This is a genomic window from Borreliella japonica, from assembly GCF_030438115.2.
Lineage (GTDB): Bacteria > Spirochaetota > Spirochaetia > Borreliales > Borreliaceae > Borreliella > Borreliella japonica.
On sequence record NZ_CP124062.1, the window covers coordinates 288,358 to 346,028 of the forward strand.

The following is a 57,671-nucleotide window of genomic DNA, read 5'->3' on the forward strand; positions in this document are numbered from 1 at the left end:
GAATGTCTTTTAATAAGCTCTGTCATATGAGTAGCAATAATCGAAGGGGGATCTACAACAGTATAACCCAATTTTTCAGCGGTTTCTCGCCCATCATCATTTACCCAAAGAGAAGGAAGTCCAAATGAAGGATCTTTAACAAGATCTCCATCTATTCCAGAGTCAATTCCAATATTTATCACTAAAAATTTACCAAGTTTAATCTCACCTCGTCCAACTTCAACTCCTCTTAATTTAAAAGAATAAACATTGGATTGAAGTCGCATATTGTCAACTATTCTAATTTTAGGCACAACTATTCCAAATTCAAATGCAATCTCACGCCTTATCTTAATAATACGATCAAGTAGTTCAGAAGTTTTTGTATCATCAACTATTGGAACAAGATTATATCCAATCTCAAGAGCTAGTGGATCAAGAGGAACAACAGGCGCAACATCTTTATCTGAATACACTGACGCTTGCTCTTCTTCCAGCTTCATTTTTTCAGCAATTTCTTCTTTGCGCTTTATTCCTGAAAGAGAATAAGCTAAAAATGCAATCAGCAAGCTTAAAGAAATAAGAATTAAGGTTGGAAATCCAGGAAGAAAAGCTAAGAAAAACAAAAATCCAGAAACAATCCAATAAATTCCTAAATAATTTGTGAATTGCTCAAAAATCTCGCCACCAAAGCTATTTTTTGAAATCGATCTAGTTACAATCAAGCCTGTAGCCGTTGAAATTAAAAGAGACGGCAATTGAGACACAAGCCCATCACCAACTGTCAATGAAACATAATTATTAAGAGCTTCGTTAAAGCTAAGACCTTGCAAAGTTATTCCTACCAACAAACCACCAAGAATATTTATAAGAGTTATCAAAAATCCAACCTTAACATTTCCCGATACAAATTTAGAAGCTCCATCCATTGCTCCATAAAAATTGACTTCGGATTGTAAATCGTTTTTTTGCCTTGTAGCTTCTTCTTCTGTCAAATTTCCAGAACTGTAGGCAGAATCAATGGCCATTTGCTTGCCAGGAAGCGCATCAAGAGCAAATCGAGCTGCAACTTCGGCTACCCTTGTTGCTCCTTTGGTAATTACAATAAACTGAACAGCAATTATTATTATAAATATTATAAATCCAACAACAAGTCCTTGAATTCCAGAACTACCTACAACAAATGTACCAAAAGTTCTTATCATTTGCCCATCAAAATTTACACCTTTAGTTAAAATCAACCTAGTAGAAGAAATATTAAGAACAAGTCCAAAAATAGTCATCACAAGTAATAAGGTAGGAAAAACAGAAAAATCTAGAGATCTCTTAGAATAAAGAACAATTAAAATAATTAAAAGACTTATTACTAAATTAACAGTAATCAAAACATCCAAAATAACCGCGGGAAGAGGTAAGATAAACCCAGCAACAATAAATATCAAACCGACTGAAATTATTAAATCAGACTTATTATTAAGCCCTAAATATCCTAATATAAAATTTTTTCTAGCATCCAACAATAGAACCTCTAATTAAACTTTTTAGTAATAGAATATACTCTCACAAGAATTTTTGAAACAACCTCCCAATATTCTCTTGGAATCTCTTCGTTAACCTTAACATTAGCATAAAGCGCTCTTGCAAGCAGCTTATTTTCCATTAAAGGAATATTATTTTCTCTTGCAATTTTTTTAATTGTGAGAGCTATTTCATCCTGACCTTTTGCAAGCACCCTTGGAGCTAACATTGTTTCACTATCCCACTTAATAGCAACTGCAAAATGTTCTGGATTTGTAACCACCACATCTGCTTGAGGAACAGCTACTCTTAAATTAGTACTTAAAACAATCCTCATTCTCTCTTTTATTCTAGATCGAAGTAAAGGATCACCTTCCATTTCCTTTCTCTCCTGCTTTACCTCTTCTTTTGTCATTTTCAAACTCTCAATGTACTGAGATCTTTGAAACAAATAATCAAACACTCCGACAATTGCCAAAAAGATTGCTGAGAAAAAACATATCTTATAGGCAAGCACCAATACAATAGAAATTCCAGACTGAAGTGTATACTCCGAAAGCTTAGAAATTTTGCCTATATTGTTTTCTATAATAAAATAATATATCAAGCATATTATAACAACTTTTAACAAACTTTTAAACAAATTGAAAAAAGCTCCTGCTGAAAAAAAAGAATTCTTAGCCCACCTGAAAAAATTAAAACTAATTTTATCCCACCTTGGCTCCAAAGATTTAAAAGTAATAAAAAAGCCTACTTGAATAATATTGGCAAAAAAATTAACAGCCAAGGATGCAAAAAAAAACAAAACGACATACCCAATAATGGATCTAATATATGCAAAACCCATAGAATAAACACTAATCCTCATAACTTCAGGAAGCTTGCTGGTTTGCTCTTTAAAAACAGCTACTAAATCTAAAGTAAAATAAGAAAGCATGAAAAAAAACAATGCAAACAGCAACAAAAGACTAATAGCAGTATTGATTTCAGTGGACTTTAATACCCGCCCCTCTTCTCTTGCTTTTTGCTTTTTCTGATCAGTGGGTAATTCGGTTCTTCCTTCATCATCTGCAGAAAAAAAATTAAGAGGAATATACCAACTTTTAATCAAAAATTCATCTTTTATCATTATTTTAAAACTCTGGAAAACAATTTTAAAAAACTAGCAAGAGAATCTAAGGAAAGTTCAATTACTCTTTTTGAAGATATTGCTAAGCTTGGAAATCCAATATACAAAATTAACAACCCTAAAAATAGCGAAGTTGAAAAACTAATTACTAATAAATTAATCTGAGGAGATGATTTTGAAAGTATTCCTAATACCAGATAAAAAAGTAAAAGCAAAGCCAATATTGGAAACGAAATTAATAAAGCTTTTTCAAAAAGAAATCCAAAAGATATAAGTAAAAGCTTGACAAATTCTGAATTTCTCATATTGACCAAATGTTCAACCCTAATATTCAAAACAGAATCGTGTATGCCAATCACAAAAAATCGAAGTAAAAAATTGTTTGATAAGAACAAAAGTAAAAACAAATAAGCAAAAATTTGCGAAATAATCATGCTATCTTCTTCTGAAAAGATATCAAAAATATTTGCATAAGCAAGCCCAATTTGATTAGAGAAGAAAAATCCAACTAAATGAAAAACATTGAAAATTATACTAACAAAAAATGCTTGAATAAGGCCTAAAATAGCTTCTCCTGATAAAATTAACATAAAAGAAAACATATTGTCCAAAGGATAAGTAACTTTAATCTTTTCAACAACGATTACAGATAGAATCAAAGAAAAGAAAAAATTAAAATATCCCATTTTTATTGTTGAAAAAAATGGAGAGAATTTTAAAAACATAAAAATTCTAACCAAAACAGGCAAAATTGTAAAAGATTTTAAAACTAAAAAATTCAAATTCAAAATTTCATCCAAATAATACAATTTAAAATCATAAATTAAACATTTTGCAATTGATTGAAAATCACATAGGTAAACTGCATAAGCTTATTCAAAATCCAAGGCCCGAAAATCACAATAGTTAAAAGTATAACAATAATCTTTGGAATAAAACTTAAAGTTTGATCTTGAATTGAAGTAATAGCTTGAAAAATCGAAATCAAAAGACCAACTATAAGAGCTATAATCAGCATTGGAGCTGATAAAATAATAATATTTTCAATAGAAATTCTAATTAAATAAAGAATGTGCCCTGCAGTCATATACAACCTTACATAAAACTTTTAATAAGACCATTGGTAATTAAAGTCCAGCCATCTACCATTACAAAAAGAATCAACTTAAAAGGCAAGGATATCATTACAGGAGGTAACATTATCATACCCATAGCCATTAAAACAGAAGCAACAATAATATCTAAAACTATAAAAGGCAAAAATATTAAAATTCCCATCTTGAAAGCCACTTTAAGCTCATGCAAAATAAAAGCTGCTATTAAAACATGTGTTGGCACTTCGCTAAAATTTTTTGGTCGATCATAATTACTAATACTCATAAATAACCTAATCTCTTCATGACGCCCATCAGACATCTGCTTATACATAAAAATTCTAAGAGGAGCAATTCCTTTATTATAAAATTCATCAAAATTTATTTTTGATTCTTTAAGAGGCAAATAAGCTTGTTTATATATAATATTAAAGGTTGGCCACATAGTAAAAATAGTTAAAAACAAGGCCAATCCCATTACTATTTGAGTAGGAGGAGATTGTTGAAGAGATAACGCACGCCTAATAAAATCCAAAACTATAGATATTCGCAAAAACGAAGTCATTAAAACTAAAAATGCTGGAGAAAGAGTAATAATGGTTAATAGAATCAAAAGTTGTAAAGAAAAAGCTATCTCTGAACCACTAATATTTTCAAAATTTAAAAACGGAAAATTAAGACCATTGGTGGCTTGCAAAGACTTTGTTTGAGCAAAAGATAAACTTGTTACACTAAAAAATAAAAAAAAACACTTTCTCAAAATAAACCCTCTAAAATTTTTTTAATCTATCTTGTTTATCCTTAAGTGAAGTCTCAATTTTCTTCTCAAGTTTAACATAATCATTCCTAGAAAAAGGAATCTCTTCTTTTTTGAGCAACATTTTCTTAAAGATTGATTTAAAAGAATCTTCTTTCTTAGCAAAATTATTAATTTCGCTAAGTCTAAGTTTTAAATCTTCTAACTCTTCTTCAGATTTAACCTCTTTGAGTAAAGTAGAAGAATTGCTGGAAACTAAAAATACGTAAACATTGTCTAGTATGTTTATAATTCTTATTGAGTTTTTAACATCTATCTCGTAAAAAACAAGTTCCTTGATCAAATTAGAATTTTGTTCATAGTTGCTTTTTTTTGAATGAAAAATCAACTTTTTAAACAAGAAAAAGATAAAAAAAGCAATAAGTAGAAATAAAACTATCTTGACCAAATCAGAAATATTAAAAAGAGAAATCGTCTGAACACTGTCATTACTAGTAAGAGCTGGCTTATCCTCTTCAAAAATTGGCAAGCTGGATTCATTTTCTAAATCAGTAGATATTGAATCTACCTGCTCTTGTGAATTAGCATGTGTAAAAAAATTAGAAAACGCTAAAAAAACTAAAAATAAAAATTTATTATTCATTTTTAGTTTTAATTATCTCAGTAATTCTAACTCCAAAATTCTCATCAATTACGACTACTTCTCCCCTGGCAACTATTTTACCATTTACTAAAATATCTACAGGCTCACCAGCAAGTTTATCAAGAGTAATAATCGTGCCCTCAGACATGCCAAGTATATCCTTTATTTTGCGCTCTGTTCTCCCAAGTTCTACAGTAAGCTGCATAGAAACATCCATCAAAAGCCCAAAATTACTAGGATCAACTCCTTCTGGCAAAGTATCAATTAAATCGGGAAGCTTAACCCCCTTTATTTCCGGCTTTTCTCCACTATCATTTTTTTCATCTACACTCATAAATTTAACCTCTTAATAATTTAAGTTATAATAAATAAACAACTATCACTCAACCTCTTCTGTAAGCTCTTTTAACAAATCAAAACCCTTTATATCTCCAATTTTTTCCGTAATTTGTACTGAAACTTTATTTCCCATTAAACCCATTCTACATTTAAACTTTTCTTTAGTACCAACTTTTAAAGTTAAATCTTTATTTATTAGAGAAGATTCAAGATTTAAAACATCACCTTTGTCAAGCGATAAAATTTCTCTTACCTTAAGCTTAACTTCTCCTATTTCTGCTACTAAAGGCATTGCTGTATTTTCCAACTTTTCACGCAAAGCATCAAGATTCTCGCTAGTGGTTCCAACTCCAATCAAAGAATGCCAATATCTTGTTGATAATTTTGAAACAATAGGCTCTATGGTAATATAAGGCAAACAAAAATTCATAAGCCCTTCCACTTTTCCTATTTTAACCTCAAGAGTTACTAAAATAATCATTTCTGTAGGGGGAACTATTTGAGCAAACTGTGGATTAACCTCAATATGCCCAAATCTTGGTCTTAGATCAACTACTTGAGACCAAGCTTCTCTCATATTAGCAAGTATACGAATAATAACACTTTCCATGACAGATTGTTCAATTTCTGTTAAATCTCTACTTTTATCTTTAATCGTATCTCCATCTCCACCAAAAAGCCTATCTACTATGGCAAATGCTATGGTTGGATCAACTTCAAAAATAGCAGACCCTTTAAGAGGATCCATGTTTATTATTGCTAAAGTTGTGGGGTTGGGTATCGACCTAATAAACTCTTCATAAGTTAACTGATCAACTGAAGCCACATGAACATGAACCATTTTTCTTAAAAGAGCAGAAAGTGAGGTTGTAGTATACCTAGCAAATGCCTCATGAAAACTTGAAACTGTTCTGACTTGCTCTTTTGAAAATTTATCTGGCCTTTTAAAATCATACAACTTAACTTTTTGCTTTTTGCCTGTAGGACTAGATATAACATTAGAAAGGGGCTCATCTAACGATAAACTTTCAGATGAGTTGATAGACTCTAAAAGACTATCTATATCGTCTTGAGACAAAGCTCCTGGATTGTTTGCCATTTAAAATTCCTTTAAATTTTTATTACATATCAAAAATATCAATTTGAGTTAATGCTATTTCTTTTATTTCTCCATTTCTAAGAATACTATTAATTCTTGCTTTAATCTCTGCTTTTATTTGACTTTCATTTTTTATTTCTTGACCAGTTCTTTGACTAAAATATTCTCTAATAATGTCTTTTAAGCGAACTTTTTGTCTTCCAAGCTCATTGAGAATATTAACATTATTCTCTGCATACCCTAAAGCAAGCTTTACAACAAAAGTTTTTGGAGGAATATCTAAAGTATTGCCTCTAATCTCATCTATGCTTTCATACCATATAAGCATAGGCGGCTTTCCTAGGTATTCATTAGAAAAAACTGGAAAATCACTAGGAGCCCCACTTTGGCTTACTACCATTTTAGATACAAAATAAGAAACAATTATCATTATCGCAACAGTAAATATTCCTATTGCTAGTATCTGCAAAATTTTTATTATAATATCAGGCAATAAACCACCTTTTCTGCTAATATTAGAATCTCCTACATCTAAATTTTCATCATCCTTATTCGGCATAATAAAATTCCTCCTATTAATTTCTTCTTTACAATTAAAAAGAATTATTACTGTGTAATTTCCCTAGGAAAACTTAAAGATGCATCCGTAGTAATTAATATATCAATTCTTCTATTATAAGCTCTGCCCTCAGGAGTATCATCTGTTACAATAGGCCTGCTTCCGCCAAAACCAGATACTTCAAACCTATTTTCAATGCTCTTAACATTAGATTGATCTAGATAGTTCAAAATATGTTCCAGCATATTAACAGATCTTGCAACCGAAAGCTCCCAATTGCTTTTCCAAGGCCCATTTACATCAGTATCAATATTATCCGTATGCCCTTCTATTTTAAAATTATAGCCTCTAGAACTTAAAACCCCAATAAAAGATGCTATTTTTTGAATAGAATCTCTATTGTCTTCAAGCTTAACATCTGCACTAGCAGAATCAAAAAATGCATCTGCTGCAAGAGATATCACAATACCTCTCTCTTCCTGCCTAACCATAATATTTTTGGATTGAATTTTCTCAATAAATTCAATCATAGATTTATTTTTAGCAGTTTGAGATGCTTGTTTATTGCGAACAGTAGAAGGTAAAGACATAAAACTATTGCTCAAATAAGATAATTTATTAAAATCTAAAGTCTTACCGCCTTTAAAAAATCCTGCACCGGTAAAAGAAGCAGACATTATCCTTATTACATTTTCTTGAAAAATAATATCATTTAATGAAAACATTGTAACAAAAAATACAAGCAGCAAGGTAACCATATCTCCATAAGTCAACATATAATCTGGAGATCCCTCATCACATTTTAAAGGCTTTTTAGCTCTCAAGGCCATTACTCACCTCCAATACTGCTACTAAGCTGGCTTCGATCTTTGGGGGTCAAAAACGTCATCAGTTTTTGCTCTAAAATTCTAGGATTATCTCCGGACTGAATTGATAAAACACCTTCAATTATCATTGTCTTTACTGCAGCCTCCTCAGAATCAATTTTCTCCAACTTAAGTTGGACAGGAGTAAACATTAAATTTGCCATTATGGTCCCATAAAGAGTTGTAATAAGAGCAACAGCCATAGAAGAACCAAGCGCAGACTTGTCCTCTAGATTACCTAGAAGAGCTACAAGTCCTATTAGAGTGCCCGTCATACCAAAAGCCGGAGCAAGTTTTGCCCAAGTCTTAAAAAGATCTGAGCCAACTTTATGCCTTTCTTGCATTTGATCAAGCTCTAAATAAAGCATAGTTCTAATTACCTCGGGATCTGCACCATCAACAACAAGTCTCATTCCTGACTTAAAAAATGGATCATTAATTTGTTCAAGCTCATCGTCAAGAGACAAAAGACCTTCTTTTCTAGCCTTTTCTGAAAGCTCTACTAACACTTTTATAATAGAAATCTTGGCATAAGAATTTCTTTTAAAGAAAAATCCCAAATAAGTAGGAATTTTTTTTACAGCAATAACTTCTGAAGAAGCCATAAGCGCAGAAAAAGATCCAACAACAGTAATAAAAACAGAACTTAAATCCCAAAAAACACCAAGTCCTGTGGGAGTAAATGCCATGGAAATTAAAATAGCTCCAAATCCAACTCCCCACCCAATTATACTAGCCAAATTCATAATTCAACGTCTCCATTTACTTCTCCTACAATTTTTTCAAAAGAAGCAACTTCCTTTCTATACAACTTAATCCTTTTGACCACCTCTTCAACTTTTTCTTTTACAATTAACTTCTTACCATTCATAAGAAGAATTGTAGTATCAGGATTAGATTCAATACTTTCAATGTGATAAGGATTTAAATAATATCCATAACCATTAAGCTTAGTTACAAAAATCATATGTTAAAAAAACAATCTCAGCTTAATTTTTCAATCTTACAAGTTCTTGCAATAATTGATCAGAAGTAGTAATAGTTTTAGCATTTGCCTGAAATCCTCTTTGAGTCACTATCATATCTGTAAACTGCTCTGCAAGATCAACATTAGCCATTTCTAAAACACCAGATCTAATATCACCAAGTCCAGCAAGCCCAGTTTCGCCTATTCTAACTTGACCTGAATTGCTTGTTTCTACAAAATTAGTATCACCTGATTTTGCAAGTCCTCCGGGATTCATAAAAGAAGCTAGGGCAATCTTGCCAAGATCTCGCCTTATGCCATTTGAATAAATACCAACTATAACACCATTTTGATCAATTTCATAATTTTCCATATATCCCATGCCATATCCATCTTGAACAATAGCCTTTGTGCTACTAGAATCAGCAAACTGAGTTATTGAATCAGTATAACTCCCAACTGTTCCCAATTTCAAATTTACGGTTTGCTGCTCACCAATTTCACCTACATTTGCGCCCAAAACATTAAATGTTATAGGAATTTGAAGGATATCTCCTTTTTGGCTTGGTTGCCCATTTAAAGACGCCAACGCCCCTTCATTGTCAAACCCAAGCGTAAAATTTGAATTTTGCTCACCATTTACAAGCACTGTTGCATTCCATAAATTAGGAATATTTGGATCTTTTACAACCCTAAGCTCAAGAACACTAACATTTCCAAAACTATCATACAATGACTTATTGACAACCCAAGTTCCACGAGCAATATCTGACGAACTTGCACCTTCTTGAATTATGGGCAATCTCTTATCAAGATTACAAGCAAAAGTAACGTTTTTGGTAGATCTTGCTCCCTCTTTATCTCCAATTGGGATAATTAGATCCTCAACATCAGAAGATGTATTGATAAACTTCTCACCTTCTAAATCTCTTGCCATCCAACCTTGAATTCGCATTCCATTTGCAGGATTTACAAGATGTCGATCAGAGTCCACATCAAAAGCACCAGCTCTCGTATAAAACAAATTATTACCTTCTTTTAAAATAAAAAATCCATTTCCACTAACTCCAAGATCAGACGCTTTTTGAGTACTTTGAAAAGCCCCTTGAGTGTGAATAGTGTCAATTGCAGCAACATTCATACCTAATCCAACTTGCTTAGGATTAGTCCCACCACGAGCATCAGTAGGACGAGAAGCTCCAGAAATAGACTGTGATATCATATCTTGGAAATTTACCCTTCCCTTCTTAAAACCAATTGTATTTACATTAGCAATGTTGTTACCAACAACATCCATTCTTGTCTGGTGATTCTGAAGCCCAGAAACACCAGAATATAAAGACCTCATCATATAATTATTCCTCCAAACCTACCGACAATATATTTTTATATACATAATAATTACCATTAACCATAACTTGAGGTATTGCGCCTGTCTTAATATTTGTAACACGGCCTTCAACAATTTCCCCATCACTATGTTGGAATTTAATTACTTTGCCTAATAAATCCAAATCTTTTCTTATTTCTAAAGAAGATGAAAGTTTTTCAAATGACTTACTCATATTGGTCATTTGCTCAAGAGCTGAAAATTGTGCCATTTGGGCAATAAATTCTTTATCCTTCATTGGACTTGTAGGGTCTTGATATCTAAGCTGAGTAATAAGCAACTTTAAAAAATCATCTCTGCCAAGATTTACCTTATTAGACACATTATCAACCTTAAAACCTGATTCTTTTTTAATTTTGTTACTAATAGTCAAATCAGAAACATTTTCAATACCATTTATCTCACTCATTTAACTCCGCCATCTAAACAATTAAATTAATATTCTTGTCTACATCGTAAGAAAATTCAACTTCTTCTTCAATTTTAAAAAACTTATTATAACCAAAATGAAAATTTTGATCCTTTGAGTCATCCTTAAAATTTTTAGAAAAAGAATTTAAATTCTCACCTGCAAGAAAAAGATTTAAGCTGGCATTAAAACCACTCTCACCAAGCATTTTATTTAATGAATGCATATTTTGATCAAAAAGCATTTTAACATTTTGATTGTCCACTACGATCTTTCCCAATAAATTATTATTAGAATCAAGGTTCAAATTAATTCGTATGCTACCAAGCTCTTTGGGCTTTAAAACCAACTTAATCTCTCCTGTATTATTCGATTTTAACACAACTTTAGCTTTATCCACAATATTTTTATTAATTTTAAGATTCCACTCTGGCTTTAAACTGCTGACAAAATCAAAACTATCAACCTCTTTGAAGCTTTTTATGTTATAATCAGCAAACTCTTCAACAAAACCTTTTAAAGGGCTATCTGATATTTCTTTAACTTTATACCTACCAGCAAAATTTTGACCATTAATTGCATTTAAGCTAACCTTTGAAAAAACAAAATCATTGTGATCAGCATTATTCTTCTTAAAATTTTTCACATCAATATTAATAACATTTTTTTCTTCCTTTTTATCATTCAAGCTTACCTGATCATAATAATCATCAATCAAGGCGGTTAAAAAATCAAAACCCAAAAAAGAACTTAAATTATTAAAAGTCAAAAAAAGTCTTTCAATTTTTTCAAAAAATTTTTCTTTACCTAGAAAATCAAAATTATCAAAATTAAATGATAAATTTTCTTTAATACTATTTAAACCTTCAAATTCTAAAAAACCATTCATTCTAGCAAACAAGAACTTCAAATCAGAAGCAAAAGACTCATTCTCAAGTTTTTTTAAAAAAAAGGACTTATTTAAAGATGATTTTTTTAAATTTTTAGAAATAAGTCCATTATTTTTTAAAAAATTTAAAAAATCAAATATCATAAATTTTGTTTTAGCCAATTTTTTAGATTCGGAAAACATAATATTTAAAAAAGAACTTGCATTCTTTCTAGATTCCATTTTAGAAACATTTGAATTTACTCCTTTAATTGTATTTAAAAGATTAAATTTGTTGTCATAAGCTTTACTCAAATTTAATAAATCACCCATATAAGCACTACTCCAATGGACTAACAGACATTTTTCTAATTAATACAGCAGCTTTTTTAGAATCCATAAGAGACAACCAATAAGGAACAATTGATAGACGGCCTTCTCTTCTAGAAAGCTCTTCAATTTTTCGCATATAAGATATTGCAAGCTCAGGATTTAAGTCTTCAAGCCGCTTAACAGCATCTTCTGGAGGCATATTCATTAAATATACAGCTGTTTGTAAAATATTCGCTTCCTCGTCATTATATTTATTTATAATGTCATCTATTACCTTTTGTTTTAAATCTAAATCTTTCTGCTTTTGCTTAAGCTCAAATTCAAGCTTATTTAAGCTGTCTTCTCTCAACTTTAGATCTTCTTTAAGCTTTTCAATTTGCTGATTCTTAATATCAATAGCTTCCCTTTCCTTAACAAGTCTAGCTTCATCAAGAATTATATTGGAATTATGATCAAAGACTAGAGAATTTTCTCCTAAAAACTTAGTTCTTACAAACTCAGGAAAATATCTCTTAGTATTATACATTCCAAGAAAATCAATAGAGAACAATACAAAGAAAAATAAAATAACTATTAAAAATAATAAAAAAAATGCCCTAAAAAAGAACGATAAAAAATTATTCACTTTTAATCCTCAGATTTTGACAAACTTTATAATTTACATACTCATCTAGCAATAAGCTTTCCTTCTTTTCTCTATTTTTAATTATAGAATTATTTAAAGTTTTTATTAATATATTGATCTTTTTTTCTTCCCTATATTTGTCCACATAAATGTCATAACACTCATCATAATACTTTCTAAGTCCCTTAAGAATTTTATAATTTTGTTTTTTTTTATAATTCAAACAGTCTATATAACCTCTTACGGAAAGATCATCAAAACTATTCAAGTTTTTTAAAAGATTAGAAATTCCATCTGAAAACTGATTTATTTTTAAAATTTTCTCATTTATATTCATTAGATCTCTCTCACTTAACTTTCGATGATAAGTTCTAATGATTAATATTCTATTAAGCTTTTGTTTTTTAAAGTTTAAATCATTCAAGACAGTATTTCCCTTATTTCATCTTCTAAATTTTGAAAATCAAATGTTTCATTTATTTCTTGAGAAATAAAATCAATAATCTTAGGATACTTAGAAATTGCAAAATCAACATCCTTATTGGAACCTTGAAGATAAATCCCCGTTCTAATAAGATCTTCATAATCTTTATAAACAGACAACAAATTTCTAGCTTTTATTATTAATTTTTGCTTTTCTAAACTCATTATTCTATGAATAGATCTTGAAGTTGAACTAAGAACATTTATTGAAGGATAGATTCCTCTATCAAACAAATCTCTGTCTAAAATAATATGACCATCCAAAACAGCCTTAACATTATCGGCTATAGGTTCTGTAAAATCATCCCCTTCAACAAGAACCGTATAAAACCCAGTAACACTTCCTCCATTACCATTAAAACCCGATCTCTCAAGTAGAATTGGAATTTCAACAAAAACAGAAGGCGGATAGCCTTTAGCTACCGGAGGCTCTCCTAAAGAAAGAGACATCTCCCTTTTGGCATTTGCAAATCTAGTAATAGAATCAAAAAGCAAAACCACATCTTTGCCTTTCTCCCTAAAGTATTCTGCTATCATGGTGGCAACATAAGCTCCTTTATACCTTGATATGGGCGATTCATCTGAGGTTGAAACAACTAAAACACTTTTTTTTAAACGCTCCTTACCAAGTTCATATTCAATAAACTCATTAAGCTCTCGGCCTCTTTCCCCAATAAAAGCGATAACGTTTACATCTGCATTTGAATTTTTTGCAATCATGCCAAGCAAAGTAGATTTACCAACACCCGCACCAGAAAAAATACCAACTCTTTGCCCTTTTGCAATTGGCAAAAACCCGTCAAGAACTTTAACCCCTGTTAATATTTGCTTTTCAAAAATACTTCTACTGGTTGGATTAATTTTTTTAAAAATTAACTCTTTATACCTATTGTTCAAAAATGGTCCTTTATTATCAATAGGTCTGCCAAGAGAATCAATAACTCTTCCTAAAAGCTCATCGCTAAGATTTATTTCTAGCCCTTTATTCAAAGAATAGACTTTATTTCCAACTTCAATTCCACTAAATCCTTCATAAGACATAAGACTAACGTAAGGACCATTAAATCCTAAAACCTCAGCACATACCTTTTTATTATTTCTTTGATCAATTAAACACAAATCTCCAATGGCACACTGGGGACCTAAGCTTTCGACTAAAAGACCTTTTATTTTTTGCACCCTGCCAACAAAAGAGACGGTTTCAATATCATCTACTTGTCTTAAATAATTTTCAAAAAAATTGCTCACTAAAATTCCTTTATATAATCAACTTAATAAAGAAAAATTTTTAAACTTTTCCTCTATTTTATCAAGTTGAGAAGAAATACGTGCATCAATCTCCCCAAAATTAGTTTCAATTATACAACCACCTTTGCCTATGTTGGGATCCTCTATTATTTCTAAATTTTCTATAACATCAAATTTAGAAATAAAATCACTCTTTTTATGCCTAAGGATATCTAAATCATCAAGATTTACACGAATGGTAATTTGTGTTTTATCTTTTACTCTTTTCAACGCCTCATTAACATTTTCTAAAATAATATCTTTTTGAGAATCCGTAATCCTCTTAATAACCTTAATTGCAATTTGCATAACAAGACTTACTATTTGAGCACCAGAAGACTCAAGAATACCTTTCCTTTCGGCGATCAAAGATGCTATTATGCTATGCAACTTTCTCATAACTTTATCAAAATCTTCAAAACCACTTTCATAACCTTTGTTATAACCTTCTTCTCTACCTTTAGCTGTTGCTATCTCAAGATCTGTTTTTAATTTTTCACCATACTCTCTTGCCAATCTTTCAATCTCGGCATTAGATTCAGCCTCAATGGATTCCTTCTTATAAATAGCTTCCCTTTGTAAAAGATCTGCTTCTTGCCTGGCTGTCTCTAATACTTCATTGGCTTTTACCTTAGCCTCTTCAATAAGCCTATTAGATTCAATTTTAACTTCTTCTTTGGCAAGTTCTTGCCTTTTAATAAGTTCCTCTTCAAGTCGTAATTTTTCATCTCTTAAAATTTGCAACTCTTCTTTAAGATTAGTAATTTGACTTTCTATGTCGTAAACCTTGCTTTCTTTCTCCTTAATTTCCAAGGATTCAAAAACAGGCTTTGCTATCTCAACAAATTCAAACTTTACTGAATTATCAACTTCTGATGATTTATATAAAACCTTAGGCAAACAAAACTCCTTTATCAGACAAGTACATCTTCCTCGCCACCTCTTGAAATAACTATTTCTCCCTGTTCTTCTAATTTCCTAATAAGAGAAACAATTTTTTGCTGGGATTCTTCAACATCTTTTCGCCTAGTAGGGCCCAAAAATTCCATATCCTCTTTAAGCATTGAAGCTGCTCTTTTTGACATGTTTTTGAAAATTTTTTCTTGGACAGGAATATCTACAGATTTTAAAGCTTTTGCTAACTCTTGACCATCTATTTCTCTTAAAACCCTTTGTATAGATCTGTCATCAAGCAAAACTATATCCTCAAATACAAACATTTTCTTTTTTATCTCTTCTGCAAGCTCTGGGTCTTCTTCTTCAAGAGATTCAATAATAAACTTCTCCGTCTTTCTATCAGCCATATTAATTATCTCGACAACATTGTCAACTCCTCCTGCTGACGTGTAATCTTCTGAAGAAAGAGAAGCTAGCTTTTTTTCAAGAACTCTTTCAACCTCTCTTACAACCTCAGGAGAAGTTCTATCCATTAATGCAATTCTCCTTGCAACATTAGTTTGCACCTCTGTAGGCAAACTAGACAGAATAAAAGAAGCCTTTTGAGGATCAAGATATGAAAGTATTAAAGCAATTGTTTGGGGATGTTCTTGTTGAATAAAGTTTAAAATATTTGCAGGATCTGCTCTTCTGACAAATTCAAAAGGCCTAGATTGTAAAGCAGAACCCAAATTATTAATAATGTCAACTGCCTTTTGAGTTCCAAGAGATTTTTCAAGAAGTTCTCTTGCATAATCAATTCCGCCCTTTTGAATAAATTCTTGAGCCATCATTAATTCTTTAAACTCTAAAAGAACATTATCTTTAAGCTCAGAAGTAATTGTCTCAAGCTTTGCTATCTCAAATGTTAAAGACTCTATCTCCTCTTGAGAAAGATACTTAAACACTTTAGAAGAGATTTCAGAACCTATTGAAACCAATAAAATAGCGGCCTTTTGCTTACCAGTTAAAGCAGAAACATCAAGAATCTCCTTTTCTTTTTTTTCTTCCATATCAATTACTACCTTTTATGCATTTTTCAAAAGCCATGTTCTTATAAGCTTAGCAACATCTTCTGGCTTTTCCCTGGCTAAAAGCTCAGCATTGTTTTGAAGCTCGTCACCTTCTCTAATCCCACCAACAACATCATCAACACCAATATCGTCGCCACCATCCATTAAGGCTTGTTGACGCCTTAAATGTGCTTGCTTTGCCAATTCTTCCTCTCTAAGACGTCTTCGTCTTTCAAGTTCTCTAGAAATAGCAAAAAATATCGTAAATACTAAAATTAACAACGAGAATATTATGCTTGCAATAAATAAAAAATATTTAAACCTTTCGCTTGCAAAATAATTTTCATCTATTTCTCTAAATTCATTCATACGATCAAAAGATATATTTCTAACCGTTATTGAATCACCTCTTTCTGGCTTATATTCAAAAGAGCTTTGCAAAACATCTTCAATATTTTTTATTTCTTCTAATGCCATAGGCTTATATTCTCTTTTTCTCATTCCATTTTCTATTACGAAATCTCCCTTCTCATCATACACAAAACTCCAGATACCATCTACGAAAATACCAAGGGAAACTCCTACAATCCTAGCAGGCTCTTTTTCGCTTGTAGATTTTTTTTCATTTAAAGCAACATTTTTAATCTCTTGAGACTCATTGTATTTACCAGTAATATCGCTTAAATCCTGATATTCAGGGGGAGTATTGCCTTCTTGTCCAGGAGGACCCCATGGACTATATCCTTGTCCTTGATATTCTTTTTTTTGAGTCTGAGAAGATATAATAGTTGAATCGCTTACTTTTCTAGTGTTATAAGAAACTTTTGGATCTTGGGATTGAAGCTCAATAGGAGCATATTCTTTGGACTCTGTGGTTTCTTTTGAGGTGTCAAGTTTTACATTCACTCTTGCTATCATAAATCTATCAACAGATAAAACCTTACTTAATGCAGAGTCGATTTCTCCCCTAAGCATAGCTTCATACTTAAGTTTTAATTTACGCTCTTTTTCTGCTAAGTCTATTCTATCTATTCCATCTAAATTAGAAAAATCGTTTAAAATAGTTCCACTATTATCAACAATAGCAATATTATCGGATTCAAGACCTTCAATAGCATACTGAATAAGCTTAACAAGTCCTTCAACTTTTTTTCTATTGGTAATAATATCAGAACCGGGTCTTGGAGTAATTCTAACAGATGCCTTGACAGGCTCTTGTGACTCTTTAAAAAGAGCTTTTTCAGGCATAACAAGATTCACGCTAACAGCATCAACATCATCTAAAGCTACAATATGTTGCTCAACCGCTCTTGTAATAGATCTTCTAAGATTAATGCTTCTTTCAAAATCAGTAATAGTCCATCTATCAATATCAAACAAAGCCCATGGATCCATATGAACAGGTACAAGCTCTTCTCTTACAAGAATTGCTCTCATTTTTTTTGCAAGCTTTTCATCATCCAAATAAATTCTTCCATCGGGACTCAAAAAATACTTGACATTTTCTCTATCAAGTCTTTGCGATATTCTATCTAAGAGATATTGATCTTTAATCTCAATTCCAAAAAGAGCAATACTCTGACTTTTAGTAGAAAGCCCTATCAAAAAAACAAACGCAAGAATCACAAAAAAAATAATCAATCCTAAGGCTATTTTCTGAACCGTACTAGCTTTTTTGAAGATCCCTTTTGCTGAAACAAAAAAATTAGTAAAAAAATTGCTCAAAATCTTATGGCTCCTTAACGAATATTGATTATATCTTGATAAGCCTTCATACCCCTCTCAACAACAGCCTTTAAAATGCTTAAATTCATATTAGCCTTAGACATAGCTATTACAAAATCGTGAACATCAATACTACCGGGCTTAAGAATAGCTTGCTCCATAACCTTAGAAACATTTAATTGGCTTTTATTGACATCAGCAATCGCATTTATTAAAACATCCTTAAATGTTTCAACATCATTGTTTTTGGCGCTGATTTTTGAATTAAAAAGATTCACATCAAAATGCAAAGGATTTTTTTTAACTAAATTAATATTATTCTCTGTAAAAAAAGAATCTACTCTCACCAATGATATCTCCTTTAGCTTTGAAGTATAGCTAATGCACTTCTAAACATAGACTTGCTACTATTTACAACAGTAGAATTTGCCTCATAAGCACGAGAAGCTGAAATCATATCTACCATTTCTTCGACTAAATTAACATTAGGAAGCTCCACATAGCCTTTTTTATCTCCAGATCTTATTGAATCAGGATGAGTTGGATCATATTTTAATTTTAATGGAGACTTATCTTTTTCAATACTAGCAACCCTAACTCCTTGTCCAATCCCATTATCAAGATAATCCGGAATAAAAGGACCCTTCCAATAAGGATTATTCACTCTTGGAGCAAAAACAATCCTTTGCCTTCTATAAGGCCCACCATCAGGAGTTCTAGAAGTAGAAACATTTGCAATATTATTAGAAATAACATCAATTCTCAACCTTTGTGCTGTTAATCCCGTTGAAGCTACATTAATGCTTGAAAACAATCCCATTTTACATCCCTTAAAATATTAATTTATTTTAATATTTATTTTAATACAATATTTATACTTTTAAAATAATGCGCCTGAACATTAGTCATAAGATGATACATCATTTGATTTTGTACAAGCATCTTAATCTCAGAATCAATATCAACATTATTGCCATTATTATTCATAGTTGAAAAATGGTCAAGAACTCTATGGGGCTTGACATCTGAATATTCTGGATTTTTAAGCCCAGACAAATGCTTATCACTAGACTTGATTAAGTTTAGATCATTTTTATCTTTATTTAAAAAAGCCTTTTCAAGCTCTGACTCAAAAGAAACTTTACTTCTTTTAAAATTTGGAGTATCTACATTTGCTATATTGTCAGAAATAACATCTTGCCTTAAACTTAAAACATCCAAATATCTATGTGAAAAATCTACAGATCTTTCAAAATCATTCAAATTAAAACCCCCTCTGTTTAAAATTGCTTTTAACTAAATTATATAATAATTTAAATCTTTTTGTTCGTTAATTTGTATTTTTTTATTAACATAGTCCAAGTTTATTTCAAATTTTTTCAACTTACTGCCAGGCACCTCAAAAAAAAGATCTGCAAGCACTCTTTCCATAACACCGTGAAGTCTTCTGGCACCAAGATTTTCATTCTCAATATTCATATTGAAAGTAAGCTCTGCAATTCTATCTATAGCCTCTTCGCTAAACTTTAAATCCAAATTATAAACCTTAAACATCGCAACATATTGCTTTATTAAAGAATTTTTTGTTTGTTTTAAAATTTTTTTCAAATCGTCTATGCTTAGACTTTTAAGCTCAACCTTAATCGGAAATCTACCTTGAAGTTCGGGTATTAAATCAGAAGGTTTAGCCAAATTAAATGCTCCTGCTGCAATAAATAAGATATGAGAAGTATCAACTATTCCATATTTTGTATTAACTTTAGAGCCTTCAATAATTGGCAAAATGTCTCTTTGAACACCTTCTCTAGATACATCATTACCACTTCTATTCTTAGCAGCTATTTTATCGATCTCGTCAATAAAAATAATTCCCATATTTTCAACTTTAGATTTTGCAATATCTGAAATGTTTTCGTGATCAACCAATTTTTCAAGCTCTTCTGTTAAAATTATTTCCTTTGCTTTTTTAATCTTAAATTCTCTTTTCTTTTTTCTATCAAATATATTACCCAATAAACCACCAATTCCCATATCAATCTCTTCAAAATTACCACCTGTAAATATTTCTATTGTGGAAAATGGCATTTTACTAGAAATTTGTATTTCAATGCTAGTATCATCAAGTTCACCTGCTCTAAGCTTTTTTCTAAGCTTCTCTTTTACCTTTTCTTCTGCCTTTATTTCGTTTGGATCTATATTCTCAGAACTGCTAGATCCTTTAAAAAGGCTCTCAACTATTCTCTCTTCTGTTTTCACTAAAGCATCATCTCTTACAGCATTATACATCTCTTCTTTTACCATATTAACTGCAATGCCCATTAAATCTCTAACCATGGATTCAACATCACGACCAACATAGCCAACCTCGGTATATTTTGTAGCTTCAACTTTAATAAAAGGAGCTTTAATTAACTTAGAAAGTCTTCTTGCAATCTCAGTCTTTCCAATGCCAGTAGACCCAATCATAATAATGTTTTTAGGCATTACCTCGTCTTTTATTTCTTTTGGAAGTCTAGATCTTATATATCTATTAACAAGAGCAATCGATACTAATTTTTTAGCTTCATCTTGACCTATTATGTATTTATCAAGTTCTGCAACTACATCTTTGGGAACTATATAATGCTCTTCTAATTTATTCATTTTCAATCTCCTCAAGCACAATGTTAGAATTAGTATATATACATACTCTTGCTGCTATTTTTAAAGATCTAAGTGCAACCTCAAAAGCACTTAATTTTTTATTCTCCATGTAAGCAAGAGCTGCTGAATATGCATAATTGCCACCACTACCAATCGAAATAACATCCTCTTCGGGTTCAACAACATCACCAGTACCAGAAATCAAAAGAATATTTTTAGAATCAGCAACAAGCATCATAGCCTCAAGCTTATGAAGTATTTTGTCAGAACGCCAATCTTTTGCAAGATCAACAGCCGCCCTTTTAATATCAATCAAACCATCACCTTTAGCCTTGATTTTTTCTTCAAATTTTTCAAAAAGAGTGATTGCATCAGATGTTGAACCTGCAAATCCTGCTAAAATTCTTCCATTAAGCAATTTTCGTATTTTAATAGCATTACTTTTTAAAACAGTATGTCCAAAAGTTACTTGTCCATCTGCTGCCACCACAGTCTTGCCATTTTTTTTTATTGCAATAACTGTAGTTCCTTTAAAGTCCATATTACCCCCTATTTATATACCTCTCTTAAAAGTTCTCCAATAAGAACATCAGATACATCTTTACAATCACAACACTCTTTAGGATCATCTTCAATATTATTGGAATCTAAATACTTAATATTCAATAAAGCATAAAGATCTTTAACAGTTTTTATCTCTTGTGCCCCAAAGTCATACAATTTTACGGCTCCATCACCACAAAAATCTAAATCATAAACATATATGTCAAGCCCTAAGTCAAGACCAAGTTCAGCCGTAATCAAAGCCCCAGATTTCAAGGGTGCATAAGTTATAAAAATAGCATCGGACAAACCTGAGATCAATCTATTTCTTTTGGCAAAAAAATAATTCTGAATCTTATCAAATGGCAAAGTCTCAGTAATTATTCCCCCACCTTGTTCTAAAAGCTTGAAAACATATTTTCGATTTTGCTTAGGATAAATATTATCAATATCCGTTGGAATAACAGCGAATGTCCTACTATTCTCATTCATTGCTGCTATATGGGCTTCAATATCAGCTCCAATTGCAAATCCAGAAATAATCTCTACACCATTTTTTGCAAGATGTGAAGAAAATTCTCTTGTTCTCTCAGCAAGAGTTTTGCTAATTCTTCTAGAACCAACAACAGCCCAAGACAATGAAGAACAATTTGGCAAATTGCCTTTATAGTAAATAGCAAACGGGGGATCATAAATTCTTTTAAGCTTATTGGGATAAAATTTAGATCCTAGAATAGCAATTTTAGCATTTGTTCTTCGAATAACTTTTTCTTGCGATTCTACTAACTTTAAATCGGGCAAAATAAATGATCTTCTAAATGATCTTAGAAAATAAGCCTCAATGTCCTTTTGGGTTAATTTAACAATATCATTAAAATCAAAATTATTAAAAAGTTTTAACTTTTCTTTACTTTTTAAAAATTTCAAATTATCAATATAAAGCAACTTCATCATAAATAATTACTTCAAATTACTCATGATCCTAGAAACACCTTCTTTTTGCTCCTCGGTTGAAGCATTTTTATCAGCTTTATTATAAAACAATATGGCATTACCAAGATCACCTAGCGAATAATAATTTGCACCCCTTAACATAAAAAACTCAAAATAATCCTCACCCATATCATCAAGTTTATTTAAATAATTTTTAGCTTCAAGTTGTTTGTCAAGATCATATACATACATATTAGCAATAGCAAAAAGAGATTCTTTAAAATCATCTCTTATTGAAAGTGATTTTAAAAAAGAATTTTCAGCAAGAATTATGTATTTTTCAACTTCATCTTTTACTCTTAAATTTTTAGCCAAATTATAAGAAGCAACACCTATATAAAAATGAGATAAATAATTATTGGAGTTAATTTCTAAATTTTTAGCAAAATATTCAATAGCAGGCCCATACTGACCAAGCTTAAAAAATTCAAGACCAATCAAATTGAAAAATCTAGCTTTCTTGTCAATAGAATTAACTATCTTTAAAATATTCTTATCTTCTTTTTCAATGAATTCTTTATAAACTTCAATCTTAGATTCAGATCCACCACCTGAAATTTCCAATTCTCTTAATCTAAGCCCAAGATTCAATTTTTCTTTAGATTCACTGCCACAAGATAAAAATAAATTAATAAGTATTATTGACGACAAAATTTTCATCTAATCATCGCTATTTTTTTTATTTAAATTTCTAAGAAATGTCGGAACATCAATGTCATCATCAAAATAATTGACATTTTTAGACTTTGCTGCAAAAGAAGAATCTTGATGCTCATAAGATCCGGAAGGAATATTTTGATTACCCGACATCAAGGTATCAAACTCCTTAGAGCTTAAGGTATTATTTTCCGGTGCATTTGATATTTCTTTTTGCCTTTTGGATGCAAAACCTGTAGCAACAACTGTAACATAAATCTCATCTTCAAGATTTGAATTAATGGCATGACCATATATTACAGTAGCCTCATCATCAACACTAACAGTAATTATCCCCATAATCTCTTCAAGTTCGAGTAATGAAAAATCATCTCCACCAGTAACATTAACAAGAAGCCCCTTAGATCCTTCAATACGAACTTCTTCAAGCAATGGATTGCTAATCGCAGAAGTTGCAGCATCAACAGCTCTGTTCTCACCTTTGCCATATCCAATTCCCATTAAAGCATCACCTTGCCCCTGCATAATGCTTTTAACATCAGCAAAATCAATATTAACCTCTCCATGCTCAATAATAAGTCCTGCAATACCTTGAACGCCCATTCTTAAAACATCATCTGCGCGCTTAAAAGCATCTTTAATGGTAGTCCTTTTGTCAACAACGGTTAAAAGCTTTTGATTTGGAATAATAATCAATGTATCTACAGACTTTCTTAAATTATTTATTCCTTGCTCAGCAAGTCTTAATTTCTTAGGACCTTCAAACTTAAAAGGCTTTGTCACAACTCCAACTGTTAAAATACCAAGCTCTTTTGCAACTTGCGCAATAACCGGAGCCGCTCCAGTTCCTGTTCCACCCCCCATACCAGCAGTAATAAATACCATATCAGCACCAGAAAGATGGTTGCGTATAACATCAATGTCCTCCTCTGCTGCAGCTTGCCCAATCTCAGGCTTTCCTCCAGCACCAAGCCCTGCTGTAACTTTTGCTCCAAGAGCAATTTTTATGGGAGCAATAGAAGTTTGGAGAGCCTGAAGATCAGTATTAGCCACAATAAATTCAACATCTCTTACCCCATATTCAATCATACGATTAACAGCATTACTACCTCCTCCTCCTGCACCAATCACCTTAAGAATTGTGGGATTTGTAGTAGAATCGAATCTTCTTGTGTGGCTATCAATCATATTATAATCTTTCATTAACGCTTCCTCCACGATTGGTCAAAACCATTCTTTCAAAAACCAACCTTTCAACTTTGAAGATATTTTATTTTTTCTTTTAACTTTACTGCTTACCTTCTTTAATTTATTGAATTTTTGTTGCTCGTGCTTATAAAGAACAAGACCAAGGGCTGAAGAAAACTTAGGATCTATATGCTCTTCCCCAATACCATTAATACTCATTGGCAAACCTATTCTTGCGGGATAATTAAATACTTCTTCTATTAAATTAGAAATACCTGGAAATAAAGCTCCTCCACCCGTTAAAACTATACCACCATTAATCTTATTATAAAGCCCTCGTTTAAGTATCTCTGCTCTCATCATTTCAAAAATTTCTCTCAATCTTGAATTAATTATTACAGACAACTCTTTTCTACTTTTCTCTTGAGGAGGTCGAGTTCCAAGATTTGGAATAATTACAGTTTCCATTTGACTCTCTAGAATAGACGGATGAGCAATTCCAGCCGTTATTTTAATATTTTCAGCAACATCCTCAGGAACCTTCCAAACTTGAGCAATATCAAGGGTTACTCTATTAACACCAATAGGAATCACGCCTGTATAATAAGGAGAACCGTCAATATAAAGAATAATATCTGTCGTCCCCTTACCCATATCAATAAACAAAACACCCATCTCACGCTCTTCTTTAGAAAGAGTTGCATAAGATGAAGCTAAGCTTCCAAGAACAACCTCATCAACAGCAAAGCCAGCTCTATTTACGCATCTGACTAAATTCTGACTAGAAGAACTAGATCCCGTAATAATGTGCACTTCTCCTTCAAGACGAATGCCCATCATATCTATTGGGTTTTTTATATGGGGTATTCCATCCACAATAAATTCTTGAGGAATAACATGAAGAATTTCTCTATCCATTGGAATGACAATTGCTTTTGCTGCTTCAATTACCCTATCAACATCTTCTTCGCTAATCTCTCTTGTTCTTGAATTTATCGCAACAACACCGCGTGAATTAGTTCCCTCAACACTACTTCCAGACATAGAAACTGAAAGCGATGCAATGTCACATCCTGAAATTAGCTCAGCAGCCTCAATAGAATTAGATATTGAATCAAGAGCCGCTTCAATATTTATTAAAACCCCTTTTCTAACTCCTCTTGATATACTAGTGCCTATTCCAACTATTTCTAATTGATCATTTAAATTTACCTCAGCAACAACAGTACAAATTTTTGAAGTTCCAACATCCAAACCTACTATCAAATTCCTAGACACTAGCCTTCTCCTAACAAAATGATATCACCACTTCTTAAATCTATAACACCAGGCTTTCCTTTAAGCAAATCAACTGCAAGAAACGCTTTATGCATCACATCCATTAAATCCATATCAACTGTTATCAATATTTTATTATATATACTTTTAACATACAAAATTACATTATAATCATAGAAATTCAATTTTAAAAAATTCACCTCTGATATTAAATTATACAAATATTTTTGATTTATTTTAAGATAATCAAGGCCCCTTACAACATTAAGCATTCTATCTTCCAGAAAATCTCCTACATTATTGTCATTTAAAACTAATCCGCTAATTATAGGTAAATCATAAATTAAATGTTTACTTTTTTCCAAAATTACACCGTCTGATGCAATACAATAATAAGTAATATTGCCACTTATGTTTTCTAAAGCAACAGCAATGGGTATTCTTTTTTCTATTTTAATACTGATTTTATTTGGAAACTTAAGATCAACCTTAGCACTCTTTACCCTTAAATCTCTTTTAAGATTTTCCTCATATATTCTAACATTAGCATTATGATAATATGTATTAGGCTTAATTCCTGAAATCTTGATTATATCATCTTTAGAAAGAGAAACATCATCATTGATGCTAATATACCTAATCAAAAAATAAGGAGACGCAAAAACAATAATTATTATTTCAAAAAAAATTAAAGACATCGAAAAGTATATATACTTAATTAAAAATTTTCTCTCAAAAAACATAAACTAACCCGACTTATACTACTAGAAAAATCTAATCAATTATTACTTAAGTTTTTTGCAACATTTGAAATAAGACCAGAAAGAGCCATAGTAACAATAATAGAAGATCCTCCAGATGAAAAAAACGGTAAATTTATACCAGTGGGGGGCAAAAGACCAATTGCAATTAAAATATTCATTATACTTTGAAGAAAAATTGCAAGACTTGAAATAAACGCAATAAAAAATTTAAACCTGCTATTAGAATGAATAGCTATAAAATAACCAAAGTAAAAAAACAAAAAAAACAAACCTATTGCAAACAAAACACCTAAAAATCCCAATTCTTCTCCAAGAACTGAAAAAATAAAATCAGAATTGGCCTCTGGCAGCTTTCCAAGTTTCACCTCCCCCATTCCTAGACCTTTACCTAAAATTCCCCCACTTTTTAAAGCATTAATAGACGCTATTATTTGGTAACCTTTACCGGAAGGATCATCGTAAGGATTGAGAAAGGCAAAAATTCTAGAAATCCTATAAGGTTCAAGCATTAAAAATATGGCAGAAACTGGCAAAAAAGTAATCACAATGGCAAAAACATAACTAAATGCCATATTAGAAACAAACAAAACAATAAAAAAAAGAATAGCAAAATAAATAGCTGTTGAATAATCATTTTGCAAAATTATTAACACCCAAAAAATTGCAAAAATCAACATAGGCTTTAACCAGTATGAAATACCATTGTTTTTTCTTGGATCGAACTTACTCAAATAAGATGAAAGATAAATAGTAAAAGATATTTTAAAAATCTCAGAAGGTTGAATACTAACACCTTGAAAAAATATCCATCTCTTTGCTCCAGAAATACTTGGAAATAAAAAAGTTGCCATAATTAAAAAAAGAGTTATAATCAATACTGGGAATATTGATTTTTTTAAAAAATTTAAAGAAATTCTCTCAAAAACAAGAAAAACTATAAAGCTCAAAAAAAGATAATTAAGTCTTGTGAAAAATAAAAAATTTGGATTACCTGTCAGCTCTAAGCTTAGGAAAAAGGAAGATGTATAAAAAACTACAAGTCCATAAGCTACCAATAGTAGCAAAACAAGCAAATAGCATATCCTAAGTGAATTTATTTCTACAAACATAACAAATTATCTGATTTTTATCGTACTTAAAGCAATTATAGCAAATATCAACCCTATTATCCAAAATCTAATAACAACTTGCATCTCAGACCAACCAAGTTCTTCGAAATGATGATGAAGTGGAGCCATTTTGAATACTCTTTTCTTGGTTTTTTTGTAAACCATAACTTGAATAATTACAGACATGGTTTCAATAATAAAAACACCTGCAAGAATTGAAAAAAGTATTTCACTTTTTAAAATCAAAGCTGCCATTCCAAGAATGGCACCCAGAGCCAGACTACCTGTATCTCCCATCATAATTTTAGCAGGATAAGCATTAAACCATAGAAATCCAAAACTACCTCCAAGCAAAGCTCCAAGAAATATTACAAGCTCTTCAGAACCTTTAATATTTGGAATATGCAAATAAGTTGCAAAATCTGACCTGCTCGTAAGATAGGCAATTATTATTAAAGCCCCTGTTATAACTATGCTTAATCCAATTGCAAGTCCATCAAGACCGTCTGTTAAATTAAAAGAATTCGAAGCAGAAATTAAAATGAACATGCCAAAAGGAATGTAAAACAATCCCAAATCTACTTGGAAAGACTTAATAAAAGGAAAATAGATTATACTAACATGCTCGCTCCCAAAATAATACAAAATGCTAACAGAAATAAAAGAAAATATTATTTGCCCATAAACCTTAAACCGAGCTTTAAGTCCATCTGAAGTTTTCTTTTTGATTTTCAAAAAATCATCTATAAATCCCAAAAAAGCAAATCCAAGCATAACAAAAACCATAATCAAAAAATAAATATTCAAAATGTTACTCCAAAACACCAAAGAGATAAAAACACAAAAAAAAATAAGAATGCCTCCCATAGTAGGAATTCCTGTTTTTTCACTCAAATGTCTTTTAGGGCCATCTTCTCTTAAAATCTGATCGGCTCTTAATTTTTTTAGCCTTAAAATAATATAAGGACCTATAATTAAAGAAAGCAAAAATGCAAAAATTGTAGCATAAGCCATTCTAAAGGTAATATATTTGAGTAAACGCAAACCTAAAAGGTAAAACATAAGAACCTCATTATCATCTAAATATAATTTAAAATTCTCTCCAATCTGTTAAACCTTGAGCCCTTAATGACAATAAAAACTGAAGGTTCCAAGCTTTTTAAAAAAAAATCAATAAATTTATCAAACTCACTAAAATAATATAAACATTTTTTAACCAAATTCTCAGAATCCCTAACATCTAAAAATTCTTCGCCAATTAAAAAAATTTTATCAAAATTTATTGCAATAGCCTCTTGAATCAAATATTTGTGAGTTTTGTATGAAAATTCTCCAAGCTCTTTAAAAGAACCAAGAACTATAAATTTTTTATTTTGGATATTAAGATCTAAAATCATATTTTTTAAAGCTAAAAAAGAACCCATATTGCCATTATAAGAATCATTCAAAATTAAATATCCATTTTTTGTCAAAATTTCTGCCCTACCTTTTTGAAAAGCAGTTTCAATAAGTCCTTCTCTTATTTCTTTTTCACTCATTCCCAAAAATAGGGCCAAATTAATACACCCTATTGCATTAAAAATATTATGCTTACCTAACAATAAAATAGAGTACTCAAACCCTTTGTAAACAAAATCATAAGAAAATTTCCCTTCTAAAAAAGAAAATGATTTAATATTAAGATTTTTAAAATCAAAATAAACGATTTTAACATTTGAATTTGCAATTTTTGCTCTTTTTTCAAGATAAACACAATAATCATTCATTTCATTTACAACAAAGATTTCAATATTTTTGCCAATTATTTTGCTCTTTTCAAAAGCAATAGATTGTAACTCCTTGAAAGCTTGCATATGTGCACAGCTTATATTCGTAATAATAACAATTTCTGGTTTTAAAATTTGGGACAAAAGATCCATTTCTCCAACATAACTAACTCCAACTTCAAAAACAGCATATTCTTCATTGCCTTCTACTCTTAAAATACTAAGGGGAAGTCCAATGTCAGAATTTAAATTACCCCAAGTTTTGTAAGTTTTATATTTCTTAGAAAGTATACTATAAAGCATTTCTTTGGTTGTAGTCTTACCGTTACTACCTGTAATAGCAATTCTTTTAAAGCTTGTTCTTTCAATTAAATACGATGCTAAAGTTTGAAGAAGTTTTATTACATTGCTTGTAAGTAAAAAAACTAATCCTTCATTATCATTTAAATATTCAATACACTCAGATTCATGATCTCTTGAACATATAAAACATTTAACACCCAAATCAATTAAATATTTAACAAAAGAAAATCCATCTACTTTATTTCCCTTATGTGCAAAATAAAGACTAACATTAATGTTATTATCCTTTATTTCACGACTATCTAACGAGTAAAACGATACTACCTTCTCAATATTTTTTATATTTCCTACAAACTTCACATCTTTAGAAGAGATTAAAATATCCTTAATCTTTATACGCACTAAAACCTCATTCTAAAATCTTTTACTCAGCAAAAATATTTATATCTTCATTAGCTTTTTTTTCCAAATTTAATTCTCCAAAACAAAAACTTTCTATTCTATTAATATTTTCAAGTTCATATATTACGGTCAGCAATCTTAAATTATCATCAATAATATTTTCCTGTTCACTATCTAAATGATTAAATTCTCTAAGCTTTACAACATATCTGAAATTTAAGTAAATATTAAAACATACTACAACTGTTAGTATCAAAATTAAAATACAATAAACTTCAAATTCAATCTTACTTATACTATTCATAATTTTCTTACAGCTCTAAGCTTAGCACTCCTTGAAGGTTTATTTTTTTTAATCTCATCAAAACTCGGAATAATAGGCTTTTTTGAAATCTTAGCATACAAATCGCATCTTAAACTTGTAAAAAAATCTTTTACAATACGATCTTCTATTGAATGAAACGTAATAACAGCCAAAATTCCATCTTTGGCTAAATTTTCTACCCACAAAGGCAAACTCCTTTTAAGCCTAGCAAGTTCATCATTTACATAAATTCTTAACGCTTGAAAAGTCCTTGTAGCTGGATTTATTTTAACTTTTGAAAAAGGATAAACCTTGTTTATTATGGATTGTAACTCCTTTGCAGTTTGTATTTTTTTAATTTTTCGATATTCTACAATAGCCTTAGAGATTCTTCTAGAATAATGCTCATTGCTTAAATTATAAATTAAACTTTCAAGATCATATTTACTAAAAGTGTTTACAACCTCAGCCGCACTAATACTACAAGAAGAAGAACAAAGCCTCATATCCAAAGGCTCATCTTCAAGAAAAGAAAATCCTTTTTTACTTCCCTTGTAATGAAACATAGAAATTCCAAGATCAACTAAAATAAAATTAGCTTTGACATTTAAAGGGTAATTGCCGAAAAAATTATCAAACCAATCATTAAAATATGTAACTCTCTCTTTAAAAATAAGAAGAAACTGCTTTGCTCTTTCTAAAATTTGAGAATCTCTTTCAATTCCAACCAAACTTAAAAAGTCATATTTCTCAAGGATAGCTTTTGCATGAGCACCTTCTCCAAGAGTAGAATCAATGTATATTAAATTGCTTTTTACAGGCAAATCTTCTATAAGCTTACAAATTGCATCAAGTAGTACTGGGAAATGAAAAGCATTATTATTCATTTAATTTAAACCTATAAATTATTTTTTTTTCATTTCCATAAACATCGCCATATTTTATTTTAAGTTCATTCTTGCCCTTAATAAGATTAAGATCATTTATTTTAAGGCATCCGCCATCTTTTTTAATATTCAAAACATCTAATCCATAATTTTTCTCTTGAGCTAAAACATATGTATTATTAGTCAAAAAAATATTTTGAAAATCTGAACGAAAAATACTTTTATTATTCAAAATAGCCTCAAAATAATAAATTCCTTTAAGAGAATTTTCAAAAGATTCTACTTTTTGAGCATGAAAATATAACAAAAGGTTGTACTGACCAGAATCGACATTTAAATTTATATTTTTTGATAATTCCAATCTTTCATCATCACCCTTTCCTTTTAAAAAAAACCTGCCTAAAGTATATACTGTCTCAGCAACTACATTGCTCTTATTTTTGATAATAAACAAAGGATTGATAATCTTTTTAGAATTTGGATCATTAACTACTAAATCAATAACACTATTTTCATCCTTTAAAAAAATCTTTCCAAGTCTATAAAAAAACCCTCCTAAAACCTCTAAATTCAAATTTAAATCATTGTCAAAAATGATTAAAATACTACTATTTCTATCTAACTTATTTTTTGAATATAAGATTTTATAATTATTTGAAAAAACAGATATGGTCTTTTCCAGGGGTCTCAACCTTACTCCAATATTCAATTTATTATTATCCAATACACCAAAATCTTTAACTAAAGCAAACTTTTCATCATTTCTAAATTCCAAAAATGAATATAAATTAAAAATATTAAAGAAAAATATAAAAACAATTAAAATCATTGTCCCAATCCCAAATATTTTAAATCATTATTACTATTAAAATACAAAAGTCCCTTTCCAAATTCAACAAAAGAGATTATTTCATCTTTAATAAAAACATTATCAAATAATCTAAAAAAATTTGCAGAATAAGTCTTTATATTAATAATTTTTTCACTCTCAGAATAAAAATACACTCTGTAAACATTTTGAAAATAATCATATGATGCTCTTAAAATAGAATTTTTATTTTCAACTTTAAATATTTTACCACTTTTAATATTTATCACTACAAAGGAATTTTTGCCTTCAATAAACAAATTATGATAATCGTCTATTTTTATAAAAGTCTCAAAACTATTAATACTTAAATTGCTTAATTCTAAAATTTTTTTATAATTACTCTCTAAGTCAATTATTTCTAAAAAATACTCAGAATTACCTTTTAGTGTGACTAAATATTTATTATCAGAACTTAATTTAACAAAACATGTTGGAACTTTTCTCTCTAAAAAATTTTCCATATAAATTATTTTGCCTTGCTTATATACATAAATCTCACCATTAGAAAGCCCTAAGACTAAAACTTCATTATTATAGTCCAAACTTAAAATTGAGGACAAAAAATTGAGCTCCAGTATATTATTTCCTCCAGAATCATAAATCTCTAAAGTTCTATATAGGTTGTTTAGAGTAAAAATTAAATTATTTATTGCAAAAACAAAATCCTTGAACTTGAGTGTAAATAAAAATTTATTGTTTTTAACAGAAAAAACAGAATAATCCTCACTAGAATTAAAAAGCACATAATAATAGTCTGAATAACTTATTAAGTTATCACTTAAAAGAGAATACCAAAATTCTCCAAAATTAAGATTCAAAACCTTATTTGATAAAAAAACATTTTTGCTTAAATTTATATTTTTGTAGTCAGATTTATTTTCAAAATTCTTAAAATCATAAAAATTAGATACATTCATAGTAGATCTTATAAAAAAATCAATCAAAATTATAAATAATAAAAACAAACTCAAGATCAAAAAAATTTTTAACTTTTTGAATTTAACTATGCCCTCTTCTAAATTAAAACTCAATATAACTACTTCCTCCCTAGTACTTGATCTATCTATTTTGCTTTAATTAAATCTGAACTAAACTTTGAAGACCAAACCCCATGAAACCTTGAAAATTTTTCAGCGACTTCTTTTTGAGAAGCTATAGTAGCTAACGCTCTTCCAGCTTCAAGATAACTAAGAGAATGTAATCCAAATTCCTGAGATCCACTAAGCTCATATTTGCTTCTTAAAATAAATGCTCCCTCTTCTAAAAGCTCCAACACTTTAATAAGGTGTTCAAATTGAAATTTGTAATAAGGGCTCTCAAGTTTTAGATTTTTATAAAAATTTCTAAAATCAATAATATTTTTAGAAAAAACAATAAACTTAAGATACATATCTTCAAGAAAAACAAGTGTTTTAGAATCTTTTTTACTAAAACTTTTAGCCAAATCAATTAAATAACCTAATTTTTTAACAATTAAAAATCTCTCCTCGGGATTTAAATTAAGAGACTGAGGCATTTCAATTAACTCGCTTGGGGCGATACTAAGAACAGGACTAATAACCAAACTAAAATCAGAAATCAATCCAGACAAAATTTTTTTTATAGAATAATTTACTTTCAATCTAGGCTTAGTATAAAAATAATTTAAAGACGAAATATAGCTTAAAACATTTAAATTAAAATCGATAAGATCAAATGAAAGTTTAGAATTTGATGTAAATTCGCTGGTCTCTTTTATAACTGCTATATCATTTAAAGTTTTTAAAACAAGATTATTGATGTACACTATTTTTTTATAATTTTCATTATTAATTAAATCCATAAACACCTGCCTAAACTCATACAAAAGTGATTTATCAGCTATCCAATATATTGATTCTAACAACAAACATATTAAATATTTTAACAAGTTATAAATTTATAAAAAACACCCTTGAAACATTAACTCTGTGAATAAGAAAAACATTAACATACTTATAGTAAATTATGTAAAATTTTAACTAATTTTTAAAAGTACCAAACCTTAAAACATACAAAATCCTTTGGTTTCAGACTAAAGATTAAATTAAGTTAAACATTCAAATTAACAAACAATGACATTTTTTAAAAAAGAACACTGTTTAAAAAAAGAATTAAACTTACAATAATTTGTTTTTCAATCTCTTAACAAAAGTATCCGTGCAAAATGCAACAAAATTTAAGCTTTGAGAAGAAATTTCAAATTCAAAAACAACATCAACTCCGAAAGAACCAAAATTAATCCCATCTAAAAAAATTGATGCTGACGCTAGAAAATGTTCCTTTGAAAAAGAAAGAGAAAGTTTACTTAATTTAGAAAACACAAAAGAACGATTATAAACAGAATGGGGGGAAATAGGTGTAAGTAAAAATCCCTCAAGATCTGCTTCTAAAATAGGCCCTCCTGCAGAAAAAGAATATCCTGTTGAACCTGTTGGAGTAGACACAATTATCCCATCACTTTTATATGATAAAAAACTTTCAGAATTAACCTTAAGATCTACATAAATCATTTTATTAAGAACACTTGAGCGAATAATAATATCATTTAAAGCATATTTAGAAATTAAATCTTTACCATGCTGACAAACTGTTACATGAAGTAAAAATTTTTTATTAATAACTAAAGAATTGTTAAAAAATCTATCTATGACTTTTTTAAAATCTTCAATCTTAATATCTGCTAAAAACCCTACCTTACCCATATTAATTGAAATAATTGGGATATTAATATTTTTATTTTCAAGAAGCAAATTAACAGCCAAAAGAACTGTCCCGTCTCCTCCTAAGGTTATCAAAAAAAGAAAATTTTCTTTTGGAAAAGAAAATAAAGGCTTACCAACATCTATTAATACCACCTCAACAAAATATTTAGTTTCTAAATAAACTTTAATATCATTGCCTAAAATACTAGCTCCTGACTTTAAAGTATTAATGCAAAGAAGAGCTTTATTCTTCATGTTGATCTTTATAGGGAATATCGTCAAATTCACATTTATCAAAAATTTTTACAATATCAATTAATACTAAATATTCACTCTCAAGATTATCAGTCTCGTCAAGCTTTACAACTCCAGATATATATTTTCTATCTAAAGTTTGCAAAGTAGCAGGGGGTTCTTGAACCCTAGAATCATCAAAGCTAATAACTTTAAGAACCCTGTCAACAAAAATGCCTAAAAGTTTATTTTCAATCTTAACTATTAAGTATCCTGTCAAAAGCATATCTTCTTCTGTTATTGAAATAGAAGGAACCCCAAATTTAATATTTAAATTAACTAAAGGGATAATACTGCCTCTAAGATTATAAATACCTATAATATATTCAGGTACATTTGGTATAGCATAAACTCCTTCTGACGGAACTTTAATAATTTCCCTAATATGCTCTATTGACACACCATAACTTTCTTTGCCTATTTTAAAACCTGCAACTTGAAGCTGTGACTTACCGTCTTTAGATTTTTCTTTTCTTAACATATTTTATACCTTTTAAATTGATACTTATAACAAGTTAATCAACTTATTACTTGCCAAAACTTTTGCCCAAAAAATAAATTTCAAAAGAATTTTTTCTCACAGCTTTGGGCCTAATTTTTTTTACAAATTTAAAATATTTTTCAAACTTTTTAAAAATTTGCATCTCATCTCCTCCCTGAAAAACTTTAATAAGCAAATTTCCTTTTTTAAGTAAAACTTCAAGCGATAAATCTATTATTCTCATGCTTAAATTAAAAGAATTACTAGTATCTACAAGTCTATTTCCAGTAGTTCTAGGAGCCACATCGCTAATAACAAGGCTATAAGGTCCAAACTTATTAATTTGAAAAACTGTATCATCTGAAAATATATTTCCCTTTACAAAATAAAAATTATCAACATACTTAAGGCCAATATCATTAATATCAACAGACACAAGAACACCTTTTTTAAGGTTTTTATAAGCATATTGAGAAAAACTACCGGGCGATGCGCCAATATCTAAAACATTGCCAGAAGAAAATAAAGAAAATTTTTCATTAATTTCTATCAACTTATACACAGATCTTGCCAAATACCCTTCTCTTTTAGCTTTTTGAAAATACTCATCACACAGACGATACACATCAATACCTTTAATACACTTTATTATACTTTTTCATTATAATTCTTATTATGCAAAATAAACTATTTTTAAAAAATATTGAAAAAAATATTAATAACATCTTTTCAACAACTAATTTTCTAAATTTATTCAAAGATAAAGATTTAAAATTTACTTTTAAAATAAAAAAAGAAACCCTTAATTATATTAAAGCGCCAGCAATTGAAATCATTAATAGAGGTGGAAAACGAATACGACCAATGATAATGATTCTTTTAGCATACGCATTGGGCTTAAAAGAAAAAAATTACAAATTAATATATAAATTAAGCTTACTACTTGAACTTCCTCATTCTGGAAGCTTGATTATTGATGACATTGAAGACAATTCACTAAAAAGACGGGGCACATCAGCAATACATTTAATCTATGGAATAGATAACAGTATAAATTCTGGTAATTTAATTTATTTTTTACCCGCGAAATTAATAGAAAGATCAAATTTAAAAGAAAATCAAAAATTACTGATTTATGAAAATTTCTTTACAACTCTTTCAAATCTCCACCTAGGACAAGGGATTGATATTAAATTTCACAATGAATCATACATTCCAAGCATTAAGGAATACATTTCTTTAGTAGAATTAAAAACAGCTTCGCTTTTCGGAATGGCTAGCTTTCTAGCTGCAATACTCACAAACAATGAAGACAAAGCTAAAAAAATTTACAGCACGTTTTTAAAACTTGGTGTTTATTTTCAAATAATAGACGATATTAAAAATATCAAAAACAAAATTAATGGCAAAGAATTTGGAGACGATTTACTTGAAGGAAAAAAAAGTTTGCCAATAATTTATTTCTTACAAGAAAAAAAATTTGAACCAAAAATTATTTCAAAATTCAATCAAATAAAAAATACCAAAAACGATAAAGCAAGAAAAGAAATATTTAAATTAATAGAGATGATAAATTCATCAAAATCAATAAAAAACTCAACTATTACTGCCTTAAAATATCTAAACGAGTTTAAAACAGAACTCGATTTATACCCATTAAAAAATAAATATAAAAATCTGCTAATAGAAATTGTCGAACAAATAAAAGAAGGAATTTAATGAGAAAAACAATAATAATAGCGCTTTTTTATGGCTTGATCACAAATATTCACCCTGCAATAACATCAAAATTAACACTCGGTGAACAGACAAACAAATATACAATAGAAAAACTTTACCAAAAATCAATGATGCTGAAAAAATCACAAAAATATAACGAAGCTATAGCAAATCTAAAAAAGATAATTAACATGGATAAAAATCAAGTTGACGCTCATCTTTTGCTCTCAGAATTAGAATATTTGAATAAAAACTGGAAAAAAGCAATTATTAAATCTCAAGATTACTTAAAAATAATAGACTTTAAAGATAAAAAAAACTTTTTAGATATCTCTTGGGCATACTTTTTAATAGGAGAAGTTGAAAATTCGATGGACTACATAATTAAATTTTTTCAAGGCAGTAAAGAATTGTTTAAAGAAAATATATTTATAGCAATTGATGCTCTTTTTAAAAAAAGCATTTATCATTTTATAAACAATGAAAATACAGCATTTAATACAATATTAACCTATACTTTCCAATTAGCACTTAATGACGATACCTTATTTATAATTTTTTTAAATAATTTGGAAATAATAAAACAAATACCCTTTTATTATTTTAATAGAAAAAAATTAAAAGAATTATATCTGCAAATTAGCACCTTAAAAACAATTCAAAATACAAAGTGCAGAACTTAAACTAGAATTTATCTTTTTTCTTAATCAACGAAACTAATATATTTATTATTATTGCTACATAAAATGGAAAAGAAAGAGAAAAATAAGAATTTATATACTCTTGGGTATGAAAAAATTGATATTCAAAAAAAACTATCAAAAAAGAAATTGGGAAAATTAATAAAGGATTTGAAAATGCAATATAAAGAATGCAAATAGCAAGCCAACCATTGTTTAATCCCAAATTATAAGAGTAAGCATTAAGATTTACCGCAATAAACGAACCGGCAAGACTTGCTGTGAAAATTGATACAAAAATTGCAAAAGATTTGAAACGATTGCTTATTTTCTCTCCCAAAATGTCTTCATAATTCCCTGAAGAGATAAATTCAAAAACTGCTCTAATTCTTGAATAATTTATAACATAAACAGTAATAAATAGAAAAATGAAAAAAATAACAATAAAAGCAATAATCTCAAAATTTCCAGATAGATTTAAAGTAAAACCAGGAATAAAATCAAAACTACTCTTCATCAAATAATCAACAAAAAAATAACAAAAAATATTAATACCTATTCCTGCTATAAAAATATCATAATTTTTATTCACTATAAAAGACAAAAAAAACCCAAACAAAAAGCTTATAAAAAGAGTGAAAATGATCGATACAAAAACTCCATATCCAAAATAAATAAAAAAAGATGTTAAAAATATTGAAAGATACGAAATACCCTCAATAGATACATTTAAAAGTCCTATTCTTTCTGTATAAAGAACCCCAAGTGCCAAATACGAAAATACAATAGCTTGCTCAAAAATATCAAACATCTACTTTTTCCTGGCTTTAATTAAAAATAAAGATAAAAAAATAGCAATTGATTGACACAACCCAATAAATTCATACTTAAAGTCATAATTTATATTAAGAAAATTATTAAATTCTATTAATATTGAAAACAATAGACTAAAAAATAATACATAAATATAATTAAATCCTGAAATTACAGCAATAATTAAACTACTCCAACCAAGTCCTGAAGTTAGCCCTAAAACTAAATACAGTTTAAAAAATACTACAAACATAGAACCTGCAAGACCATTTAAAAAGGCACTGCCAAATACAGCAAAAAACTTATATTTAAATTCATTTATATTGAAAAAAATATCTATCTTTTTCTTATTGCTTAATATTTCAAGCTGAAGCCCATAAATAGTTTTTTTATGAATAAAAACATAAAAAAGCCAAATTGACATGCCAAACAAAAACAAGTAAACAAGTGATGAATCTAAAGTAAATAAGCTATTAATTCTTTTTGTTTGATTAGAAAAACTACCTGTTTTTAACATATTTAAAATAAACCCATCTATCAACCTTTGATTTCCATAAGATATTAAAAGACCTGTTAAAGCTCTATTTAAACCAAAGAAAAAAGTAATATAAAAAGGAATAAGCCCTAAAAACCCTACAAGAAAAGAACTCAAAAATATCAAATATATAAAATTAAAATGGTTTAATCCAAAAAAACTTGAAAATATATAAACAAAAAATGCTCCGAAATAAACCTGACCTTCATTTCCAAGATTTAATGAATTACTCTTGCCGCAGGTGGCAATACCAGTAGCCATGATTAAAAATAAAATAAAACGCCAAGATATCATCTTAATATAAGAAAATTGAAAAAAATCACTAAAAAAATAGCTGATACTTAATACCAAAAAAGAAAAAATTAAGGCCATAAAGCCATTTCTAAACAAAGTCATAAAAATAGCAATTCCTTTAATTTTTCTTTACTAATCTTTTCTCTAGATACGTTTAACAAAACTTCTCCCATTTTCATTGCCAAAATATTATCAGAGAGTAAAAATAATTCATCTAAATTAGAGGTAATCAAAAGAACTGGTTTTTCTTTCGAATAATTGCGAATAGCAACAGACATTTCATTATAAGCTTTGTGATCCAAATTACTTAAAGGAGAAAAACAAATCAAAAAACTTTTTGCAATATACATCTCTCTGTAAAGAGCAAACTTCTTCAAAGTTCCTCCAGAAAATGCCAAAGACTTAGAATAAAGAATTCTATATATTTTCTCTTCGCTATAAAATTCCATTTTTTTTTTAAAAAAATCTTTAACCTTATTAATATAAGATTGCCTAATAAAAATTTTATTTTCAAAGCTCATAGATTTAGCTAAAAAATTATCTAGTATACTGCTATTATCCGGAAATAAATTACCAATACCTAGGGGTAAAAATCCCGCTTTACACTCAAAAATATTTATTCGCTCATATCTAATGCCATCAATTTTTATGCACCCAACAAAAATAAGCTCTCCTAAGAATAATTTTTCCCAAGTTCTAATTGCAGTTTCTTCGCCAATTATTCCTAAAACACCCCTTTTATTTAAAGAAAAACTAACATCATACTTCCAAAAATCTTCAAAAAACAGATTAAATTTAATAGAATCTTTCTCAAATTTATTAAAATTAATATTTGCAAAAAATATTTTATCGCTAGAAGAATCAAGTTTGCTCAAAATTGATTCTTTGTTTATTGTTCTAAAACACTTTCCATCTTTTAAAACAATAAATTCATCGCTAAATTTTACAGCATCTGCAATTTCACTGTGGGTAATAAAAAGAGAAGCAATTCCTGATTTCTTAAGCAATACAAGCAATTTTATAAAAGCTTGCGCTTCTTTTTGAGAAAAATAAGCAGCACTCTCATCAAAAATAATTATTTTTGCATTCTCTTTAAGAGAAGCAATAATAAGCAGAAAATAAATCTCTTTAATATTTAAATCTTTAATTTTCTTATCTAAATCAAAAGAAATTTTATAAAATTGCATAAGCCATTTATAGTATTTATAGGTCTTAGATTTATTCATAGGCATAAAAAATGCACAACCAAACCAATAAATGCTTAAATATTCCCAAACTCTTAAATTCATTTTTAAATTAGGAACTTGAGAAACAAGATAGATGCCGTTATTTTTAGCTTTATCTACATTCCAATTTTTCTGCTTAATGCCATTTACCAATATTTCCCCACCATCAAATTCAACAAATCCAGCAATAATCTTGGCTAGGGTGCTCTTTCCTTCTCCATTTTTACCAACTACTGTGAAAATTTTAACTTCTCCAATTTTTAAATTAATACTGTCCAAAATGGGCTTATCAATATCTGGAAAATACTTAACTATATTTTTAAACTCTACCATTAATTTTGTTCCAAATTAATTTTTATACCATTTGCACTAACCTCTTCTATTTTTTTTAAAAGATCTTCTTTCAACTTTTGACTGGTTCGCTCTAAGTAAAAAACATTAGAAATATTAAATAAAACTCCTTTGTGCTTTATGCCAAAAATATCAGAATTTCCATAGCTAATCTCTGACTTAAGCGCCTTATCTAAAATATATGAAACATAATATTTTTGATTTGTAATTCCTGAACCAATAATATTTTCCTTATTATCCAAATAATCTTCACTATCAAAAAGAATCGCAAAAATATTATTCTCTCTAACAGAAGAAAGTACCCCTTCAACAGCGGGACCTACAATAGGAAGTATCACTAAAACACCCGAATTTTGAATCAAAGAATTTGATAGTAATTTGGCCAAATTGCTATCATGCCAATTTCCTAAAACTCTATAATAAACTTTAGAATTCACACCAACATCAAGAATGCCTTTTTTGAAATAATAATAAATATAATCTCTCATAACAGGATATTCTTGACCTGCAATCAGAGCAACATTACCTAAGTCGGAATTAAATTCCTTTAAAAAAAGACCTACATAATATCCTAAAATATACGCTTCTTCTGCAACATTATAAGAAACTGAATAAACTTGATTGTTGGTGTTTTTAACTAAAGAATCAAAAATAATAAACTTAGTATAAGGATAATTATTCGAAATACTGTCAACAATATCTTGCATAGCATTATTTGTAGTTATTAAAAAATCATATTTTTTTGAAGTTAATAATTTTTCAAGTATGTCTATCCACTCGCTTTGATTAAATCCAGCTTCTAAAACTTTAATTTCAAGATTTTTATGATTTTTTTTAAATTCGAACAAAGAATCATACATTTCTCTATAAGACGGGGATCCTGAAATAACCCCCGGAATAAATAAAGCAATATTAGTTTTACTAGAAACATCAACCTTTCTCTTCTTTAAAAAAATTAAATAAACAAATAAATATAAATGAAATATTGTAAATAAAATCCAAAATCCTTTAAAAAACACGTTCTTATTCATAAGAATAAAGCATCCTTTTATTAATTATCATTAATTCACTTTAATACCACGAAAATCAAACAAAAAAAGACCACTAATAAGCTATAAAAATAAAGCTGCCAAAACTTAATTAAAAAATTATCCAAACATTTAAAGAACATATTTTTACTTATTATAAAATTTTGGCAAAAAATTCAAAACCCAAATTTAATAAAACATTACGTAAATTCTGAATGTCAATTTTAAATTCCGTTGAATAATATAATAAAATTTGAAGATTTTTCATTTTTTCAACAATACTCAATATTAATAACTAATAAAAACAAATAGATTAATTTCTCCTTCTATTTGAATTTTCAAGTAATATATCATCTTATCTAACAAATAACTTTAACATAAAAAGCTAAAAAATATATAAAAATCAAAACTCTCTAGGGCTTAATAAATGCAATTCATTAACGTTTAAATTGCTAGTAATATCATCATTTGAACGTCTTAAATACATCTTTAAAGAATGAATTGTTTTAAAAAACTTATTTTTTAAAACAATTTTATTGGTTTTGTAATCTTTTATAAATTTTGAAATAGGACCGTTAGTAATTATTGACTTATCGAAAAAAGTAGAAAAATATTTCAAAACATCATCCACAAAATAAAACTTATTAGCCAAATCAACAAAATTATTAAAAAGCACTCCAATTCTACCCTTTAAATAATTAATATTTTTAATCATATCAACCCTGTTGCCAAGTTTATAATTCTCATCCTCTAAGCTCCATTTTGAATATATAGAATTAAATTTAAAATCTTTCATTAAATAATTATACATAAAGTTAAATCTAAAACTATCTTCAATATATTTTAAAATAAAAAAATATAAAAATCCTTTATTTAAAGACATAAAATTATCTTTAGCCATCCTTATAAAATTCTGATTAACACCCTTTAGAGTGCCTTCATTAACTTTATGTAGAAAAGAATTTCCATTAAAAAGCAAAAGACTGGTATTGGGAAAAATTAAATACTCAGCTTTATTAATGTGTCTGACGCTACCCTTGTAAACATTAATAAAACAATTATTGAAATAATCACTGTTGGCATAAAATTTTGACGTATTTTCAGCTTTAAACGAATTATTATTTATTATAAGGGAGAATGAAGATCCTTTAACAACATTATGTATTACAGCATCAACACTTCCTCTAAACAAATATATTTTTGCATCTTGCAAATCCCTAAGAGAAGAATAAAACACAAAACTATTTGTATTGGAATAAAAAATTAAATCTGCAGAAATACCGTTTATTTCATATAAATTTATTTTGAGCTTTGAATTTTCTCCAACCTCGATAAAATCATACTCAAAAATTTCGTCATCTAAATCCAACTTAACATAAAATGTATTCCTAATAACACCAACTTTGCCTTCTATTTCTTTTACAACTGCTACTTGAGAAAATAACGCTCTACTTAAAAGCAATATCAAAAAAACAAAATGACATATTCTAAAAATAAAGCTCTCCTGATCTTTGAAAAAATTATAAACTTAATTATACCTTGTTTTACATAAATTTATTACACTTTGAACAATGATGAAAAAGAACTATAATTCAATTTAAGAATTAAAAATATTAAGTTTTTATTGACATGCTATTATTGCTATAATAATAAAATAGCAAAAAGAAGAACTTTAATATTTAGGGGTTCTTACTTTAAAGACAATAGAAGCCAAGTTATTATAAGGGTGTATTTATGAATATAAAGAATAAATTAATATTGATGCTGCGCATTGTAGCGACAATCTCTTTTATCGCATGCAAAACGCCTCCAGAAGCAAGAGAGAGCAAAAATGCTAAAATTGCACAGTTAGATAATAAAAATTTTCAATTAAGAGATATAAAAGACATCAAAAATGAACTAATAAGAGAGCGAGGACATCTTTTTTACTCTAAGGAGTTTAATGAAGCTGAAAAATTAGAAGAAACAATGAAACAAAATTTTTCTAAAAAACACACAAAAGAAGGAAATGAAATTGCGCTAAAAGTACTCGAAAGGTACAAAACAATAATAAAAGAAACAAGAGAAAAAAAAGAAAAAACAAATTACCTTAAAGAAAATATTGAAAAGTATCTAAACGATGCAGAAGCAAATGAGGCATATATATGGATTCCATTGGAAATAGACGAAGTAAATAACTTATATTTTGAAGCAACAAGAAAATATAAAAATTACAATCTTGACAATGCCCTTGACATGTATAGCAAAGCATTCAACAGAGCACAACAAGCAGCAAAAAATGCTAAAGAAGCTAAGGCTTTAAAAGAAACTGACGAGAGAATGTACAAACAATTAAAAGCGCTTGAAGCGGCTTCCAACTTACCAATTTATAGCAATAATAAACTTATCAAACCTTCTCCATGGAATGGTAGAGCATTTATTAAAGAAAAAAACATCCACTTAAACCTTTTAAATATTAATGAAGACGTCTATCTTCTTGGAAAAACAGAAACTCCAACTCCAATAGTGCTCGCATATGAAGAAAAGATAGAAATAGCAAAAACCTCTAAACCTCAAAAGCAATTCAAAACACTAGAACTTATTGAGCAATCTAGAAAATTATGGGAAAAAGGGGTTGAAGCTAAACATGCCAAAAACTTTAGACTTGCCAATGAATTATTTTTAGAATCTGCAAGGTACTTAGAAGCTTATCAAAGCAATGCAAGCAGTGAACTTTATGTAATAAAAATAGGCAATACCTTATGGGGAATTTCTAAAAAGCTATACAATGATCCTTACTTATGGCCAAAAATTTGGTTTGCTAACAGACAAAAAATACAAAATCCAGATCTGATTCATTCTAACTGGAAGATAATAATTCCTGCTAAATAAGTAAAAACAACCAAAAAGCAAGGCTTTTAAGCCTTGCTTTCTTGTTTTATATCTAATAAAATTAAACAAGAAAAACATTCTAAAAGAGACAGAAAATGAAAAAAAAACTAACATTATTAAGCTTAATACTTATTTCATGCTATTCAATTAACTTAGAAAAATTAACAAAAGAAACTCCTTATGGAGTTTATCTCAGAGAAGCTCAAAAGGCTATTAATATCAATGATTACAACTCTGCATTAAAAGCATACGAAAAAATGATTCAAAATTTTGATCACAATTCGAATATAGTTGCTATTGGTAAATATGAAATCGCATTCATATACTACACAACAAACAAAACAGAAAAAGCAAAAAAAATATTTGAAGAGCTAATAGAAAATAAATTGGAAATGCCCAAATGGATTAAACCTTTAGCTGAAAAAATATTAAATAAAATAGAAAATTAAAACTTTTACTGAAATATTATACCATAAATTGTAATATCTTTTTCTTTTGCAGAATTGATAACATCCCTATAAACAACAGACCCTCTTGGATACTCATGAGGCGGCGAGTCCCCTATAACAATAATAAATCTTCTTTCTGCCCGCCAATCAAACTGAGTTACAGCAGCATCAATCCCCTCAAACACAGCTTCTGGATAATCTCCACCACCGCCAACATTAACATATTTAAGAATGTTATTTAAATAAGGAATAGTATTAAAATCAAAAGCTTTGGTTAAAAAATCTTCAAGATAGTCTTTATAAAAAACAAGACCTATTCTATAGGATTTAAACTTTTGCAGCTGAGGCTCTATTATTGAAAATAAATGTTCTTTTAAAATCTCAATATTGCTTTTCATACTGTCAGTAACATCAACAACAAGCACTAAATCTAAATCATATTCTGAATCTTCTGAGTTTTTCAAAATTTTTTTTATTTTATCCACAATATCAATGCCATTGTTAGCAATAACAACCTCATCCGAAAATTTTGTAAAATTATCCTTTAATTCATTAAATTCAATTTTTCCTTGATTCTGACTATCCTTGAAAAATAATTCATAAGCATTATCCTGATACCTACCCAAATAATCATTATATTTTTTCTCAAAAGATCTTATAGAAAACCAAAAGGGCTCTTTTTTGTTTTTTAATATTTCTAAATCAATCTCACCACTTCTTGTTGAAAAATTTGGAAATCCATACTTTAATTTTTTTGGAATCAATATATGAAAAGCTTCTCCAAACTTCTTATTAGGAACAGGCGTGGAAGATGTCAATGATAAAAGTTCTTTATTCTTAATAACCCTTCCATTTAAAATTCGAATTTCATCTCCATTAACCTTATTATAGCTTAATGTGCGAAATGAATAAGTAGCCACATCTTTTTTCTTATCAGGAATTTCAAAAGACTCTGTCAATATTACTGATTTGATTGAAGGTTTTTTTCTAATAAAAAGATGAAATCCTTCTTCATGGGCCTCAACATAAACATCATCAATACCTATTTTCAAAGAATTATCTTCAAATCCAAACAAATAAAAGCTAATAAAAAAAAATAAAAAAATTTTCTTCATAAGGAAACCACCCTCATAAACAGTTTAAAACTAATGAATAAGGCCTATAATTAAAGTTTTTCGGATAAATTTTCATAAAACAAAACATTCGATTTAGAAAAACTATTCTTAAAAATATTCCTAAGATTCAAACTAGCAAGATCTTTTTTAACGCTTTTTACCATATCATCATCTCTATTTAATATATCAAAAATCTTAGCTGATTCGCTTAAATTACTAACCCCAGAATTAAAAAGTTTAGTATCTCTTATGGATGAAAAAGAAGCCATTACTTCTACAACTCCAAGATTATTGTAAGTCTCAATTTCTTTTAACAAAAGAATTTTATGATAATCGTTTTCCTTGGGATTAAAATTCAAAACATTGGCCTTCTCTAGTTCTAAATTTTGCATAACTCTTAAATAATAGCTTCTAGAAGCTAAAAAATCACCTGTCTTATAAAGAGTTAAGGCAATAGAATTTAAAACTTCGTTACTACTTGAAAATCCTGCCATGCTCTCTACTTTAAATAAGTATTTCAATGCATCATCGTAATTATTTTCCCTGTAACTAAGTAATCCAACTTTATAGTAAACATCTGGATAATCAACACCCTCATTTATTGCCAATTTGTAAGAAGATATAGCGGACTTAAAATCATTTAAAGATCTAAGAATATCACCCTGCTTTTCATAAATTGAAGAAATTTCCTTAGACCCTTTTATAAGATTGTGTTTTTTATAAAAAGAATAATCATTCAAAGCTAAACCAATAACATTGCTAGCTCTAAGAGAATCCCTGGATTTTTCATAGATGTCTGCTAAAATTTTATAAGCCAATATTTTGTCCCCAGCATCTTCAATTGAATTTTTCTGCCTAAAACTATTCAATGCTTTAAGCAAATAAACTTCAGCTTTTTTAAAATCCCCTATGTAATACGAATATCTTCCGCTTTCAAAAAGTGCCTTATCGTAATTGGGATTTTTATTCAATATTTTTCTTAGAATGTATTCGATCTCTGAATTCATATTAACATTATTGTCAAGCTTGAAAATAGTTCTGCCATCATTTCTTTTCAAATCGGAGAATTCTTTATTCAACAAATTTGTTTGTCCATTAAGATAATTTAAGTTTATAGCAAGATTATTCGCCCTCTGATTATAAGTCACAAAAGAAATATACTTGTCTACTAGCTTTTTAGCATATTTTGTGTAAACAACTTCATCAACATCTATAATTTCATTTGATTTAATAAAATTATTAACATTGTCAGACTCAGTATCTAAATCAGCTTCAATATAAGCATTGAAAAGTTTAAATAAAATCTCTTTTTTTTGTCCATACTTTGAAAGCACAACCGTATAACTATTAATACTGTCTTTATAGTAGCTAGAATTTGTCTTAGCCCATTTAAAATAATTATCCCCTTTTAATACCAAAGCATCATAATCATAAAGATCATAAGATATAACCTCATCAAGTATTGAATTGGCCTCAGAATATTCTCCAAGACGAATTTTCATAGAAGCATATGCAATATATCCTTCCTTATTAAACTTTTTTCGCCTTCTACTTGTAGAATTTTTAGAAAAAGGCTCAATTGTAAACAATTCTTCATACTTCTCTTCAGCACTATCAAAATCCCTGATTTCTTCAAACGCTTTAGCGTAATTGACAAACCATTTATCATCGGGTCTAATATAATAAGCATCTCTAAAAAGATCTTTTGCAAGCTCTCTTTTATTTGCATATATAGAATCTATACCCTCTTTGTACTTACTCTCAGAGGCAACATAAAAAAATACTACATCTACTATAAAGTACAAAGAAACTAAGACTAAAACAACAAAAAGAGAAGCTATTTTTATCAAAGGTAGCAAAGCTCTTGAAACTCTATAGCTCAATTTCTGCTGAAGCTTACTAAATTCTTCTGCCTTAAAATAAATTAAAGGCAATTTAATAGATCGACCAACAATATCCCCTACAAATTTAGCAATAAATTTCAACCCTTTTTTATTTCTTTCGACAAGATCAATTAACGCTTCAAGTTTATACTTTGAAACATTCTCCTTAGTTAAAGCCTCAGCAATTGCAATTCTTAAATTTCTAGGGTAAGAATCCAAATGTCTTAAAAATAATGGATAATTAACCTTAAATTCAGAACGTTTAGAATTTACATTTTGATTATACTCTAAAAATTTAAAATCATCGGCAACATTTTCAAAATCATTATCATCGATACTTAAATTTAAATCACCTCCAACAAACATTTCTGATTGTTCTTCTGTCTGACTTTTATTATTTAACGCATCGTCAATATTAAGTTCATTAGATTGTAAAAAATCATCATCGCCTGAAACAAAAGAATCATTGCTAGCTTTAAAAAAATTATCATCGCCTTGATTGTTAATCAATTCTTCAGAATTTAATTCCGAAGAATTGATTAACTGATCAAAATCAAGCTTAGAAGCAATCTCTAAATCAATAGAATTATCATCAAGAACTTTGTCAATATTATTTTCAAAAGAATCATTAGAAGAAACATCAAAATCATTATTCAAGGCTGAAAGCTCTGAATCCATATCAACTCTAGAGTCAGAACTATTCAAAGGTGAATTGTCATTAAGAATGTCAGAATAAGGCAATTTATCCTCATTCTCAAGAGCATCAAGCATAAAATTTAAATCAAGCTCATCATCATTTTCCTCCAAAACAAAATCTTCACCTATCCAGGGAACAATGCTCTCTCCAGGCTCGGGAAGCTTAACATCCATACTAACGCCAAAAGATTCCTTAGACAATCTTTCATTCGAAAGATTGTCTAATATTTCTCTTTTAAACTGTTTTATCTTATCTGTATCAGGCATATTGTAATCAAGTTCCTATGTTCATCAAAAGCTATTTTTATATATTTCAAAACCTTCTGCGTGAAGAACATTAAAGCGATTTTCTAAATCTTCAGCAATTTTTAACCCCAAAACTTCCTTTGTAATCTCTGTCTGACAATCTCTTAAAGAGCTTAAAATTTTATTCTTATACTCAATAATGCTTACAACCTTATCAGCATTATATATAAGAGAATCTCTTTTAAAAATATCATGGGACATATCTCCATCTTCAGAAACTTCTAAAACATTTCCATTGACTCCAATCATTAAATAGTAGTCAAAAATTTTAAAATAATTAGCAATTTCTAAAATTATTTTTTTTGTCTCGGGCCTTCCTTTTCTATATCTAGTAGCCGTAGGGAAAACAAGTATGATATATCCATTATTTTTCTTCTCATAAATATATTTCATAGAATTAGAGTTAAAAACACGTCTTTGCCTAACATGTTCTATACCAACCCCAACAAATGCATGAGGTGGATACACTAATATTGCATTGTACCCCAAAGAAAGAGTTTTAACAAATAAATTATCTCTGAAAAGCTTAACTCCGGCTATTGGAATAATATGATCTGCAATATCATGATAACCCATTTTGTAAAGTAAAAATTGGAAACAAGGAAAATCAAAATTACTGTAATGCTCCATTAATATAATTGAAGACTTGCCAGATTTGGCCTTTTGATAAAGTTCTAAAATATTTTGCATGCCAACAATAGTAGATCTACTCTTAAGAAGTCTCTCTATCATTCTATCTGCCAATCTTCTACTATTAGAATCTGCATTACGATAAGATTTGTCCAAATAATCAACACTTTCAACAGACTTAAATTGACTTACAAAGTCGCTCTCCATGTCTTTAAAATATTTATCAAAACTTTCATTTTGTACAAACATAAAAATAGCACCTTTTAAAGCATTCCATGTTGCCACTTAATCATTAGTTAAATTATTTTTTATTACTAACAAATAATCCCACAAGATTAACAACAATAAATAACCAATACTAAACAAGCATACATTTTTGAAAACATTTAACATCAATTATACCTTATTTATTACACAAATTAAAGTAAAATTAAACTTACAATGATAGGTAAAATAGCACCAATAACTATTCAATTTATTAGACTTTTTTTATTGTAAAAATTAAAGTAAAATTTAAACACAAGACAAATCAAAATATCAGGAGGCATACATATTTAAAAGTAAAACAAAATAAATTATTCTTTATTAAAAAGATTAATAAAGAATCAACACAACAAATATGTAAAATTTTGAAAAAGGAAAATATCATGAAATACATAAAAATGACTTTGATGCTAACTTTTTTCTTTTTAATAGCTTGTATTAATAATACTAAAAAAGAAAAAATAGTTTTTAGAGTATCAAACTTAAACGAACCATCATCGCTTGATCCTCAACTCTCAACAGATCTTTACGGTACTAACATCATCATAAATTTATTCTCAGGCCTAACATTAAGAGATTCGCAAACTGGAAAATATAAACCTGGACTTGCAAAAAGTTGGGATGTTTCTGAAAATGGAACCATTTACACATTTCATCTAAGAGAAGACATAGTTTGGAGCGACGGAGTTGCCATTACTGCTGAGGAAATAAAAAAATCATACCTAAGAATTTTAAATAAGAAAACAGCTGCATTATATGCTAATTTACTAAAGTCTACAATAAAAAATGCACAAGAATATTATGATGAAACAATCGCTGAATCTGAGCTTGGCATAAAAGCTATTGACAGCAAAACCTTAGAAATAACATTAATATCTCCAAAGCCTTATTTCCCCGACATGCTAACAAACTCAGCATACATACCAGTTCCAATGCATATTGTTGAAAAATATGGAGAAAATTGGACAAATCCTGAAAATATAGTTGTTAGTGGTGCATACAAACTCAAAGAAAGGTCAATTAACGATAAAATAGTAATAGAAAAAAATGAAAGGTACTATAATGCAAAAAATGTAGAAATTGATGAAGTGATATTTTACCCAATAGAAGGTAGCGTAGCTTACAATATGTACATAAACGGTGAAATCGATTTTCTACAAGGAGCAGAAAAGAACAATTTAGAAGAAATTAAAATAAGGGATGATTATTACTCCGGATTAAAAAATGCAATGGCATACATGGCGTTTAACACAACACTAAAGCCACTGGACAATTTAAAAGTTCGACAAGCCCTTTCGCTTGCTATTGATAGAGAAACTTTGTCTAAAGTAGTTCTAAAAGGAAGTTCAGATCCAACAAGAAATTTAACTCCAAAATTTGATGATTATTCTTATGGAAAAAATTTAATATTATTTGATCCTGAGAATGCAAAAAAACTTTTAGCTGAAGCTGGATATCCGGAGGGGAAAGGGTTTCCTACGCTAAAATATAAAATCTCAACAAATGGGGGAAGCTCAATTGCAACAGAATTCTTACAAGAACAATTTAAAAAAATCCTAAACATTAACATAGAAATCGTAACTGAAGAATGGACAACATTTTTAGGAAGCAGAAGAACTGGAAATTACCAAATTTCAAGCGTAGGATGGATAGGAGACTATTTTGATCCTTTAACATTCTTAGAAAGCTTATTTACAACAGAAAATCATTTTTTCGGATCATACAGTTATTCAAACAAAGAATATGATGCTTTAATAACAAAATCTAATTTGGAATCTGATCTAATAAAAAGACAAGACATTTTAAGAGAAGCTGAAGCAATCATAGTAGAAAAAGATTTTCCTATGGCGCCCTTATATATACCCAAATCTCATTACCTTTTCAGGAATGACAAATGGACAGGATGGGTGCCAAATATTGCAGAAAGCTATTTATATGAAGATATTAAAACTAAAAAATAATAAAATAAGTAAAATAAGTAATTTTAAAATTAAGATTTAAAATTAATATCTACAGAAAAGCAATTTTAAAATTAAAGTTAGCTTTAAAAGGAGGTACAAAAAATTATGAAATTACAAAAAATATTATTTTCAATAATATTTTTTCTAACTTTTCTTTGTTGTAACAACGAGGAAAAAACAGAAGGAGTATCATTTAAAATAAGCTTGGGAGCAGAGCCAGGCAGTCTTGACCCTCAATTATCAGACGATAATATTTCATCAAAAATGATAGATACGATGTTTAAAGGGCTAGTTACAGGCGATCCTAACACGGGGGGAAACAAGCCAGGACTTGCAAAAAATTGGGACATTTCTCCTGACGGAACGGTTTATACATTTACCCTAAGAGAACAAATCACCTGGAGCGATGGGGTTGCAATCACTGCAGAAGGAATTAGAAAATCTTATCTTAGAATTTTGAATAAAGAAACCGGCTCAAAGTACGTTGAAATGGTTAAATCAGCCATTAAAAATGGTCAAAAATATTTTGACGAACAAGTGTCTGACTCTGAACTTGGAATTAGGGCAATTGATGAAAGAACATTAGAAATAACACTAGAATCGCCAAAGCCCTATTTTATTGATATGTTAGTACACCAATCATTTATTCCGATACCAATTCATGTTACCGAAAAATACGGACAAAGCTGGACAAACCCTGAAAACATGGTTACCAGTGGTCCTTTTAAATTAAAAGAAAGAGTTCCTAACGAAAAATATGTGCTCGAAAAAAATGATAAATACTACAACTCAAACGAAGTAGAAGTGCAAAACATTACATTTTATACAACAAATGACAGCTCAACAGCATATAAAATGTATGAAAATGAAGAATTAGATGCCATCTTTGGTTCTATACCACCCGATTTAATTAGAGATTTAAAATTAAGAAGCGATTATTACTCATCAGCTGTTAATGCTGTATACTTTTACTCATTCAACACGCACATTAAACCGCTTGACAATGTTAAAGTTAGGAAAGCCTTAACCCTTGCTATTGACAGAGAAACACTTGCATATAAAGTTCTTGACAACGGAACTACTCCTACAAGAAGAGCAACTCCTAACTTTAGCTCATACTCTTATTCAAAAAATTTAGAATTATTTAATCCCGAAGTTGCAAAAACCCTTCTAGCTGAAGCTGGCTATCCTAATGGCAATGGATTTCCCATTTTAAAATTAAAATATAATACAAGCGAAGCAAATAAAAAAATTTGTGAATTTATTCAAAACCAATGGAAAAAAAATTTAAATATTGATGTGGAACTTGAAAACGAAGAATGGACAACTTACTTAAACAGTAGATCAAATGGAAATTACGAAATAGCAAGAGCGGGATGGGTAGGAGATTATGCTGATCCTTCGACATTTTTAAGTATATTCACACAAGGATACACACAATTTTCATCTCACAATTACTCAAACTTAGAATACGACGAACTTATTAAGAAATCTGATCTTGAACTTGATCCGATAAAAAGACAAGACATCTTAAGGCAAGCAGAAGAAATAATTATTGAAAAAGATTTTCCAATAGCTCCAATATACATATATGGGAATAGTTATCTTTTCAGAAATGATAAGTGGACGGGCTGGAATACCAATATTTCAGAAAGATTTGATTTATCTCAACTAAAATTAAAAAATAAATAATTAATATTTAATTAAACAAAAATCGTCTATTAATTTGCTTTTTATAGACGATTTTTGTTGACTTTATTCTAAAAAAAGATAAAGATATCTTAAATTTATAAATAATTTTAAATTTTAATTTGGGGAAAAGGTTAAAATGAGCTTTAATAAGACTAAAAAAATCTCTAAAAAAATTAAGATAGCAACACTAATCATGCTTATCGTGTCTTTAATTACATGTAATAATAGCTTGGAAAAGGAAAAATTAACATTTAAAGTATACATAGGGGGAGCGCCCTCATCGCTTGACCCTCACTTAGTAGATGAGACAATCGGAGCAAGAATTTTAGAACAAGTATTCTCAGGATTTTTGACATTAGATACTAAAACAAGAAAGCTTAAGCCTGGACTTGCTAAAAATTGGGAAACCTCAAAAGATAAAAAAACATATCAATTTCACCTAAGAGACAATCTTGTTTGGAGCGATGGAGTTTCAATTACCGCTGAAGGAATAAGAAAATCTTTTTTAAGAATTTTAAATAAAACAACAGAATCCACACATGTTAGCATGCTTAAATCAATAATAAAAAATGGACAAGAATATTTCGATGGGAAAGTATCTGATTCTGAACTTGGAATTAAGGCAATTGATGAAAAAATATTAGAAATAACACTTACATCTCCAAAGCCCTATTTTCTTGAATTACTTCTACATCACGCATTCATGCCAGTACCTATTCATGTTATTGAAAAACATAAGGGAAATTGGACAAACCCTGAGAACATGGTTAGCAGTGGTCCTTTTAAATTAAAAAAAAGATTACCTAATGAAAAAATTATATTTGAAAAAAACGAAAACTATTACAATGCAAAAGAAGTAGAACTTGAAGAACTTGTCTACATTACATCTGACAATGATCTGACTGTGTACAATATGTACAAAAACAACGAAATTGATGCTATTTTTAACAGCATCCCTCCAGACATTGTAAATGAGATAAAACTACAAAATGACTATTATCAACACAAAAGTAATGCAATTTATTTATATTCGTTTAATACAAAAATAAAACCCCTTGATGATGCTAGAGTTAGAGAAGCTTTAACGTTAGCCATTGACAGAGAAACTTTAACTTACAAAGTACTCAACGATGGTACAGTTCCCACAAGAGAAATAACTCCTGATCTTGAAAATTATAATTACGGAAAAAAATTAGCTTTATTTGATCCCGAAAAATCTAAAAAACTTTTAACAAAAGCTGGATATCCTAATGGAAAAGGATTTCCAATACTAACACTAAAATATAATACAAACGAAACTCATAAAAAAGTTGCTACATTTATTCAAAACCAGTGGAAAAAAATTTTAAATATAAATATTATGCTTACCAATGAAAATTGGCCCGTTCTTACCAATAGCAGAAATATAGGTAATTTTGAAATAATAAGAATTGGCCGCATTGGAGAATATTTAGATCCACACACATACTTCACTATATTCACAAGCGAAAATTTGCAACTTGCATCATACGGATATTCAAACTTAGAATTTGACAAACTCATCATAGAATCTGATTTTGAAGAAGATCCTATAAAGCGAAAAAAATTACTCAGAAAAGCAGAAGCAATAATAATTGAAAAAGATTTTCCTGCCGCACCAATATACATATATTCTGGACACTATCTTTTCAGAAACGACAAATGGACTGGATGGAATCCTAATGTATCAGAGGTTTATTATTTTTCTGAACTAAAACCAATCAAAAATACAAAACACAATTAATATTTTTATAAAGGGCCAAACATAGCTCAATACAGATATTAAAAATAATATTTAAGTCTAACATAAAAGCAAAGCTGGCTAAATTACGCTCAAAAGAATAGTCTTGTTAAAGCAAAAACCAAATCCTTCTCTAATCAACATAACAAGATTTTCAATAAAATTTTAAAAAAAAACAAAGTTCATTTTATTGAAAATCAAATTATTAAGTATAAGGTTGTTCAACCTTGTACTTAATCAAAAATTATCAACTATAGCTTGAAAAACAATAAATACTATATGATATAATTGACTAATACATAATGTTGCCAATACCTATTTACAAAGGAGCAAAAATGTTACGGTTTACTTTAAAAAAATTAATAGGAATGATACCAACTTTACTAGCAATAATTTTTCTATGCTTTTTTGTAATGAGAATGGCCCCTGGAAGTCCATTTGATTCTGACAAACCTATTGATCCTCAAGTAAAAGCAAGATTGATGGAAAAATATCACCTTGACAGACCTTTTTACATTCAAGCTTTTTATTATATTTCAAACGTCCTCAAAGGAGATCTAGGACCTTCTTTAAAAAAGAAAGACCTTACGGTTAATCAATACATAAAATTAGGATTTCCAAAGTCACTTACACTCGGAGTAATATCCCTTATTATATCACTATCAATAGGAATACCAATAGGAATATTAGCTGCTATTTATAAAAATACTTATATAGATTACATAATAACATCAATAGCAATATTAGGAATTTCCATACCATTATTCGTAATAGGACCAATTTTACAATACTTTTTTGCAATTAAATGGGGTTTACTTTACACCTCCGGATGGATTACAGAAAGAGGGGGATTTTCAAATTTAATCCTACCTATAATAACCCTTAGCATGCCCAATATAGCTATTTTCGCAAGAATAATCAGAGGTTCGATGTTAGAAATAATACAGAGTGACTTTATTAGAACTGCACGTGCAAAAGGGCTAAGTTTTAGAAAGATAGTTATAAAACATATGCTAAGAGGAGCAATGCTACCTGTAGTAAGTTATATAGGCCCAGCATTTGCTGCTATAATTTCTGGAAGCGTAGTTATTGAAAAAATATTTAGAATTGCTGGAATGGGAATGTTTATAACAGAATCCGCACTAAACAGAGATTACCCAGTATTAATGGGTGGATTGTTGGTATATTCAATAATACTGCTTATTTCCATATTAATATCAGACATTATATATAAAATGTTAGATCCAAGAGTATAAGAGGAAATCAAAATGAATAACCTTGAAAAACAAAATGAAAAAAACAATTCTAAACCCGAAAGAAGAGCTTGGTCAAGATTTAAAGAAAATAAACTAGCATTTGGCAGTCTTTTTGTAATTGGATTTTACATCTTAGTTGCCATCCTGCAACCAATATTGCCAATATACAAATACCATGCTCAAATAGTAGAACATTCCGATTTGCCACCATCTTTCCAGGCTGCTGGAGAATTATGGTACAAGAAAGAAAAAAAATTTATTGAAAAATTAGCAAAAAAAGAAAAAAGAGAAATAAGTGAAGACGAACTAAAAAAACTCGAAGATATAAAAAGAAGAATAGAAAATGAAGTTCAAATAATAGATAAAAAGGAAGTAAAAATACATAAAAGAGTATACCTACTTGGAACAGACAATCTTGGAAGAGATTTGCTTGCAAGATTAATACAGGGCAGTCAAATCTCTCTTTCTGTGGGATTTATTGGGGCTTTCTTGTCTATGATAACAGGAACTATTCTAGGCTCAATAGCAGGATTTTTCGGGGGATTGCCTGACAAAATAATCACTAAAACAATCGAAATTCTTTATGTATTGCCCTATTTGCTTATTGTAATAATACTAATGGCCATAATGGAAAGAAGTATAATAGGACTATTTATTGCACTTGCATTTGTATCGTGGCTAACAGTAGCTCGAGTTGTACGGGGCCAAGTACAATCACTGTCAAGTTCAGAATTTATACAAGCAGCTAAAACTTTTGGTGCAACAAATCAAAGAATAATCTTAAAACACTTAATCCCCAATAGCATTGGAATGATAGTTATATTCACAACAATAAGAGTCCCAAGCTTTATTATGGCTGAAGCATTTTTATCCTTTTTGGGACTTGGAATTTCAGCTCCAATGACAAGCTGGGGAGAA

At 29.1% G+C, this 57,671-nt stretch carries 59 protein-coding genes (2 of these 59 only partly in view); 9 read left to right on the plus strand and 50 right to left on the minus strand.

Annotated features, from left to right (window positions below):
• From flhA to QIA21_RS02160, 42 genes are all read right to left on the minus strand, one after another.
• Positions 1-1,499 carry the 5' portion of a flagellar biosynthesis protein FlhA gene (flhA, locus tag QIA21_RS01955; protein WP_301392940.1) on the minus strand. It extends 595 nt beyond the left edge of the window, so only the first 1,499 of its 2,094 coding nucleotides appear in the window; the start codon lies at positions 1,497-1,499; its stop codon lies beyond the left edge, outside the window.
• Positions 1,500-1,507: 8 nt separating this feature from the next.
• The gene (gene flhB / locus QIA21_RS01960; protein ID WP_091972641.1) at positions 1,508-2,626 is read right to left on the minus strand and encodes a flagellar biosynthesis protein FlhB; all 1,119 of its coding nucleotides are present in this window, start codon (positions 2,624-2,626) and stop codon (positions 1,508-1,510) included.
• A complete protein-coding gene (gene fliR / locus QIA21_RS01965; RefSeq protein ID WP_301392941.1) occupies positions 2,626-3,414 on the minus strand; it encodes a flagellar biosynthetic protein FliR in 789 nt (262 codons plus the stop codon). The genes flhB and fliR overlap by 1 nt, the downstream gene beginning before the upstream one ends.
• Positions 3,415-3,449: 35 nt before the next feature.
• Positions 3,450-3,713, minus strand: coding sequence for a flagellar biosynthesis protein FliQ (gene fliQ, locus QIA21_RS01970; RefSeq protein WP_091972637.1), 264 nt, complete (start codon positions 3,711-3,713; stop codon positions 3,450-3,452).
• 8 nt (positions 3,714-3,721) lie between these two features.
• Positions 3,722-4,480 carry a flagellar type III secretion system pore protein FliP gene (gene fliP, locus QIA21_RS01975; protein WP_091972635.1) on the minus strand — a complete coding sequence of 253 codons (759 nt, stop codon included), beginning with the start codon at positions 4,478-4,480 and terminating at the stop codon, positions 3,722-3,724.
• A gap of 10 nt (positions 4,481-4,490) precedes the next feature.
• Positions 4,491-5,120, minus strand: coding sequence for a flagella biosynthesis regulatory protein FliZ (locus tag QIA21_RS01980; protein ID WP_301392942.1), 630 nt, complete (start codon positions 5,118-5,120; stop codon positions 4,491-4,493).
• Positions 5,113-5,454, minus strand: coding sequence for a flagellar motor switch protein FliN (fliN, locus tag QIA21_RS01985; protein ID WP_301392943.1), 342 nt, complete (start codon positions 5,452-5,454; stop codon positions 5,113-5,115). The genes QIA21_RS01980 and fliN overlap by 8 nt, the downstream gene beginning before the upstream one ends.
• A gap of 45 nt (positions 5,455-5,499) precedes the next feature.
• Positions 5,500-6,558 carry a flagellar motor switch protein FliM gene (gene fliM / locus QIA21_RS01990; RefSeq protein ID WP_091972629.1) on the minus strand — a complete coding sequence of 353 codons (1,059 nt, stop codon included), beginning with the start codon at positions 6,556-6,558 and terminating at the stop codon, positions 5,500-5,502.
• A gap of 22 nt (positions 6,559-6,580) precedes the next feature.
• The gene (gene fliL / locus QIA21_RS01995; protein WP_091972628.1) at positions 6,581-7,117 is read right to left on the minus strand and encodes a flagellar basal body-associated protein FliL; all 537 of its coding nucleotides are present in this window, start codon (positions 7,115-7,117) and stop codon (positions 6,581-6,583) included.
• 47 nt (positions 7,118-7,164) lie between these two features.
• A complete protein-coding gene (gene motB, locus QIA21_RS02000) occupies positions 7,165-7,947 on the minus strand; it encodes a flagellar motor protein MotB (RefSeq protein WP_091972627.1) in 783 nt (260 codons plus the stop codon).
• Positions 7,947-8,729 (minus strand): motility protein A, encoded by a 783-nt coding sequence (locus QIA21_RS02005; protein WP_301392944.1) that lies wholly within the window; start codon positions 8,727-8,729, stop codon positions 7,947-7,949. Before QIA21_RS02005 ends, motB begins: the two co-directional genes overlap by 1 nt.
• Positions 8,726-8,950 (minus strand): flagellar FlbD family protein, encoded by a 225-nt coding sequence (locus tag QIA21_RS02010; protein ID WP_301392945.1) that lies wholly within the window; start codon positions 8,948-8,950, stop codon positions 8,726-8,728. The genes QIA21_RS02005 and QIA21_RS02010 overlap by 4 nt, the downstream gene beginning before the upstream one ends.
• A gap of 22 nt (positions 8,951-8,972) precedes the next feature.
• Positions 8,973-10,301, minus strand: a complete 1,329-nt coding sequence (flgE, locus tag QIA21_RS02015) for a flagellar hook protein FlgE (protein ID WP_301392946.1) — start codon at positions 10,299-10,301, stop codon at positions 8,973-8,975.
• Between the two features lie 4 nt (positions 10,302-10,305).
• Positions 10,306-10,749 (minus strand): flagellar hook assembly protein FlgD, encoded by a 444-nt coding sequence (gene flgD / locus QIA21_RS02020; protein WP_091972614.1) that lies wholly within the window; start codon positions 10,747-10,749, stop codon positions 10,306-10,308.
• Positions 10,750-10,762: 13 nt separating this feature from the next.
• Entirely contained in the window at positions 10,763-11,950 is a 1,188-nt protein-coding gene (locus QIA21_RS02025) for a flagellar hook-length control protein FliK (RefSeq protein ID WP_301392947.1), read from the minus strand.
• A 7-nt stretch (positions 11,951-11,957) separates the two neighbouring features.
• Positions 11,958-12,575: a periplasmic-type flagellar collar protein FlbB gene (locus QIA21_RS02030; protein WP_091972608.1), complete on the minus strand. Its 618-nt coding sequence runs from the start codon at positions 12,573-12,575 to the stop codon at positions 11,958-11,960.
• Positions 12,568-12,999 (minus strand): flagellar protein FlbA, encoded by a 432-nt coding sequence (locus tag QIA21_RS02035; RefSeq protein WP_301392948.1) that lies wholly within the window; start codon positions 12,997-12,999, stop codon positions 12,568-12,570. Before QIA21_RS02035 ends, QIA21_RS02030 begins: the two co-directional genes overlap by 8 nt.
• Positions 12,996-14,306 carry a FliI/YscN family ATPase gene (locus tag QIA21_RS02040; RefSeq protein WP_301392949.1) on the minus strand — a complete coding sequence of 437 codons (1,311 nt, stop codon included), beginning with the start codon at positions 14,304-14,306 and terminating at the stop codon, positions 12,996-12,998. Before QIA21_RS02040 ends, QIA21_RS02035 begins: the two co-directional genes overlap by 4 nt.
• A gap of 18 nt (positions 14,307-14,324) precedes the next feature.
• Positions 14,325-15,245, minus strand: coding sequence for a flagellar assembly protein FliH (gene fliH, locus QIA21_RS02045; RefSeq protein ID WP_301392950.1), 921 nt, complete (start codon positions 15,243-15,245; stop codon positions 14,325-14,327).
• A gap of 14 nt (positions 15,246-15,259) precedes the next feature.
• Complete coding sequence (gene fliG, locus QIA21_RS02050) at positions 15,260-16,294, minus strand: flagellar motor switch protein FliG (protein WP_002556889.1); 1,035 nt, start codon at positions 16,292-16,294, stop codon at positions 15,260-15,262.
• Between the two features lie 15 nt (positions 16,295-16,309).
• Positions 16,310-18,019 (minus strand): flagellar basal-body MS-ring/collar protein FliF, encoded by a 1,710-nt coding sequence (gene fliF / locus QIA21_RS02055; RefSeq protein ID WP_301392951.1) that lies wholly within the window; start codon positions 18,017-18,019, stop codon positions 16,310-16,312.
• A 14-nt stretch (positions 18,020-18,033) separates the two neighbouring features.
• Entirely contained in the window at positions 18,034-18,369 is a 336-nt protein-coding gene (fliE, locus tag QIA21_RS02060; RefSeq protein ID WP_301392952.1) for a flagellar hook-basal body complex protein FliE, read from the minus strand.
• 11 nt (positions 18,370-18,380) lie between these two features.
• Positions 18,381-18,839 (minus strand): flagellar basal body rod protein FlgC, encoded by a 459-nt coding sequence (gene flgC, locus QIA21_RS02065; protein ID WP_091972592.1) that lies wholly within the window; start codon positions 18,837-18,839, stop codon positions 18,381-18,383.
• Between the two features lie 35 nt (positions 18,840-18,874).
• Positions 18,875-19,282: a flagellar basal body rod protein FlgB gene (gene flgB, locus QIA21_RS02070; protein WP_301392953.1), complete on the minus strand. Its 408-nt coding sequence runs from the start codon at positions 19,280-19,282 to the stop codon at positions 18,875-18,877.
• Between the two features lie 33 nt (positions 19,283-19,315).
• Positions 19,316-20,662: an HslU--HslV peptidase ATPase subunit gene (gene hslU, locus QIA21_RS02075; protein WP_301392954.1), complete on the minus strand. Its 1,347-nt coding sequence runs from the start codon at positions 20,660-20,662 to the stop codon at positions 19,316-19,318.
• Positions 20,655-21,203 carry an ATP-dependent protease subunit HslV gene (hslV, locus tag QIA21_RS02080; protein WP_091972584.1) on the minus strand — a complete coding sequence of 183 codons (549 nt, stop codon included), beginning with the start codon at positions 21,201-21,203 and terminating at the stop codon, positions 20,655-20,657. The genes hslU and hslV overlap by 8 nt, the downstream gene beginning before the upstream one ends.
• Positions 21,204-21,211: 8 nt before the next feature.
• A complete protein-coding gene (gene dprA / locus QIA21_RS02085) occupies positions 21,212-22,156 on the minus strand; it encodes a DNA-processing protein DprA (RefSeq protein ID WP_301392955.1) in 945 nt (314 codons plus the stop codon).
• Between the two features lie 9 nt (positions 22,157-22,165).
• Positions 22,166-22,858, minus strand: a complete 693-nt coding sequence (locus tag QIA21_RS02090) for a tetratricopeptide repeat protein (protein ID WP_091972576.1) — start codon at positions 22,856-22,858, stop codon at positions 22,166-22,168.
• On the minus strand, positions 22,859-24,058 hold the full coding sequence (ftsZ, locus tag QIA21_RS02095; RefSeq protein WP_301392956.1) for a cell division protein FtsZ: 1,200 nt from the start codon (positions 24,056-24,058) through the stop codon (positions 22,859-22,861).
• 21 nt (positions 24,059-24,079) lie between these two features.
• Positions 24,080-25,321, minus strand: a complete 1,242-nt coding sequence (gene ftsA / locus QIA21_RS02100; RefSeq protein WP_091972563.1) for a cell division protein FtsA — start codon at positions 25,319-25,321, stop codon at positions 24,080-24,082.
• Positions 25,321-26,064: a cell division protein FtsQ/DivIB gene (locus QIA21_RS02105; protein WP_301392957.1), complete on the minus strand. Its 744-nt coding sequence runs from the start codon at positions 26,062-26,064 to the stop codon at positions 25,321-25,323. Before QIA21_RS02105 ends, ftsA begins: the two co-directional genes overlap by 1 nt.
• Before the next feature lie 35 nt (positions 26,065-26,099).
• Positions 26,100-27,158 (minus strand): putative lipid II flippase FtsW, encoded by a 1,059-nt coding sequence (gene ftsW / locus QIA21_RS02110; RefSeq protein ID WP_301393364.1) that lies wholly within the window; start codon positions 27,156-27,158, stop codon positions 26,100-26,102.
• A 42-nt stretch (positions 27,159-27,200) separates the two neighbouring features.
• On the minus strand, positions 27,201-28,256 hold the full coding sequence (mraY, locus tag QIA21_RS02115) for a phospho-N-acetylmuramoyl-pentapeptide-transferase (protein ID WP_091972557.1): 1,056 nt from the start codon (positions 28,254-28,256) through the stop codon (positions 27,201-27,203).
• Positions 28,257-28,273: 17 nt separating this feature from the next.
• Entirely contained in the window at positions 28,274-29,665 is a 1,392-nt protein-coding gene (locus QIA21_RS02120) for a UDP-N-acetylmuramoyl-tripeptide--D-alanyl-D-alanine ligase (protein WP_301392958.1), read from the minus strand.
• 22 nt (positions 29,666-29,687) lie between these two features.
• A complete protein-coding gene (locus tag QIA21_RS02125; RefSeq protein ID WP_091972552.1) occupies positions 29,688-29,969 on the minus strand; it encodes a hypothetical protein in 282 nt (93 codons plus the stop codon).
• A complete protein-coding gene (gene rsmH / locus QIA21_RS02130; RefSeq protein ID WP_301392959.1) occupies positions 29,966-30,856 on the minus strand; it encodes a 16S rRNA (cytosine(1402)-N(4))-methyltransferase RsmH in 891 nt (296 codons plus the stop codon). Before rsmH ends, QIA21_RS02125 begins: the two co-directional genes overlap by 4 nt.
• Positions 30,849-31,685, minus strand: a complete 837-nt coding sequence (locus tag QIA21_RS02135) for a hypothetical protein (protein ID WP_301392960.1) — start codon at positions 31,683-31,685, stop codon at positions 30,849-30,851. The genes rsmH and QIA21_RS02135 overlap by 8 nt, the downstream gene beginning before the upstream one ends.
• The gene (locus QIA21_RS02140) at positions 31,682-32,758 is read right to left on the minus strand and encodes a hypothetical protein (protein ID WP_301392961.1); all 1,077 of its coding nucleotides are present in this window, start codon (positions 32,756-32,758) and stop codon (positions 31,682-31,684) included. The genes QIA21_RS02135 and QIA21_RS02140 overlap by 4 nt, the downstream gene beginning before the upstream one ends.
• Positions 32,759-32,790: 32 nt before the next feature.
• Positions 32,791-33,549 (minus strand): hypothetical protein, encoded by a 759-nt coding sequence (locus QIA21_RS02145; protein ID WP_301392962.1) that lies wholly within the window; start codon positions 33,547-33,549, stop codon positions 32,791-32,793.
• 316 nt (positions 33,550-33,865) lie between these two features.
• Positions 33,866-34,705 carry an NAD(+)/NADH kinase gene (locus QIA21_RS02150; protein ID WP_301392963.1) on the minus strand — a complete coding sequence of 280 codons (840 nt, stop codon included), beginning with the start codon at positions 34,703-34,705 and terminating at the stop codon, positions 33,866-33,868.
• Positions 34,695-35,225, minus strand: a complete 531-nt coding sequence (locus QIA21_RS02155; protein WP_091972532.1) for a chemotaxis protein CheW — start codon at positions 35,223-35,225, stop codon at positions 34,695-34,697. The genes QIA21_RS02150 and QIA21_RS02155 overlap by 11 nt, the downstream gene beginning before the upstream one ends.
• A gap of 46 nt (positions 35,226-35,271) precedes the next feature.
• Positions 35,272-35,850 (minus strand): SAM-dependent methyltransferase, encoded by a 579-nt coding sequence (locus tag QIA21_RS02160; protein WP_301392964.1) that lies wholly within the window; start codon positions 35,848-35,850, stop codon positions 35,272-35,274.
• Between the two features lie 50 nt (positions 35,851-35,900).
• Here QIA21_RS02160 and QIA21_RS02165 point away from each other — a divergent pair, with 50 nt between their 5' ends.
• Positions 35,901-36,944, plus strand: a complete 1,044-nt coding sequence (locus QIA21_RS02165; protein WP_301392965.1) for a polyprenyl synthetase family protein — start codon at positions 35,901-35,903, stop codon at positions 36,942-36,944.
• On the plus strand, positions 36,944-37,627 hold the full coding sequence (locus QIA21_RS02170) for a tetratricopeptide repeat protein (protein WP_301392966.1): 684 nt from the start codon (positions 36,944-36,946) through the stop codon (positions 37,625-37,627). The genes QIA21_RS02165 and QIA21_RS02170 overlap by 1 nt, the downstream gene beginning before the upstream one ends.
• Position 37,628: 1 nt before the next feature.
• Here the strand turns inward: QIA21_RS02170 and QIA21_RS02175 are convergent, their stop codons facing one another.
• The 5 genes from QIA21_RS02175 to QIA21_RS02195 all read right to left on the minus strand — a co-directional run bounded on the left by QIA21_RS02175 (position 37,629) and on the right by QIA21_RS02195 (position 43,333).
• A complete protein-coding gene (locus QIA21_RS02175; RefSeq protein ID WP_091972529.1) occupies positions 37,629-38,435 on the minus strand; it encodes an ABC transporter permease in 807 nt (268 codons plus the stop codon).
• Positions 38,436-39,368, minus strand: coding sequence for an ABC transporter permease (locus QIA21_RS02180; protein WP_091972501.1), 933 nt, complete (start codon positions 39,366-39,368; stop codon positions 38,436-38,438).
• Entirely contained in the window at positions 39,365-40,825 is a 1,461-nt protein-coding gene (locus tag QIA21_RS02185; RefSeq protein WP_301392967.1) for an ATP-binding cassette domain-containing protein, read from the minus strand. Before QIA21_RS02185 ends, QIA21_RS02180 begins: the two co-directional genes overlap by 4 nt.
• Positions 40,825-41,874, minus strand: a complete 1,050-nt coding sequence (locus tag QIA21_RS02190) for a BMP family ABC transporter substrate-binding protein (protein WP_301392968.1) — start codon at positions 41,872-41,874, stop codon at positions 40,825-40,827. The genes QIA21_RS02185 and QIA21_RS02190 overlap by 1 nt, the downstream gene beginning before the upstream one ends.
• 400 nt (positions 41,875-42,274) lie before the next feature.
• Complete coding sequence (locus tag QIA21_RS02195) at positions 42,275-43,333, minus strand: hypothetical protein (RefSeq protein WP_301393366.1); 1,059 nt, start codon at positions 43,331-43,333, stop codon at positions 42,275-42,277.
• A gap of 272 nt (positions 43,334-43,605) precedes the next feature.
• On the opposite strand from QIA21_RS02195, the gene QIA21_RS02200 reads away from it, so the two are divergent.
• Together QIA21_RS02200 and QIA21_RS02205 are read left to right on the plus strand one after the other, a co-directional pair.
• Complete coding sequence (locus QIA21_RS02200) at positions 43,606-44,742, plus strand: LysM peptidoglycan-binding domain-containing protein (protein ID WP_301392969.1); 1,137 nt, start codon at positions 43,606-43,608, stop codon at positions 44,740-44,742.
• A gap of 95 nt (positions 44,743-44,837) precedes the next feature.
• Entirely contained in the window at positions 44,838-45,191 is a 354-nt protein-coding gene (locus QIA21_RS02205; protein WP_301392970.1) for a tetratricopeptide repeat protein, read from the plus strand.
• 5 nt (positions 45,192-45,196) lie between these two features.
• Here the strand turns inward: QIA21_RS02205 and QIA21_RS02210 are convergent, their stop codons facing one another.
• The 3 genes from QIA21_RS02210 to QIA21_RS02220 are packed head-to-tail and all read right to left on the minus strand — an operon-like array spanning position 45,197 to position 50,070.
• Positions 45,197-46,306: a VWA domain-containing protein gene (locus QIA21_RS02210; protein WP_301392971.1), complete on the minus strand. Its 1,110-nt coding sequence runs from the start codon at positions 46,304-46,306 to the stop codon at positions 45,197-45,199.
• A 50-nt stretch (positions 46,307-46,356) separates the two neighbouring features.
• Positions 46,357-49,152: a periplasmic flagellar collar protein FlcA gene (flcA, locus tag QIA21_RS02215; RefSeq protein WP_301392972.1), complete on the minus strand. Its 2,796-nt coding sequence runs from the start codon at positions 49,150-49,152 to the stop codon at positions 46,357-46,359.
• Between the two features lie 24 nt (positions 49,153-49,176).
• Positions 49,177-50,070 carry a 1-acyl-sn-glycerol-3-phosphate acyltransferase gene (locus QIA21_RS02220; protein WP_301392973.1) on the minus strand — a complete coding sequence of 298 codons (894 nt, stop codon included), beginning with the start codon at positions 50,068-50,070 and terminating at the stop codon, positions 49,177-49,179.
• A gap of 398 nt (positions 50,071-50,468) precedes the next feature.
• Here QIA21_RS02220 and QIA21_RS02225 point away from each other — a divergent pair, with 398 nt between their 5' ends.
• The 5 genes from QIA21_RS02225 to QIA21_RS02245 form a co-directional block, all read left to right on the plus strand.
• Positions 50,469-52,046 (plus strand): peptide ABC transporter substrate-binding protein, encoded by a 1,578-nt coding sequence (locus QIA21_RS02225; RefSeq protein ID WP_301392974.1) that lies wholly within the window; start codon positions 50,469-50,471, stop codon positions 52,044-52,046.
• 105 nt (positions 52,047-52,151) lie between these two features.
• Complete coding sequence (locus QIA21_RS02230) at positions 52,152-53,738, plus strand: peptide ABC transporter substrate-binding protein (RefSeq protein ID WP_301392975.1); 1,587 nt, start codon at positions 52,152-52,154, stop codon at positions 53,736-53,738.
• A gap of 136 nt (positions 53,739-53,874) precedes the next feature.
• Complete coding sequence (locus QIA21_RS02235; RefSeq protein ID WP_301392976.1) at positions 53,875-55,500, plus strand: peptide ABC transporter substrate-binding protein; 1,626 nt, start codon at positions 53,875-53,877, stop codon at positions 55,498-55,500.
• A 332-nt stretch (positions 55,501-55,832) separates the two neighbouring features.
• Positions 55,833-56,753 carry an ABC transporter permease gene (locus QIA21_RS02240; protein WP_091972468.1) on the plus strand — a complete coding sequence of 307 codons (921 nt, stop codon included), beginning with the start codon at positions 55,833-55,835 and terminating at the stop codon, positions 56,751-56,753.
• 12 nt (positions 56,754-56,765) lie between these two features.
• Positions 56,766-57,671, plus strand: the 5' portion of a protein-coding gene (locus QIA21_RS02245) for an ABC transporter permease (protein WP_301392977.1). The gene runs 144 nt beyond the window's last position; the window shows 906 of its 1,050 coding nt (coding positions 1-906); its start codon is at positions 56,766-56,768; the stop codon falls past the right edge of the window.

What these genes read in the sequence shown, in the direction of transcription:
- fliN (WP_301392943.1), bottom strand. Translation starts at nt 5,454, where the DNA reads ATGAGTGTAGATGAAAAAAATGATAGTGGAGAAAAGCCGGAAATAAAG.
- dprA (WP_301392955.1), bottom strand. Translation starts at nt 22,156, where the DNA reads ATGAAGTTGCTTTATATTGATAATTTGAAATTTTTAAAAAGTAAAGAA.
- QIA21_RS02170 (WP_301392966.1), top strand. Translation starts at nt 36,944, where the DNA reads ATGAGAAAAACAATAATAATAGCGCTTTTTTATGGCTTGATCACAAAT.
- QIA21_RS02185 (WP_301392967.1), bottom strand. Translation starts at nt 40,825, where the DNA reads ATGGTAGAGTTTAAAAATATAGTTAAGTATTTTCCAGATATTGATAAG.
- QIA21_RS02205 (WP_301392970.1), top strand. Translation starts at nt 44,838, where the DNA reads ATGAAAAAAAAACTAACATTATTAAGCTTAATACTTATTTCATGCTAT.
- ftsZ (WP_301392956.1), bottom strand. Translation starts at nt 24,058, where the DNA reads ATGAAAGATTATAATATGATTGATAGCCACACAAGAAGATTCGATTCT.
- QIA21_RS02200 (WP_301392969.1), top strand. Translation starts at nt 43,606, where the DNA reads ATGAATATAAAGAATAAATTAATATTGATGCTGCGCATTGTAGCGACA.
- QIA21_RS02125 (WP_091972552.1), bottom strand. Translation starts at nt 29,969, where the DNA reads ATGAATAGTATAAGTAAGATTGAATTTGAAGTTTATTGTATTTTAATT.
- QIA21_RS02235 (WP_301392976.1), top strand. Translation starts at nt 53,875, where the DNA reads ATGAGCTTTAATAAGACTAAAAAAATCTCTAAAAAAATTAAGATAGCA.
- QIA21_RS02240 (WP_091972468.1), top strand. Translation starts at nt 55,833, where the DNA reads ATGTTACGGTTTACTTTAAAAAAATTAATAGGAATGATACCAACTTTA.
- QIA21_RS02230 (WP_301392975.1), top strand. Translation starts at nt 52,152, where the DNA reads ATGAAATTACAAAAAATATTATTTTCAATAATATTTTTTCTAACTTTT.
- QIA21_RS02135 (WP_301392960.1), bottom strand. Translation starts at nt 31,685, where the DNA reads ATGATTTTAATTGTTTTTATATTTTTCTTTAATATTTTTAATTTATAT.
- QIA21_RS02025 (WP_301392947.1), bottom strand. Translation starts at nt 11,950, where the DNA reads ATGGGTGATTTATTAAATTTGAGTAAAGCTTATGACAACAAATTTAAT.
- flcA (WP_301392972.1), bottom strand. Translation starts at nt 49,152, where the DNA reads ATGCCTGATACAGATAAGATAAAACAGTTTAAAAGAGAAATATTAGAC.
- QIA21_RS02180 (WP_091972501.1), bottom strand. Translation starts at nt 39,368, where the DNA reads ATGACTTTGTTTAGAAATGGCTTTATGGCCTTAATTTTTTCTTTTTTG.
- QIA21_RS01980 (WP_301392942.1), bottom strand. Translation starts at nt 5,120, where the DNA reads ATGAATAATAAATTTTTATTTTTAGTTTTTTTAGCGTTTTCTAATTTT.
- flgE (WP_301392946.1), bottom strand. Translation starts at nt 10,301, where the DNA reads ATGATGAGGTCTTTATATTCTGGTGTTTCTGGGCTTCAGAATCACCAG.
- QIA21_RS02165 (WP_301392965.1), top strand. Translation starts at nt 35,901, where the DNA reads ATGCAAAATAAACTATTTTTAAAAAATATTGAAAAAAATATTAATAAC.
- QIA21_RS02150 (WP_301392963.1), bottom strand. Translation starts at nt 34,705, where the DNA reads ATGAAGAATAAAGCTCTTCTTTGCATTAATACTTTAAAGTCAGGAGCT.
- fliG (WP_002556889.1), bottom strand. Translation starts at nt 16,294, where the DNA reads ATGGAAGAAAAAAAAGAAAAGGAGATTCTTGATGTTTCTGCTTTAACT.
- flhB (WP_091972641.1), bottom strand. Translation starts at nt 2,626, where the DNA reads ATGATAAAAGATGAATTTTTGATTAAAAGTTGGTATATTCCTCTTAAT.
- QIA21_RS02005 (WP_301392944.1), bottom strand. Translation starts at nt 8,729, where the DNA reads ATGAATTTGGCTAGTATAATTGGGTGGGGAGTTGGATTTGGAGCTATT.
- fliQ (WP_091972637.1), bottom strand. Translation starts at nt 3,713, where the DNA reads ATGACTGCAGGGCACATTCTTTATTTAATTAGAATTTCTATTGAAAAT.
- fliL (WP_091972628.1), bottom strand. Translation starts at nt 7,117, where the DNA reads ATGCCGAATAAGGATGATGAAAATTTAGATGTAGGAGATTCTAATATT.
- flgD (WP_091972614.1), bottom strand. Translation starts at nt 10,749, where the DNA reads ATGAGTGAGATAAATGGTATTGAAAATGTTTCTGATTTGACTATTAGT.
- rsmH (WP_301392959.1), bottom strand. Translation starts at nt 30,856, where the DNA reads ATGAATAATAATGCTTTTCATTTCCCAGTACTACTTGATGCAATTTGT.
- QIA21_RS02190 (WP_301392968.1), bottom strand. Translation starts at nt 41,874, where the DNA reads ATGAATAAGAACGTGTTTTTTAAAGGATTTTGGATTTTATTTACAATA.
- QIA21_RS02175 (WP_091972529.1), bottom strand. Translation starts at nt 38,435, where the DNA reads ATGTTTGATATTTTTGAGCAAGCTATTGTATTTTCGTATTTGGCACTT.
- flgC (WP_091972592.1), bottom strand. Translation starts at nt 18,839, where the DNA reads ATGGGATTGTTTTCAAGCATTAATGTAGCTTCAACGGGATTAACAGCA.
- QIA21_RS02105 (WP_301392957.1), bottom strand. Translation starts at nt 26,064, where the DNA reads ATGTTTTTTGAGAGAAAATTTTTAATTAAGTATATATACTTTTCGATG.
- motB (WP_091972627.1), bottom strand. Translation starts at nt 7,947, where the DNA reads ATGGCCTTGAGAGCTAAAAAGCCTTTAAAATGTGATGAGGGATCTCCA.
- QIA21_RS02155 (WP_091972532.1), bottom strand. Translation starts at nt 35,225, where the DNA reads ATGTTAAGAAAAGAAAAATCTAAAGACGGTAAGTCACAGCTTCAAGTT.
- hslV (WP_091972584.1), bottom strand. Translation starts at nt 21,203, where the DNA reads ATGGACTTTAAAGGAACTACAGTTATTGCAATAAAAAAAAATGGCAAG.
- QIA21_RS02210 (WP_301392971.1), bottom strand. Translation starts at nt 46,306, where the DNA reads ATGAAGAAAATTTTTTTATTTTTTTTTATTAGCTTTTATTTGTTTGGA.
- fliM (WP_091972629.1), bottom strand. Translation starts at nt 6,558, where the DNA reads ATGGCAAACAATCCAGGAGCTTTGTCTCAAGACGATATAGATAGTCTT.
- QIA21_RS02010 (WP_301392945.1), bottom strand. Translation starts at nt 8,950, where the DNA reads ATGATTTTTGTAACTAAGCTTAATGGTTATGGATATTATTTAAATCCT.
- QIA21_RS02220 (WP_301392973.1), bottom strand. Translation starts at nt 50,070, where the DNA reads ATGTTTGTACAAAATGAAAGTTTTGATAAATATTTTAAAGACATGGAG.
- QIA21_RS02090 (WP_091972576.1), bottom strand. Translation starts at nt 22,858, where the DNA reads ATGAAAATTTTGTCGTCAATAATACTTATTAATTTATTTTTATCTTGT.
- QIA21_RS02225 (WP_301392974.1), top strand. Translation starts at nt 50,469, where the DNA reads ATGAAATACATAAAAATGACTTTGATGCTAACTTTTTTCTTTTTAATA.
- QIA21_RS02145 (WP_301392962.1), bottom strand. Translation starts at nt 33,549, where the DNA reads ATGGATTTAATTAATAATGAAAATTATAAAAAAATAGTGTACATCAAT.
- mraY (WP_091972557.1), bottom strand. Translation starts at nt 28,256, where the DNA reads ATGTTTTACCTTTTAGGTTTGCGTTTACTCAAATATATTACCTTTAGA.
- hslU (WP_301392954.1), bottom strand. Translation starts at nt 20,662, where the DNA reads ATGAATAAATTAGAAGAGCATTATATAGTTCCCAAAGATGTAGTTGCA.